Source organism: Roseibium sp. QJM3NY_11 (assembly GCF_056173175.1).
The window spans coordinates 2,377,773-2,435,073 of sequence record NZ_CM149660.1 but is presented as its reverse complement, the minus strand read 5'-3'; the positions used below and the strand labels follow the sequence as shown (position 1 = coordinate 2,435,073).

Here is a 57,301-nt window from a genome sequence, read left to right as displayed (position 1 = left end):
AACTCCGAAACCGTGCGCTCCACCAGCGCGGTCACGTCGGATGCGCGGGTCATGTCCCCCTGCATGGCAAAGGCCTTGCCCCCCGCCGCGACAATTTCCGATACGGCGCTGTCGGCGCCCTCACCGCTGCTGAAATAGTTGACGGCAACATTGGCACCGGCTTGCGCAAGAGCCAGGACGCACGCACGGCCGATATCGCGGCCACCCCCAGTGACAATTGCTGTTTTTCCGTTCAGTTCCATAGTCGTCCCTTCCATTTGCGATGAACCTGCCCTGTCCGCGCCACATGCACGCACTCGGCACAAAGACGTTCCTGCCCGCACCAGTACCGGCAAGGTCCTTCCCCGGGCGACACCGCCGTTCCGAGAGACACGTTCCGCAGGCGTCTTCCTGTCTGCGCCCAACTAGCTTTGTTCAGGCCAGCAAATCAATATAAATTATTACAAATTCAAGAATCAGGTGATTTTCCACGCCTCGGAAAACGTCTCCGCCTGACACGTTTCGAAACTGGACGCTCACGGAAAAATAGAAGAAATAGAAGTATTTTACTCTTTTTATCAATAAGATAATAATTCCGAGGATTGTTCATGTGATGGCAAAACCGATAATCGACTGCGCCGCCGACAGCCATTCGACAGCTTGCCGGCACGACCGGTGGACATTACAAATAATTGACAAATTTTTCCGACCCCAATAAGCGTGTCAGTGCGCCACACCACCCCGGCACTCCAAAAGAGGCAGTTTTTCCATGGCAAGCCTGGACAGGACCACGCACGACAAGCTGATGGCGGTCAGCACCGCCACACTCACAACCGTTCTCTTCAAGCGCGGACTGAAAAACATATTCCTGCAAGGGCTGCACCGCCTGCGGCCGGGCGAGAACATGGTGGGACCGGCCTACACGCTTCGCTACATTCCGGCCCGCGAAGACCTCGATACCCTGGAATCCTTCGCCGACCGCACCAACGCCCAGCGCAAGGGCGTCGAAGAATGTCCGCCCGGCGCCATCTTCATGATCGACGCCCGGGGGGATGCCTCCGCCGCCTCGGCCGGCTGCATCCTGGCAACCCGGCTCCAGGCCCGCGGCTGCCGCGGCATCGTGACCGACGGCGGCTTCCGGGACACACCCGAAATCGCCGAACTCGACATGCCCGGCTTTCACGCCCGGCCGAGCGCGCCGACCAACCTGACCAGGCATCACGCCGTTGCGGTGAATGATCCGATTGCCTGCGGCGGCGTGTCGGTTTTTCCCGGAGATATCATCGTCGGGGACAATGAGGGTGTTGTTTGTATTCCCCACCATATGGCACATGATGTAGCTGACGAAGCTGTGGAGATGACCGTCTTCGAGGACTTTGTCATGGAACTGGTGAAACAGGGCGCGTCGACATTCGGGCTTTACCCCCCGACCGATCCGTCTACGGCAAACAGGTTTAAGGCGTGGCGTCAGGAAAAAGGCAGATAGTCAAAAGGGGCGCCGCCGAGAAGGACCGGACTCTCTCCGACCGGGCCTATGAGAGCATACTTGCCAAGATCATGGATGGCGACATCCCCGTCGGCGGCAAGTTACCGACAGAACAGGTGCTTTCCGAGGAAATCGGCATTTCACGGCCTGTCCTGCGCCAGGCCCTCAAGCAGTTGCGTGAGGACGACGTCATCGTCTCGCGCCAGGGGTCCGGATCCTATGTCAACCGGCGCCCGGAAGGCGCGGTCCGCGACTTCGCCCCTGTCGGATCCATCGCCGATATTCAGCGCACCTTTGAATTCAGGGCTGCGATCGAAGGCGAAGCCGCCTATCTGGCCGCGGGGCGGCGGACCGATGCCGACCTCAATGAAATGCGCCTTGCCCTGGACGAACTGGAGCGGTGCATCAAGGCCGGAGAACTGGGCGTCGCCGCGGACGAAGCCTTCCACGTGGCCATCTGCAATGCAGCGGACAACAAGTATTTCGCCGCCGCCAGATCGTCCATGCAGTCGAACATCCTGACAGGCATGAACCTTACGAGAAATCTGTCGCTCACAAAACCGCAGCAACGCCTCAAGCTCGTTCAGTCAGAGCATTATGAAATCTTCGAGGCAATCGAACAGGCCGACAGCGACGCCGCCAGGCTGGCCATGCGCAACCACGTCGAGAATGCCCGCAAGCGTATTTTCGAAGGCTGAGCCAGTCCTCTGCGTGAGTCAGTCCTCTGCGCAAGGCAAGGCCATGGCGGGCCGGACCGGCACGACGCGGGGGCAGCCGCCTTGCGGGCATCGAGCATGTGCCGGAGGCGACGGGAAGACCTGCCGCCTCCGCCACGGTGCGCACGTTATTCGCTGCAGGTATCGGTCCCTGCCGGACCTGTCAGAATGACACTGTTTCCCTTGCTGTGAAGGGAATGGGCGCCGTCGGTGTAAAGTGCGCCGGATCCACTGCGAACCTGTTCAAGACGCATCTCGGGAGAGCCGTCGATAGAGAAGATCGCGTAGCCGTCACCGGTCTGTCCGTAGGTGACCACAAGCGGCAAGCCTTCGGCGCAGGTGTAATGGTGTGTGACGGAATCCGAAACCGGCGACGGGGTCCCCTGAGCCTGAACATCCGCAATGGCGTTGGTGATCGCATAAAGGGGCTGTTTGGGCTCGCTGTAGACGCCATACATGATTTGACCGCGCACCAGATCGAGCTGCAGCGACACATCGCGGGACGTATCGTAGAGAAACACGGCCCCCTCGTTGCGCCCGCGCTCCTCGAAACGGAACGCGACCTGTCCATTCTGGTTCAGTTCCTCCCACTGGCCGCCACCGGCGTTCGAGAAGCTGCCCTGCGCATGAAAGACCTGATCGACGTTGAAGCCGCTCACCCCGGGAGAAATGGCGACACCGCCGCCGCCCTGCGTGACCGGCGGCTGCACATTGCCGAGCCCGCGTGCACAGGTGGTCAAAATACCGGGATAAGCGGTTTCAGAGCAGATCAGTCCCCCCCATTGATACCCGGACTTGCCGTTTCCATAGCGGATCTGGAACCACTCGTAGCCGTTCATGAGAACGCCCGTTCCGTTCACGATCACGATGGCGGTTCCGTCTCCCAGACTGCCTATGTCGCGGTACTGCGTGCCCGGCCCTGCCCGCACATTCCCGCCATAGGATTTGCCGGACTGCGGAAAATCAACGTCCGGAGAAGCCAGAGCTGTCGAAACCGGCGCGGCGAGGACAGCCGACACCGCAAGAGCGCGTAACAAATTCATGGAAAATCCTGTTCTAGCAATTCAGATCCCGGCTCGGTCCTTTGACGGACCGTGGCCGTCCCGCCCAATTGAGAGAAAAAAGCCAGCGGACGCAAGACCTGCCGAAGCCAAAACAGCTTTTCGGCGCGCTTTCGAACGCGTTGCCCTTCATGGAGATGTCGCGGCAGAAAAGGCCAGGCGCCTGTTTCGATGATGGACCGGTATCGATCCGCTGCCTGGCCCCGCATGGGCGATCCTGGACGAAGTTACCCTGCCCACACAGACAAACAAAAAGGGCCCGCCGATTGGCGGGCCCTTCTCTTCAATTCTTGTTCGGCGCTGGTTAGCGCGAATAGAACTCGACAACCAGGTTCGGTTCCATCTGCACCGGGTACGGCACATCGGAGAAACCCGGGATTCGACCGTAGGTCGCGGTCATCTTGTTGTGGTCGGCGTCGATATAGTCCGGCACATCCCGTTCTGCGGACTGGATGGCTTCCAGAACCAGGCCGAGCTGCTTGGACTTCTCGCGAACTTCGATGACGTTGCCCGGACGCACCTGGTAGCTCGCGATGTTGACGCGCTTGCCGTTGACCTTGATGTGGCCGTGGTTGATGAACTGACGGGCAGCAAACACGGTCGGAACGAATTTGGCGCGGTAGACGATCGCGTCCAGACGGCGCTCCAAAAGGCCGATCAGGTTTTCCGAGGTATCCCCCTTCTGACGGGATGCATCGGCATAGACCTTGCGGAACTGCTTTTCGGTGATGTTGCCGTAGTAGCCTTTAAGCTTCTGCTTGGCACGCAGCTGAATACCGAAATCGGACAGCTTGCCCTTGCGGCGCTGACCGTGCTGGCCGGGGCCGTATTCGCGCTTGTTGGCCGGGCTCTTCGGACGGCCCCAGATGTTTTCGCCCATCCGGCGGTCGAGTTTGTACTTAACGCTGTGGCGCTTGGACATCGCGGTTTCCTTTGAATTCGCGTTGTTGTTCTATCAAGGAAACGCGCCCTCCTTTATCCTCACAACCCGGACTTCGGGATGATCGGATCGACAGGGATCCAGCTAGACGGCGCCGGCCGGATGCCCACGGGTGCGTGAACCCGGAAGGCAACAGCCAACCGGATTGCGCGGAGATACAGGCGGCGCCTGGATTTGTCAATGCACGAGGCCGGTCAGACACAGGATTCGCCGCTTCAACCGGCGTTTTCCCGGAGCTGTCGCCGGCCGTGCCACTGGATGGTCGCCGGTTTCGAGCTCAAAACAGGGCGGTTACCCCGCAGTTTATAAGCTATTTTCATAAAACCTCGAAATTAATGCATACATTTAGGAATTTTTAATTGCAGCTTTTCACTATGCAATCAGCATTACAACCATAGCTAATAATACCAGCATGGCGACGCTCTTACGTCCCGACACACTTCGAAAATACACAAGCCGGACCTTGGCAATAGGATCACGCATGTCAGCGATACCTCACTCAGCAGGTCAGACCAGCCCGGGCGAATCCGGCGCCTTCTTTCAAACGCGGAACGACCCGCCGGCAATGATCGATTATGTCCTGCAACCGGTCGTCGATATCGGCACCGGGGTGGTTTACGGCTATGAGGCCCAGATCCGCAATTGCGACGGGGACGACACCCGGACAGCGGACGAGCTGATCGACGAAAGCCACACACAGGGGTTCCTGCCGCAGCTCGAGGCGCGGCTCTTCACCCGGGCACTGGAGTGTTTCAGCGCTCTGAAGATCGCCCAGGGAACAAAACTCTATTTCAAGCTGGATGGCCGCGATCTGGGAGAGGCCGGCGATCCCCGGATGCGTTTCGCCGAACTGGTGATCGGAGCCGGCCTGAAGGTCGATCAGATCTGCCTGGAATTTTCCGAACGCCATCAGCAGACCTTCACCGACGTGACCCATCACGCGATCAACGATCTGCGCCAGCTCGGCTTCATGATAGCGCTCGACGATTTCGGCCGCGGGTCCTCCGAGTTGCGGCTTCTGCACGACATGTCCCCCGACTATGTCAAGATCGACCGCTTTTTTCTGAACGGGATCGATTGCGACGCCCGGCGCAAGCTGTTCGTCACCACCGTTGCCAATCTGGCACATGTCCTCGGTGCCAGGGTCATTGCGGAAGGCGTGGAAACCGAGCCGGAATTCAAGGCCTGCCGCGAGGCGGGATGCGATCTGATCCAGGGATATTTTGTCGCCCGGCCTTTCCGGAAAGCGGCAAGTGCCCGGCTGTTTTACGATCATGTCCGCGCCCCTGGTCACGGACACAAGCGCCAGCAGGAACAGGAACGCATCCGCAACGAACTGGTCCAGTTGCCGACAATCCGGTTCGATGCGTCCATGAACGAACTGATCGACATGGTGGTACACAATCAGGACGGCAGCGTGATCCCCGTTCTGAACGCCACCTTCGAACCGCGCGGACTGATCCACGAGCGCGACCTGAAAGCCTATCTCTACACCGGCGGCGCGGACGAGGATGATGCCAAGGCCGCGCTCGACTTCCCCTTGCGCTCCTTTGTCCGGGCCTGCCCGATCGCGGACATCGACAGCAACGCCGACATGCTGCTGGTGACCTTTGCCTCGTCCATCAATTCGGACGGGATCATCATCACCGAGAACTTCCGCTATGCGGGTTTTCTGTCCGCCACCTCGCTGCTGAAGATCATTCATGAAAAACGCCTGCAGGAAGCGCAGGACCAGAACCCGCTCACCCGACTGCCGGGCAACGGCGCCATTGCCCGTTTCATCTCCGACATGGCCGGCAACTCCGGCCACGAACGGCATCTGTGTTATCTCGACTTCGACAATTTCAAGCCGTTCAACGACACCTACGGCTATCGCCAGGGCGACCGGGCGATCATCCTGTTCAGTGAACTGCTGCAACGGCATATTTCAGGGACCGGCACTTTCCGCGGTCATATCGGCGGTGACGATTTCTTCGTCGGGTTCCTGAACTGCGACCAGACGGACGTCGCCGCCCGGATGCTGGCGCTCAAGCGCGCGTTCCGGGTTGATGTGGAAAGCTTCTATGAGCACGAACACAGGGAACGCGGCTTTATCGAGGCCCAGGACCGCTTCGGCACGACGCGGCAGTTTCCCCTGCTGCAGTGTTCCGTTTCCATCCTGAGCCTGACCAAGGGCATGACCGTGTCACCCGACACGCTCAACGACGAGATCATGGGCCTCAAGCGCGCTGCCAAACGCTCTGACGACGGGCTGGCGGTGAAGTGCCTCGCGGCGTGACAGACACCGGCGAGCGATCAGGTCAACGGCCGGACGCCTGTTCGTTCAGACCGCAAGGACGGCGCGCCGCATCCTGAGGAGGGCCCAGGGCCCGTCTCGAAGGATCAGGAACCTGTCTCGGGCTCTCCCGCCCATGCTGCTGGGCACCGCTTCGCGGTTCTTCACGACGAGGCCAGGGGGGGTGGGCGATGCCCCCTGCCGCTGTCTTGTCCTATTGCCCTTCCAGCACCAGCCCGAAGCCGGCGAGCAGCCGTTCAAGCACCGGGTCCTGCGGGCGGGATGTGAACACCGCCTTGTCAGGCTGATGCGAGCGCGCCTCCGCGCGCCCCTCCCCCAGCACCCGCACAAGCTGGCGGGCGATGGCCTCGGCCGGGTCCAGCCAGTCGACCGGCCAGGGCGCGATCGCGCGAAACCGGTTGGCAAGCAAGGGATAGTGCGTGCAGGCCAGAACGACGATGTCGGTCCGCCGGCCGTCCCGTTCGACAAAGCAGTCCCTGATCTCGCCAAGCAGGGCGTCATCCGCCACCGCCTCGCCGCGCAGGTGCCTTTCGGCCAGTTCGGCCAGACCGTCCGAGCCGACCAGACGCACATGGCACTGGCCGGCGAAGCTTTCGATCAGGCTTCTCGTATAGGTTCTGCGGACTGTCCCCGGTGTCGCCAGCACGGAGATCAGTCCGGAAGCTGTCCGCTCGGCGGCCGGCTTGATCGCCGGCACCGTGCCGACAAAGGGCACATCCGGATGCGCTTTTCGCAAGGCGGCTCCCGCCAGCGTGAAGGCGGTGTTGCAGGCGACCACCACGGCCCTGGGCCTGTACCTTGCAACAAGATCATCGAACAGGGACAGGATATGGGCGGTCAGATCCGCTTCGGGCCAGCGGCCGATCGGAAAAGCGGCATCGTCGGCCACATAGAGCAGCGCTTCGCAAGGCAGCAGATAGCGCGCCTCACGCAGTACCGTGAGCCCGCCGAGGCCGGAATCGAAGAACAGAACCGGTCCACTGTTTGCCATTTCGCCTTTTCCGCTTCCTGGTCCCACGCAAGCCCCTGTGGCATGAAAGTCTTGCCGTCAGTGCGGCAGGCAAGATATCCGTCCGGACTTGCTAATCACCGGTATCCGGTGTGCCCCGCTCCTTGCGCGGCCGGGTTGCGCGTTTTTCGAGCGAGGCCACCACGCCGCGCAACGCCCGGACTTCCTGCTCGGTCAGCTCCGCCTTCTGGAAGATGTTGCGCAGCGTGCGCACCATATGCGGGCGCCGTTCCGGCGGCCGGAAAAAGTTTGCAGTGTCCAGTGCGCCCTCCAGATGTTCGAAGAAACGCACGATTTCGTCCTTTTTCGCCGGAGGGTGCTCCTCCTGCGACAACAGGAACGGCAAGGCTCCGGAGACCGCCGTCTTGCGCCATTCATAGGCGCAGACCAGAACCGCCTGGGCAATGTTGAGCGACGCGAAATCCGGATCGACCGGCAGGGTGACGATCTCGTCGGCGAGCGCGATTTCCTCGTTGTTCAGCCCCCAGCGTTCCCGGCCGAACAGATAGCCGGTCGTGTTTCCGCTCTCGCCAAGCGACACGGATTTCACCGCGGCTTCGTCCGGACCGCGCACAGGTTTGGACACCTCGCGCGAGCGTGCTGTCGTCGCGAACACGAATTGCAGGTCGGCGACCGCCGCCTCGACGCTGTCGAACACCTGAACCTTGTCGATGACGTGATCCGCCCGGCTTGCGGCCGCGCGCGCCTTCTCGCTCGGCCAGCCGTCGCGCGGATTGACGATCCTGAGATCCACCAGGCCGAAATTCGCCATGGCCCGCGCCGCCGTGCCGATGTTCTCGCCGAGCTGTGGCTCGCACAGGATCACGGCCGGTGGCCGCGCGGTCACATTCCTGGATTCGTCTCTGATGTTCGCGTTCTTGCTCATGTAGCCGGGATTTACCGGGTTCAGGAGAAAATGAAAAGCCGGGCCAGGCCAGATTTCCCGCTCGACCGCGGCAAACGCCTGCTTGTTCATTTGACAAAGCCTGTGGCGCGATGGCCCGCACCGGGTTGACTACCGCGTTGTCCGTCCTTCCGATTGCCTTTTCCAGCGGCTTTGCTAGAACTCCCCTGAACTTTTTCCCTCCGCCGTCAGGAGGGCTTTCAATTGATTGCGTACAATTGTATACGCATTTTGAAATTCAACAGGAACGGCGTATCGCCGGTCCGCACGACACCAGTCGAACGCTGGGAAAAGGGAGTGTCATGGCCGATATCATATACACCAAGGTCGACGAAGCACCGGAACTGGCAAGCGCCTCGTTCCTGCCGATCATCCGCTCCTTCACCAAGGCAGCCGGCCTGACCATCGGCACCCGGGACATCTCCCTTGCCGGCCGTATCCTGGCGAGTTTCCCCGAATACCTGAGCGACGATCAGAAGCAGTCGGACGACCTTGCCGAACTGGGTGAGATGGTCAAGAAACCGGATGCCAACGTCATCAAGCTGCCGAACATTTCCGCCTCCCAGCCGCAGCTCAACGCGGCGATCAAGGAACTGCAGGCCCAGGGCTACAAACTGCCCGATTATCCGTCCGATCCCTCGAGCGACGAGGAAAAGACGGTCAAGGCGAAATACGACGCCATCAAGGGGTCTGCCGTGAACCCGGTGCTGCGCGAAGGCAATTCCGACCGCCGCGCACCGAAGGCCGTCAAGGAATATGCCCGCAAGAACCCGCACCGCATGGGCGCGTGGCAGTCCACCTCCAAGACCCATGTCGCGACCATGGGCCGGAACGACTTCCGCGCCAACGAGAAGTCGATGACCTTGTCCGCCGCACAGGCCGGCAACGCGAAGATCGAATTCGTCGCCAGGGATGGCACCACGACCACGCTCAAGGGTGACTGGCTGCTGGACGAAGGCGATGTTGTTGACGCCACCTACCTGAGCGTCAAGGCTCTGGACGCGTTTCTGGCACAGGAAATCCGGGATGCGAAGGACCAGGGCGTCCTGTTCTCCCTGCATCTGAAAGCCACCATGATGAAGGTCTCCGACCCGATCATCTTCGGCCATTGCGTGAAAGTGTTCCTGAAGGACGTCTTCGACAAGCACACCGCCACCTTCGCCGAACTCGGCGTCAGCCCGGATCTCGGCCTTGGCGATCTGGAGGCCAAGGTCGCGACCCTGCCGGCCGACAAGGCCGCCGAGATCCAGGCCAACGTCAAGGCCGCGCTCGACAACGGCCCGGACCTGTACATGGTGAACTCCGACAAGGGCCTCACCAACCTGCACGTCTCCTCCAACGTCATCATCGACGCCTCCATGCCGGCGCTTATCCGGGCCGGCGGCAAGGGCTGGGGCCCGGACGGCAAGGAAGCCGACGCCAAATGCGTCATCCCGGACAGTTCCTATGCCGGTGTCTATTCCGCCGTCATCGACTTCTGCCGCGAGAACGGCGCGCTGGATCCGGCGAAGATGGGCACCGTGCCGAATGTCGGCCTGATGGCCCAGAAAGCCGAAGAATACGGCTCCCACCCGCAGACCTTCAAGGCGTCCGCCGACGGCGCCATCCGCATTGTCGATGCCTCCGGCACCACCTTGATCGAACATGCCGTCGAAGGCGGCGACATCTGGCGCGCCTGCCGCACCAAGGACGCCCCGGTCCGCGACTGGGTCAAGCTTGGCGTCACGCGTGCGCGCCTGTCGGGCATGCCCGGTGTGTTCTGGCTGGACAAGAGCCGCGCCCATGACGCGGAACTGCTCAAGAAGGTCGACGCCTATCTGCCGGAGCACGACACCACCGGCCTCGATCTGAAGATCATGGCCCCGGAAGAGGCCGCGCGCTACACCACCGAACGGATCGCCCGCGGCGAGGACACGATCTCCATCACCGGCAACGTGCTGCGCGACTACCTCACTGATCTCTACCCGATCCTGGAAGTCGGCACTTCGGCCAAGATGCTGTCCATCGTTCCGCTGATGAACGGCGGCGGCCTGTTCGAGACCGGAGCCGGCGGCTCGGCTCCCAAGCATGTCCAGCAGTTGCAGGAGGAAAACTACCTGCGCTGGGATTCGCTCGGAGAGTTCTGTGCCCTCGGGGCCTCGCTGGAACATCTCGCCAACGCCAAGGGCAACACCAAGTCGGCAGTCCTGGCGGAAACCCTCGACAGTGCCGTTGAAAAGCTGCTCGACAACGACAAGTCCCCGGCCCGCAAGGTCGGTGGTCTCGACAATCGCGGCAGCCATTTCTACGTCGCTCTCTACTGGGCCCAGGCTTTGGCCGCCCAGGACAAGGACGCGGACCTGAAAGCGCATTTCGCGCCGATCGCCGAGGCCCTTGGCGCCAACGAGAGTGCCATTCTTGCCGAACTGAACGGTGTTCAGGGCAGACCGGCCGATACCGGCGGCTATTATCATGCCCCGCAGGCAAAGGTCGACGCCGTCATGCGTCCGAGCGCCACGCTGAACGGCGTCATCGACGGATAGGCCGAAGCATCCGGCGTTCGAATGAACGCCCGTGAGGATGCCCGACCACAGTGCAACCGATCGACGGCCTCCCGGGCATTCCCGCCCGGGAGGCCGTTTCTCCTGACAGGTGCGAACGGCACAGAACCTTGCGCCTCGGCGATGGCCTCCACCTTGGTATTTCCGTCGAATCTGCAGTATTTCCAGCAGGCTGCCCCTAAGATATTTTTACAATGTTAGTCAGGTGGTAACTTTTTCGGTTGTTGTATAGACTTAGCAACTTTAAATTGATTCAAGGATCCTGATGCCGGAAACTGCAGGCTGACGCAGTTTGGCTAATTCTAGGTGGCTATGACTCCTTTTCTCGCCAATTTGGCTGCAAATGCCGAAGATCAGTCAGAGGCCTCCTCTGTACCGCGGGAACAAGTGTCTGAATTTCCGGACGCACCCGGTGCCTATCATGCCGCGCTGACCGTGGTGGTCATCGGCTTTGGCGCCGAGGAAGCCATACAGTCGCGGGTGTCCGCGGAGGAATTCAAGTTCATCTCCGGACGGCTCGCAACGGCCTGCGCCGTCGCGGCGTCCGAATACGGCGGCAAACTGGTCGCCCGTCCCGGATGTCCGAAGGTCCTCGTCTTCGGCATTCCCGCGCTTCACGAACTTGACGCCGAGAGAGCGGTGCTTGCCGCCCAGAAGATACTGCGCACGTTCGGACGTGAGGGATACAGCCATCCGGTGAGCTTGCGTTGCGGGATCGCAAGCGGTGAAGGCAGCATCGTGCTCGGCCAGGGCCCCAACATGGCGCCTCTTTCGGTGACCGGTTCGGCTTTTGCGACCGCGGCATGGCTTGAGAGTGAAGCGCCCGACAACGAACTGCTGATCTCGACAGATGCGCAGGCGCTCTTCCGCAGCGATTTCATGGCGCGCAAGGTCCGGCTCAGCAAGGCCGGGGACACGGCCTTCCAGGTTTCTCCGGCTGTCGCGCCGACGGCCCGGACGGATCCCGGCGAACCGGCGGGCCGGCTGGCCTCGTTCACGGGCCGGGAGGAAGAACTTCGCGCGATGCACCACCTGTGGCAGGTGGTGAAAGAGGGAACGCCGCAAACAGCGATCCTCCAGGGCGAACCGGGCATCGGCAAGTCCAGCCTGATCGAGGCGTTCCTGACCGGTGTCAGGGCGGACCACCCCCTCATCCTCAACTTCTTCGGTTCGGTTCACCACAAGCGCACCCCCTACTATTCGATCGCCCGGGGGCTGTACACGTTTCTCGGCCTGAAAGGTTTCCAGAGCCCCACGCTGCTCAATACGATCATCGAGCAATTGCTTGCCGATATCGGCCTGGACACCATGCGGCACAATGCCAACCTGCGCGCGATCCTGAAGGGCGGCGGCCTGGACAGCCACCCGGTGATGCCGGACTCCGCGGTCGACGAGCCGGCCGAGACTTTGATCGCCTGCATCCGCAAGCTCGCGGCAATCCATCCGGTCATTCTGGTCTATGAAGATGCCCACTGGATGGACATCAGCACGCTCGAGTCGATTGTGTTGCTGCAGCGCGCACTCGACACAAGCAAGGTCCTGACCCTGGTGAGCAAGCGCCCCGGCGAGATTGCGGTCAACCTGACGGCTTCGGCCGACCTGACCTGCCGGGTCGGACAACTCTGCGAAGACAACACCCGCCAGCTTGCCGGATTGCTTCGGCCCGAAGACATGGACGATGCCTATTTCGAGCAGGTCGTCAGCCGGTCCGACGGCATTCCGCTGTTCCTGGAAGAACTGATGCACAACGCCGCCGACCGCGGTGTTGCGGAGGGCGACGATCCCGCTCAGCCCCCCATACCGGCCTCCCTGCGTGAAACCCTCGCCGTCAGGCTTTCCCATCTCGGCGACAGGAAAGACATCCTGTTCATGGCGGCTGCCATCGGCAAGGATTTCGGATCGACGCTGCTGCGCGATGTCTCCGGCCTCACGCCCGGGCAACTGGCGCACCATCTGGATGCTTTCCGGCGCTCGAACCTGATCTTCCGGAAGTGGCCCGCCGAAGACGGCATCTATGAGTTCAAGCACAGCCTGGTTCAGGACCTGGCCTATCAGTCGATACCGCCTCAGGACCGGGTCCGGTATCACGGCAAGATCGCCGCGGTCCTGACCACATGGCCCGAGCGGTATCCGCCGGCTGCCAGTGAGGTGATCGCGCGTCATTTCGAACGCGCCAGCAATATTCCCGCTGCGCTCGATCATCTGGAAATCGCCGGCGTCGATGCTGTCCGCGTCGCCGCGCACCGGGACGCGGGCCGGTATTTCGGCAAGGCCCTCGACCTGGCTCAGAAGCTCTCCGACACCGCCTCACGGGAACAATCGATCAGCCGCTTCCTGCTGCTGCTCGGACCGCAACTGATCACGAAGCACGGCTTTGCCTCCGATCAGGTTCGGGAAGTCTATACCAAAGCGAGAACTTTGACTTCGACCGACACAAGCTCGGCCGAAGTGCTGCAGATGCTGTGGGGACTGTGGGGCGCTCATATCGTCAAGGCCGATGTGTCGCTCGCGAAAGCCCTGGGCGAGGATTTCCTGCAAATCGCGCGGGCGAACGGAAATCCTCTCGAACTTGCCGCCGGCCATTACATGAACGGGGTCGGCTCTTTTTACGTCGGCGACCTGGCTGAGGCGGAACGATCCCTCCTGTCCGCCGTCGAGGCGGCCCTCGAAGCCGACTTCGACGACATGATCACCAACTACGGTCTGGATCTGGGCATTCTGGCCCGCTCCTACCTGGCGTGGTGCTACGCGCTCATGAATTCGCCGGAGCAGTTGCGGGAGAACTGCCTGTCCCTGGAGACCGCCGCACTCCTGTCCGACCATGCCTTTTGCCAGGCCTTCAGCGGCTGTTTTCTGGCGACCGCGTTCAATTTTCAGGACAACAGCCGGGAAGCCGAGCGTCATGCGGCGACGGCGGCCAGTCTCTGCCGCGAACAGGGATTTGCCCAGCAACTGGCGCAGGCGGAAATCAATCTTGGCCGGGCCCGCGCGAAAATCGGAGATCCGACCGGGCTTGCGCTGATGGAACACGGCTTGAAGGCTTACGCCTCCACAGGCGCTGTCCTCGCGCGCCCCTATGCCGAGGCCTGGATAGCCGAGGAATTGATTGCTCAGGACGCAAGGGATGCGCTCCGCCGGCTGGTCTGCGTCCGCCGTTTCACGCTCCGGTCCGGCGAACGCTACTTCGACGCGGAACTGAAGCGTCTGTCGGCGCTGGCGACCGGATCCATCAATCCGGGATCGGACCATCTGGTGCGTGCCCTCCTGAACAAGTCGGCCCGGCATGCGCGCCGAACCGGAAACATGCTTCACCTGGACAAAACCCGGGCTTTTCTGGACTGAAATCCCGAAAAACCGCCGGTTTCAGCCCGGTCGGTGACGAAATCTAAACCAATGCATGCATAAACTGCCAATGTAACTTTTCTGGTGCAAGGAGCGCGGCGGCGAACGTCAGCCGACCTGGCCTGCCTTGCGGAAAAAGAGTGAGGCAGACATGACGATTCAGACACCAATCAAACACGGCCTGATGATCGAGGGCCGTCTTGTCAACAACGTCGAGAAGTTGAAGTCGGATCTTGTCGATCTGGCCGGCGACGACCAGAAAGAATCGATCTACGGCCGCCTGGCCGGACAGATCATGGTCGCCATGCAGGCCCAGACCCAGCCGGTGGAATTCCCGACCCTGCAGGACTTCTGGGAGAACCTTCTCTTCCGCCTCGGCGCGCTCGCCTCCATGGCCGCGCTCACGTCCGGCGTCTATGACGGCGACTATTACGACCCCGATCTCGGCCCGAAACCGCGCCTCGGCACCACGGACAGCAGCCGTGTCTCGCAATACTGGGAATTCATCGGCCCCGGCACCCAGGATGCCGCATGGCAGCAGGCCCAGGGCGCCGACAGCCTTGCCGCGATCCGGCCTGAAAACGGCCATTCCCTGCCCTTCCGCGGCGAATGTGCCGGCGCATTTCAGCTGACGGTCTTCTGGGGCCTTCTGAACGGTCTGGGTGCAACCACATTCAGTGAGCTGGCAGCCAAGTTCGGCACCATGCTGGTCGGTCCGTGGACCGACAATCCCGCGACCGACTTCATGGCGCAAAGCGCTCCCGTCGAAGATCCCCCGATCCCAGGCGACTACATGTATTTCAAGAATAAGGACGACTATCTGACCTATGCCCCGGACGGATTCTGGCAGGGTCTGAACGCCATGTACATGGGCGAGGACATGCTCGGCACCCGGCATTATTCCGGCATGGGGGCAACCTGGCTGAGCGAGCAGAACTTGCGCGCATCCCTCGTGAACGCCTATTATCACGATTGCTACCCGCACGAGATCAAACATCCGGACGTTGATGTCCGGTTCACGATCCGCCGCCTGCTTCAGATCCCCGCAACGATCACGATGCCCGTCATGCAGCTTCGTCCTTCCAAGCCTTCCAAGGGGGCCGTTCCGACCACCGCCACGCTGCGTGAAAACGGCTACCAGGCGATCGAAAGGGACACCTACGAGAACCTGCGCACGACTGTCGAGGAATGTGCGGAGCTGTTCAAGTTCAACGCGCTCGAACTGCATCAGCACCATAGCTCGAGCCTGGAAAACCCGACCATGCGTTTCGACGCGCCGGGCGCCAGCATCGTGCTCGACTATCTCAATGCCGACGACGATCGGCACGCTCCGGACTCCCTGGTGCGTGTGATCCTCAAGCTGAAATCGGCCGTCACGGTTCGCTAGAGCCGCTGCCATGCCTTGACGCGCCCCCGCGGACATCACATGTCCGCGGGGGCATTTTTTTGCTGCCCGGGCTCCACCCGGCCGCGGCTGCCTGCAAACGCGCGCCACGGCGCCAGAGCGACCCCCAGAGTGACCGGAAGCACCGCGAGGACGGCAATCGGATAGGCCAGCGTCATCCGCGCGGCCGGCAGATAGTCCGCAGCCTCCGGGGCATGCCCCAGGACCTGAAAGAAGATCTGTCCCTGAATCGCGACGCCCAGCGCCATGCCGACCTGCTGAAAAGCCTGCAGTACACCTGCTCCTGCCCCCGCATCTGTGCCGGAAACCCGTGACAGCACACGCTGGAACAGGGCCGGGATCAGCGTGCCGGTGCCGAGACCGACGGCCAGCAACGGCAGCAGCAAGCCGACCGGAACACTTGAACTCCCCGAACCACCGGCAACCAGCCAGAAAGCGACCAGCCCGCCAAGAACGACCAGGGTGCCGAGCGTGATCCGCAGGACCGGCAGTCGCATGCCGAGCCGGCCCGTAGCGTAAGAGGCCAGAATGACCCCCGCCGGATGCGCTGCAAGCATCACCCCGGCTTCGAGCGGCGTCAGGCCAAGGCCGGACTGGAGATAGATCGCCAGCATGAAGAACAGGCCCGCCAGACAGGAAAAGAACACGGACGAATACAAAACGCCCGCAACGAAGATCCTGTCCCTCGTGAGCACCACGGGCAGCAGTTGCGCGCGGCCCGTCCGGGCATTTTGAAGCTGTTGCCGGTAGAAGAGCCCCCCGAAGACCGCCCCGAGCGCCACCAGGCCGAAACACCAGATCGGCCAGCCGAACTGCCGGCCCTCAACCAGCGGAAACACCAGCGCCAGCACGGCAAGGGCGAAAAGGACGGTCCCCCGCCAGTCCGGCATGACCCTGGTCACGCTTTTCAGGACCGGCACATACCGGAAGGCAGCGGCCATGGAAATCAGGCCGATCGGAAGATTGATCAGAAAGATCGGCCGCCAGCCCGTTCCTGCGATGTCGGCGGAGACGAGCACGCCGCCGATCAACGGTCCTGCGACGGCGCCGAGCGCGCCGACCGTGCCGAAAAGGCCGATCGCCCTGCCCTTTTCCCTGGCGGGGAAAAGGACATGCACGATCGCGAGCACCTGCGGCACCAGGGCCGCCGCACTCAGGCCCTGCAGCGCGCGGGCCATGATCAGGCTGGAGATGTCCGGGGCAAGACCGCAGGCAAGCGAACTCAGGCTGAACCCCGCGACGCCCCACAGGAACATGCGGTCCCGCCCGGCGACATCGCCGAACCGGCCGAAGGGCAAGAGCGCGGCTGCGAAGACCAGCACATAGACGACCAGAACCCATTCCACATCGCTGTCGGAGGCGTCCAGATCGGCCCGGATGGCCGGCAGCGCCAGATTGACGACGGAGACGTCGAGGATGGTCATGAACATGGCCAGGTAGAGGGCCGCCAGCGCGCTCCAGCGATGACTGTATCCCCGCTCCGTCTCCCTGTTCGCATCCCCGTCCAAATTTGCTGATGACATTCTGAAGCTTCCCTGACTGCCGGACGATCCGTTATGTGACTTTTTAAGTTACGTAATTGGGCAGGTCAATCTCTTGTGCTTTGATTTGTAACGAATGAACGGACCCGCTATGATCCTGGAAACAGGAGACCCCCATGCGCACAGACAGCCGATTGCCCCGTGTGCTTCACGTGCTGTTGCATCTGGATCAGATCGACGAACCGGTGACCTCGGAACGGATCGGCGAGATGCTGAACACCAACCCGTCGCTGGTCCGCCGCACCATGGCCGGCCTCCGGGAAGCCGGGTTTGTGCGCGCCACCAAGGGCCATGGCGGCGGCTGGATCCTGTTGAGGAAACTGACCGAAATCACGCTCGCCGATGTGTATTCCGCCCTCGGCTCGCCGGAACTCTTCGCCGTCGGCCGGTCCGGCGACGCGCCGCACTGTCTCCTGGAAAGATCCGCCAACCAGGCGACATCCGCGGCGCTGGAGGCTGCGCGGGCGACATTCCGCGCGGAACTTGAACGGACAACCGTTGCCGACCTGGTTGCGCCGCACGCGGAGGTCATCCGGGAGCATCAGAAAAAGATCACCGGTGGAAAACGACGCGAAAACGCGGGCTGAGAGGGCGTTGCGCGCCCGGCGGAAAGAGCGGGCCAGGGCAACTTCCCGACGCCGTCCCATCAGTCGGCATACCTTCAAAATAACCAATCGTATACAAGCGCACACAACCAAAACCTGCTAAAGCACGTCCGAAGAGACATGCACCTGCACCACCCATCTTCCAAATACGCGAGGCCAAGCTCCCATGGCAAAGATCAAAGTCGATAATCCGGTCGTCGAACTCGACGGTGACGAGATGACCCGGATCATCTGGTCCTTCATCAAGGACAAGCTGATCCACCCCTATCTCGACATAGACCTGCTCTATTACGATCTCTCGATCCAGAAGCGCGACGAGACCGACGACCAGATCACCGTAGATGCCGCCAACGCAATCAAGGAACATGGCGTCGGCATTAAATGCGCCACCATCACACCGGACGAGGCAAGGGTCGAGGAATTCGGCCTCAAGCGCATGTACCGGTCGCCCAACGGCACCATCCGCAACATTCTCGGCGGTGTGATCTTCCGCGAACCGATCATCATGCAGAACGTGCCCCGGCTGGTGCCGGGCTGGACCCAGCCGATCATCGTCGGCCGCCACGCCTTCGGCGACCAGTACCGCGCCACCGATTTCCGCTTTCCCGGCAAGGGCAAGCTGACCATCACCTTCACCGGTGAGGACGGCGAGGTGATCGAGCGCGAGGTCTATGACGCGCCCTCCGCCGGCGTTGCCATGGCCATGTACAATCTCGACGATTCGATCCGCGACTTCGGGCGCGCCTCGCTGAACTACGCCCTCCAGCGCAAGGTGCCCTGTTACCTGTCCACCAAGAACACCATCCTGAAAGCCTATGACGGCCGCTTCAAGGATATCTTCGAGGAGATCTACGAGGCCGAGTTCAAGGAGAAATACGCCGAAGCCGGCATCTGGTACGAGCACCGCCTGATCGACGACATGGTCGCTTCGGCACTGAAATGGTCCGGCGGATATGTGTGGGCCTGCAAGAACTATGACGGCGATGTCCAGTCCGACACGGTGGCCCAGGGCTTCGGCTCCCTCGGCCTGATGACCTCCGTCCTGATGAGCCCGGACGGCCAGACCGTGGAAGCCGAAGCCGCCCACGGCACGGTCACCCGGCACTACCGCCAGCACCAGCAGGGCGAAAGCACGTCGACCAATTCCATCGCCTCGATCTTCGCATGGACCCGGGGCCTGGCGCACCGCGCCAAGCTCGACGGCAACGACAAGCTGGCCCGCTTTGCCAAGACCCTGGAAAGCGTCTGCGTCAAGACGGTGGAATCCGGCTACATGACCAAGGATCTGGCCCTGCTCGTCGGCCCGGACCAGTCCTGGATGACCACCACCGGTTTCCTCGACAAGATCGACGAGAACCTGGCGAAGGCCATGGCGGCGCGCTGAACCGCGTCTCCTTCAAACTGCTCGGGGCACCCCGGAAGCCATTCCGGGGTGCCCTGACCGCTGCCGGACCTGAAGCCCTGCCGGCCACCTCCTCCCGGATGTGCGCTCATTCTTTTGCAAACCTCGATTGTTCCTGTCCCGCGGCCGCGCTAGTCTCCCGATAGCAAGGCCCTGGGGAGAGCACGCGTGCTGACGATCCGAGACCTGAAGACACCTCTGATTGGCCCGTTCGATCTCGATCTTGCGCCTGGCGCCGCCACCGCCGTCTCCGGCCCCTCCGGCGCCGGCAAGTCGCTTTTCCTGCGAGCGATCGCCGATCTCGACGAGAACGCGGGTTCGGTCATGCTCAACGGCGTTTCCCGCGCGTCGCTCTCCGCTCCGGACTGGCGCCGCAAGGTTGCCTATGTGCCGGCCGAGAGCGGCTGGTGGAGCGAACGCGTCGAAGACCATTTCCAGGACACGCCCGGGCTCGGCGCGCTTCTTGCCGCCGTCGGTCTGGAAAACGCGCTCGGCTGGGAGATCGCGCGGCTTTCGACCGGCGAACGCCAGCGCCTGGCGCTGGTCAGGGCGTTGCAGCTCGCCCCTCAGGTGCTGCTCCTGGACGAACCGACCTCCGCGCTCGATCCGCCCTCCGTGCAACAGGTGGAAGCGCTCCTGGCGGCAAGGCTTCAATCCGGCTGCGCGATGCTTCTGGTGACGCACGACCCCGGCCAGCCCGACCGGTTCGGCGCACGCCGCCTCCATATGGAACAACACGGCAGGCTCACCGACCTTGAGCCCCGGGACGCAATGTCATGACCGGCTACCTCGCCCTGTCCTACTGGGACCTTGCCGCCGCCTCGATCTTCCTGGTGCTGAACGCGGTGTTCTCTCTGCTGCTCAATCTCGGACTGACCCGCACCCTGATCGTATCCGCCCTGCGCATGACGGTGCAGTTGCTTCTGGTCGGGCTTATCCTGAAGGCGATCTTTTTCGCCGGTTCGCTCTGGTGGACCCTGCTTGCCGCCGCCGTCATGAGCGTGTTCGCGGGGCGCGAGATCTGGGCGCGGCAGGACCGGCGGCTGAAAGGGCTCTGGGGCCCCGGACTGGGCGCCGGGGTCATGCTGATCGCCGGTATGCTGGTCACGGTCTATGCGCTTGTGGGCCAGATCCGTCCGGACCCGGTCTGGGCGCCGCAATTCGCCCTGCCCCTGTTCGGCATGATCCTGGGCAACACCATGACCGGTGTCAGCCTCGGCCTCGACACGCTGCATTCGGCACTGGCCCAGGGCTCCCGCGCGGTCGAGGCCCAGTTGCTGCTCGGGCGCACGAAATGGGAGGCCACAAGGCCGCTTGTCCGCCAGGCACTGCGCTCCGGCTTCACGCCGATCATCAATGCCATGGCAGCCACCGGCGTGGTCTCGCTGCCCGGCATGATGACCGGACAGATCCTGTCCGGTGTCGACCCGCAGGAGGCGGTCAAATACCAGCTTTTGATCATGTTCCTGCTGGGTGGCGCCACCGGCCTGGGCGTGCTCGGAGCCACCTTCGGCAGTGTCTGGCGCCTGACGGACAACAGGCACCGGCTGCGTCTCGACCGCCTCAGCGGAGGATCGGCATGATCGAGCTCTTCGGTGCGGATTATTCCGTCTATGTACGCTCGGCGCGGCTGGCGCTGGCGGAAAAGGGTCTCACCTACAAGCTGGTCCCGATCGACGTGTTCACGCCCGAAGGACCACCGGAGAGCTTTCTCGAACTCAATCCCTTCGCCAGGATCCCGGCGCTGAAACACGGGGATTTCTCGCTTTACGAGACGGTCGCGATCCTGCGCTATGTCGACGAAGCCTTCGACGGACCGCCGTTGCAGCCCGCAAGTGCCGCGGGCCGCGCAAGAATGACCCAGATCCTCTCGATCCTCGACAGCCATGCCTACCGCCCGCTTGTCTGGGACATTTTCGTCGAACGGGTCGTGAAACCCCGGGACGGGACAGCGGCGGACGAGGTTAAGATCGCCTCGTCCATGGGGCCCGCCCGCACGGTTCTGGGGGCGCTGGAAACCCTGATCGAGGCCGGGCCCTATTTGCTCGGGGACAGGCTCACGCTCGCCGACTGCCACGCCCTGCCGATGCTGGCACTGTTCGCGAAGGCGGAGGAAGGCGTCACCCTTCTCAATAGAGCCCCGAAGCTGTCGGCATGGCTGGACACCATCCGGGACCGCCCGAGTTTCAAGGCGAGCGAACCGGCAGTCTCGAGCTGATACGGCGACGCGATCAGGAGGGGTATCGCGAGGGCGGCATTCCGGTCCAGCGCCGGAAGGCGCGGGAAAAATGAGCGCTGTCGCTGTAGCCCAGATGCAGCGCAATGTCGGTCAGGCTGCGTTTTTGCGCAAGCAGCAGGGCAACGGCCCGGTCCTTCAACAGGCCCTCCAGGACAGAAGAAAAACTGCACCCTTCCCGGTCCAGCGCGCGCTGCAGGGACCGGCGGCTCATGTCCAGCTTGCGCGCCACCCAGTCGATCCTGGGAGAACCTTCCAGCAACGCGATCGTCGAGAGCATCGCGACTTCCTCCCGAAGGCCGACAGGGGGTGGGATCGTCGGCTCCGCCCCGAAATCGGGCCGCTTCCTCTCCGGACCTGTTGCCGAAAGAAGAGCTGTGTCGAATTCGACGGCCGACACCGGGGCATCATGCAGGACCGGTGCCTGAAACACGTTCTCCAGCGCCGCGGCTTGCTCCGCACCGACACAGGTCGAGCGGATCAACGTCGGTGTCCAGCCGCTGCCGGCGTAATGGCGCACGCCGTCAATCAGGTAACTGACACCCAGCAACTCGTTCTGAAATCGTCGTCTTTGCCGGGATCGAGAAACTCGATGGACCAGCGCGCCTTCGCCTCCGAGACCTGAAACCGCAGAACCGTCGCGGTCTGCAGGAAACGATTGAGGCCCCGGCCCGAGCGGTCGATTGCACCTGCGAGCGTCGGAGCGCCGCTGACCCAGGCTCCAAAGGCGCTCAGCTTCTTCATGCTCACGACCCGTCCGAGCGCAGCCCCGAAAAACGGATCGCCGATTTCCCGTCCCGCTTCACGAAGCACCTTGAATTGCTCGCGCAGCGGCAAGGGAAGGTCAGGATTGTCCAGCAAAGCCAAAGGCAGGTCCACACGGCGAAATATCCGCTCGATCGACCCGCCGCGCGTCTCAACGAATTCCGTTATCGGTCCAAGAGCGCTCGCGCGCGTATAGCCCGTCATGAAGCCGCCTCCCCGAGCCCAGCATGGCACCAAATGGCAAGATTTCAAACCGGCGCTGTGCAACCAAAAGGATGCAAGACAGTTCGGACCCGGATCCGGAGGGAGGGAACCATGACGAAAATGAAACTCACGCGCCGCCAGGGATTGACCGGCATTGGCACGGCTGCCGCAGCCGTCGCCATCGGCACAACCGCGACTTCAGCCGCCCAGACCGCGAATACGACAGGAGGCATGTTCGATCAGTCCAATGTGACCTGGAACACCCTCGATGGCATCGATCATGTCTGGTACCATGTCCTGAAGGTCGATCCGGACGCAAAGGTGGTTGATCTCCTTCTCAAGTTCGCCGCCAATCAGCGGATTGTGCTGCACCGTCACCACGCGGATTACAGCACGTTCATCATCCAGGGCGAATTGCGTCTTTACGACGAGGAAGGAACGCTCACCGAAATTCGTCCGACCGCAAGCTTCGTGGAAAAACCGGGCGGCGGTGCGCCGCATACGGAAGGCGGCGGTGACGTGGATTGTATCGCCTGGTTCAGCAATCGCGGGACCGACGGGATGATCTACGAGATACTGGGGCCCGACAACGAGACACTGGCGACCCTGGGCCTGCCGGAGTTCAAGGCTCTCTGGGAAGCGCAGGTGCCGCCTGTCCAGCCCGTCATTCCGGGCTGACGCCAGGCTTCGCGGCCGAAGCACGAGACATGGCCGGAGCATCTTGGCTCGACGTCATGGTTCCAAGGCGCCCCTTCAAGCGATGCCGGTGCTATTGCTCCAACGCGAAATCGAGCGCGGCGGCGGCATGCAGCGCGGTCGTGTCGAAGGCGGGAACGTCAAAGTCGTCCGCCTTTACCAGCAGACCGATCTCCGTGCAGCCGAAGATGACGCCATCCGCGCCTTTTGCGGCCTCCTTGCGGACCACTTCCAGATAAGTCTCTCTGGAAGTGGACCGGATCTCGCCCCGGCAGAGTTCCTCATAGATGATCCGGTGTATTTCCGCCCGGTCGCCGGTCCCCGGCACGCGCGCATCGATGCCGTGTGTGCGCTTCAGATGGCCCTTGTAGAAATCCTGCTCCATCGTGTAGGCGGTGGCCAGCAGCAGCGGAACCCTGCAACCGGCCTGCAGGATCGCCGGAGCTGTCGCATCGGCGATGTGAAGAAGCGGAATGCTGATCGCGGCCTGCACCTCATCGGCCATCTTGTGCATGGTGTTGGTGCAGATCACCAGGCAGTCCGCCCCGCCACGCTCCAGATTGCGCGCCGCTGCTACCATCATCCCGGTCGCCGCGTCCCAGTCCCCGGACGCCTGCGCGGCCTCGATCTCGGCAAAGTCGAACGACCACACAAGACACTTCGCCGAGTGCAGCCCGCCCAGCCTTTCGCGCGCCATCCGGTTCAGCACCCGATAATAGACGGCAGTGCTTTCCCAGCTCATTCCGCCCAGAAGGCCGATTGTTTTCATGTCAGTTTTCCGTCAGGTTGAAGGCGGCCAGAAACGAACCATGTCCAGGGTGCACCATGCTTGAATCATTTTCTCAAAAACGGATTTTTTTGGCATTATTTCAAAAGCTTGAAAGATTTCTTTTAAGCGCCGCAGTGCTCTTGACCGCAACTGTAGGCGCTTTTGCCCAGAGCGTCCACGAACCGGCACGCGGAACGGCGGAACGATCGGAGATCCTCAATGCCGTCCGCCCGATGCTCGAAGCACGGGTCGGGCCGCCGGTCGAATTCGTCGTCGACTGGATGCGCTCCGGCAACGGCTGGGCATTCGTCCACTTGTCGCCGCAACGGCCGGGTGGCGGCGCGATCGATCCGGCACGGACGACCTATGCCACCCAGGCGGAATACATGGGTGGTCTCGACACCTATGCCCTTCTGCGCGTTCAGTACAACCGCTGGAACCTGATCGATTTCGCAGTCGGGCCGACGGATGTGTTCTGGGACGGCGACCCGCTCTATGCGTTGCTGCCGCCGGGGCTGACACCCTACTGAGCCGGAAAACCGGCTGGGAGTTTCCTTCGTCAGTCGGGCTTGTCCTTGCCGCCAGCCGGCGCATTTTCCGGAAAAAGCTCCGGCTGCCGGTCGGACTCCTCCGCGGAGGCGAAGACACCGGCCTGCTGAAGTTCTTCTGCCGCGAATTCCCCGCGCACCTGCTTGCCTCCGGCCACCCGTTTCCTGGCTTCATTCAGGATCTTCTGCGCCAGCGCCCCATCCCGGTCCATCAGCTGCTGCAGCGCACCGGCCTCCAGCACCAGGAGCTGGCAGTCGGTAAAGGCGGTGACGGTCGCTGTCCGGTGGGTGGGATTGATCAGCGCAAGCTCGCCGAAAAAATTGCCTTCGCCAAGATACACCGTTTCATGATCCAGCTTGATGGCAACCTCACCGTCGGTAATGAAGAACATCCGGTCGGCGACATCGCCCCGTTCCGCGATCGAGGCGCCCTTGCGCACGCTTTGCGCCCGGAGGAGTTTCGTGACCTCGGCAATTTCCGTTGCCTTCAGATCCTCAAACAGCGGCACCCGGGCCACCATCGACCAGGTCACCACAAAATCCCGGCTGTGCATTTCACGCGCGAACGCGGACGCGATGATGCCGACCGGCAGAGCAATCAGCCCGTAGCCCATCAGCATGACCACGCTGCTCACCATCTTGCCGAGGTTGCTTGTCGGAACGACATCGCCATAACCCACAGTGGTGACCGTCGTGATCGCCCAGTAGATGCCGTGCAGGATGCTGCGAAACTTTTCAGGCTGATTGTCGTGTTCGATCAGATACATCAGCGTTGCGGCGAGCAGAACGACCCCCCCGATGATCATGGTCGACCCGAGCAATGCCTTGCGTTCCGCCCCGACCGCGGAGATCAGCGACCTCAAGGCCGGGGAATACCGCGCCAGCTTCAGGAACCGCGTCAGTCTTAGCAGGACGACGATGGTGACGGCCTGATTGGGCAGAAACAGCACGAACAGCAACGGCAGCGCGCCAAGCAGGTCGACCATCGCGCTGGGTTGCATTGCATATCGCAGCCGGGACCAGAGGCGCCCGTATCTGCGCAGGGGCGGATGCAGATCCGCCACATACAGCCGCAGAACATATTCGACCACGAAAATAAAACCGCTGGCAAGCTGCACCAGACGCAAATGCCCTCCGACGGTTTCCCGGATCTGGGGAACCGTTTCCAGAACGGCCAGCACGATATTGACAAGGATCAGAAATACCAGGAAGTGGCGCAAGCACCGCGCGGCAAGCTTCCGCTTGCCCGTGTCCTCGAGCACTTCGTAAAGCGCCCGTTTATAGCCTTCACCCTGCACCGCGTCTCCGCCTCTCCGCATTTTTCCGGTTTTCATGCATATCCGAAGAACGCCCGGTGACAAAGCCCCGCGAAGGGAAGCGTCCGAAACCGGGCGGATGCGGATGTCAAGAGATCACCGGTCACACGAAAAAACGCGCCGGCCGGCGCGCTTTCTCGTTTCCAAAATCCGTCTCGGCGCCTGTCAGAGCGACGCGAGGTGACCTTCGATGGCCGCGACGGCCTCTTCGGCCTTCGAGCCGTCCGGACCTCCAGCCTGGGCCATGTCCGGCCGGCCGCCGCCGCCACGGCCTCCGAGGGCTTCGGAACCGATGCGCACCAGATCGACCGCACTGACCTTTTCCGTCAGATCCGCGGTGACAGCCGTCACGATGGCCGCCTTGCCCTCTTCAGCAACACTGATCAGAACCACCACACCGGAACCGAGCTGCCCCTTGGCCTCATCGGCCATCCCCTTGAGGTCCTTCGGGTTGATGCCTTCCACGGTGCGGGCCATCAGCTTGAAGCCGCCCGCATCGCGGACCGCCGCGCCCTCGCCGCCACCACCGCCCATCGCAAGTTTCTTTCTGGCATCGGCCAGGTCCCGTTCCAGCTTGCGCCGCTCCTCGATCAATTGAGCAACTCTTGCCGGAACGTCGTCGGAAGAGGTTTTCAGGATTGCGGCAACCTCGCGCATGCGCTTGTCCTGGGCATCCAGGTATGCACGTGCCTCGGCGCCGGTCAGCGCTTCCACCCGGCGCACGCCGGCTGCAACCGCGCCTTCCGAAACCAGTGTCACCAGACCGATATCGCCGGTACGCCTGACATGGGTACCGCCGCACAGTTCCAGTGAATAGGGCTTGCCCGCCTTGGCGCCGTGCAAGGCGGTGCCCATGGACACAACGCGGACTTCCTCGCCGTATTTCTCTCCGAACAGCGCCATGGCGCCCGCCTCGATGGCATCGTCCACCGCCATCAGCCGGGTATCGACCTGCGCGTTCTGCAGAACGATCTCGTTGGCGAAGGTCTCGACAGTCGCCAACTCGTCGTCGCTGACCGGCTTGGGATGCGAGAAATCGAACCGCAGCCGGTCCGGCGATACCAGCGAACCCTTCTGCGCCACATGCGTGCCGAGAACTTCGCGCAGGGCCTCATGCACCAGGTGGGTTGCCGAATGGTTGGAACGGATCCCCGCGCGGCGGCTGTGATCCACCTTCAGCTCCAGGGCAAGACCCGGCACCAGCTCACCCTCCTCGACCGTGACGCTGTGAACGAACAGGCCGTCGGCCTTTTTCCGGGTGTTGGTGACCTGGGCCTTCACACCCGGGCCGGACAACTCTCCGGTATCACCGACCTGGCCGCCGCTTTCCCCGTAGAACGGTGTCTGGTTGAGAATGACAAAGCCGCTTTCGCCGGCGGAAAGTGTCCCGGTTTCCCTGTCTTCCGACGCAAGCGCGACAACGACGCCCTCGGCCGTCTCTGTCTCGTAGCCCAGGAAATCCGTCGCGCCGTGTTTTTCCTTCAGCGCGAACCAGACGGTCTCCGTCGCCGCACTGCCCGATCCGGACCAGGCAGCACGGGCTTCCGCCTTCTGGCGCTCCATGGCCGTGGTGAACCCGTCAAGGTCGACGGAGATGTCACGCTCACGCAGGGCGTCCTGGGTCAGGTCGAGGGGAAATCCGAATGTATCGTAGAGCTTGAAGGCGGTTTCACCGTCAAGGCGCCCGCCCGCGCTCAGGTCTTCCGTGGCGCTGTCAAGCAGACCAAGACCACGCTCGAGCGTCTTGCGGAACCGGGTTTCCTCCAGTTTCAGCGTCTCGGTAATCAGATCTTCCGCACGGCCGAGCTCCGGGTAGGCCCGCCCCATCTCGCGTACCAGCGTGGGCACCAATCTGTGCATCAGCGGATCCCGCGCGCCCAGAAGGTGGGCATGGCGCATGCCGCGGCGCATGATCCGGCGCAGCACATAGCCCCGGCCTTCGTTCGACGGCAGCACGCCGTCCGCGATCAGGAAGCTGGTGGACCGCAGATGATCGGCGATCACCCGGTGGCTGCCCAGCGCGTCACCTTCCGCATCCACGCCCGTGGCATTTTCGGAAGCCGCGATCAGCGCCCTGAACAGGTCGATGTCGTAGTTGTTGTGCACGCCCTGCAGGATGGTCGCCAGCCGTTCCAGCCCCATGCCCGTGTCGATCGACGGCCGCGGCAGGTCGAGGCGCTCGTCCGGCGTCTGCTCATACTGCATGAACACCAGGTTCCAGATCTCGATGAAGCGGTCGCCGTCTTCCTCCGGTGAGCCCGGAGGGCCGCCCCAGATATGCTCGCCATGATCATAGAAGATTTCGGAACACGGACCGCAGGGACCGGTATCGCCCATGGTCCAGAAATTGTCGGACGTCGGAATGCGGATGATCCGGTCCTCACCGAGGCCGGCGATCTTCTTCCACAGATCGAAGGCCTGATCGTCCTCGGCGTAGACCGTGACAAGCAATTTGTCCTTCGGCAGCCCGAATTCCTTCGTGATCAGGTTCCAGGCCAGCTCGATGGCCCTGTCCTTGAAATAGTCCCCGAAGGAGAAGTTGCCGAGCATTTCGAAAAACGTGTGGTGCCGGGCGGTATACCCGACATTGTCGAGGTCATTGTGCTTGCCGCCGGCGCGCACGCATTTCTGCGACGTGACCGCCCGCGAATAGTCCCGCTTTTCGAGACCCGTGAAGACGTTCTTGAACTGGTTCATGCCCGCGTTGGCGAACATCAGGGTCGGATCGTTGCGTGGTACCAGCGGCCCGGAATCGACCACCTGGTGATCGTTCTTCTTGAAATAGTCCAGGAAGGCGGAGCGGATTTCATTTACGCCGGTCATTCGGATCTCGCATCGGTCCTTAGCCCGTCGTGGCGGGCCGGTTGAAAGTCGGTCACGGTCAGCATCCGCGACAGGATCCGGACCGGAACAGCCTTTTAACTTTGCACTTTTGCCCTGTCCAGCAATTGCGTCGGCCCAACGCCCCTTGGGAGCCGCAAACACCGTTGCAGCCGGCAATCAAGCAAAAGGCCCTCCCCCGGCGCGCGGGAGAAGGCCTCTGGAAGACCGGACAAGCGTCCGGAACCCGACAGCAGAAATTCGGGAGGGTCTAGTCTTCGGATTCTTCGGCCCCGCCCTCGGGATCGATGATGGCGTCCGCGATCAGACCGGCGTTCTGGCGGATGGCCAGTTCGATCTCATCAGCGATTTCCGGATTGTCCTTGAGGAACTGCTTGGAGTTCTCCCGGCCCTGGCCGAGACGCTGGCTGTTATAGGAGAACCAGGCACCCGACTTCTCGACAATATTGCCCTTCACGCCCAGATCGATCAGTTCACCGGTCTTGGAGACGCCTTCGCCATAGATGATGTCGAACTCGACCTGACGGAAAGGCGGCGCCAGCTTGTTCTTGACCACCTTGACACGGGTCTGGTTGCCGATGACCTCGTCCCGGTCCTTGATCGCGCCGATACGGCGGATATCAAGGCGGACGGAGGCGTAGAACTTGAGCGCGTTGCCGCCGGTCGTCGTTTCCGGTGACCCGAACATCACACCGATCTTCATGCGGATCTGGTTGATGAAGATCACCATGCATTTCGACTTGGAGATCGACGCGGTGAGTTTGCGCAGTGCCTGGCTCATCAGGCGCGCCTGCATGCCCGGAAGGCTGTCACCCATCTCGCCCTCGAGTTCGGCCTTGGGCGTCAATGCGGCCACGGAATCGACCACCAGAACGTCGATGGCACCGGACCGCACCAGCGTGTCGACAATCTCGAGAGCCTGCTCGCCGGCATCGGGCTGCGAAATCAGAAGGTCGTCGATATTGACCCCCAGCTTGCGGGCGTAGATCGGATCCAGAGCATGCTCCGCATCGATAAAGGCACAGATGCCACCGACCTTCTGGGCCTCGGCAACCGTATGCAGAGCCAGCGTGGTCTTGCCCGAGGACTCCGGCCCGTAGATCTCGACAATCCGGCCGCGCGGCAGACCGCCGATCCCGAGCCCGATATCAAGGCCGAGGGAACCGGTCGAGACGGATTGTATCTCGACGACCTGTCCCTGGCCCATCTTCATGATGGACCCCTTGCCGAAGGCGCGTTCGATCTGGCTGAGCGCTGCATCAAGCGCTTTTGTCTTATCCATCTGGCTGCTTTCTACGAGACGAAGTGTACTTTGTGACATGGCTTACGCTCCTTATTCCACGATGGACCCGCCGTTTCAATGAGAGCCTTTGTACACTTTTTGTTCTCATTAATCAAGAACCCGGAACTGATTGGCATTAAAACGAAAATGCTCTTTTGTTTCCAGTATGTTCTATTTTGAAACTTAAAAATTGACGTAACGTAAGTTTAAATGGAACAACCGGTGACGAAGGTCGGGAACAGAATCACGTGCCCGTTCTGACCGATGCTTGCCGCTTCGCGGTTTATCTGCTAGCCCGCGCTTTCAACACCTGTCTGCATCCGGCCGGCCCGAGAAGTCCCGGTCCCTGGCCCAGTCCCCGGCCTAGTTCTTGTTTCCATCCCCGGTCCCGGGCCGGCTGTTTCGAAGAGAAGTGCCCTGGCCGTGACGCCCGCTCATACCCGCCCGGTCATCGCGATCGGCGCCCTCCACATCGACACGATCGCCCATGCGCGCGAACCCATCCGCCCGGAAACCTCCACGCCCGCCCGCCTCGCGTCGCAACCCGGCGGTGTCGCCACCAACCTCGCCCGCGCCCTGGCGCGTCTTGACACACCGGTCCGGCTGGTAGGGACCGTTGGCGACGACAGCGCGGCCGATTTGCTCACCAGGCGGCTGACCGGCGAAGGGATCCTTCTGTCCGTGCTGCCGCGCCCCGGCTTTGCCACGGGGCAGTATCTTGCGCTGCATGATCCCTCGGGCGCCCTGGCAGCGGCCTGTGTCGACGACCGGGTGCTGGCCGAAGCCCCGGCGGACCTCTTCGACGACCTCGTCACGGGCCTGGTTTCAACACCGGCCGATGACACGATCTGGTTTGCCGACGCGAATCTGCCCGAAGCGATGCTGGTCCGCCTTGCAGACCGGATCGGGCCGGGCCGCCTGATCGCCAGTGCGGTCTCGGAAGCCAAGTCCGCGCGGCTGAAACCCGTTCTGACGGCTCTCGATTGCCTGATGTTGAACCGCGGTGAAGCCGCCGCCCTCACCGGCCTGCCGCCTGACGCAGCGGCCCAGCACCTTGCCGACGCCCTTGAACAAACCGGCCTGCACAGCTTTGTGATGACCTGCGGCGCGCAAGATGTCCACGTTCTGGAAGCCGGCACGATCCGCACGTTCGCACCGCCGAAGACAGGACCCGAGACCGTGATCATCGATGTCACCGGTGCCGGGGATGCCTTGATCGCCGGCATGATTGCAGCCCGGGCGCGCGGCCACGGTCTGTCAGACGCGGTTCCTTTTGGTCTGGCGGCAGCCGCACTCACCCTGGCAAGCACCGGCGCCCTGGCGGAAACGCTCTCGTGGGACGCCCTGCGCCGCGTTTGACCAGCCGGACAAATACGGTCTTGGCGCCTGAACGCCCCGCGCCTATAAGACCCGCCAGAACCGTTTCTCCCGCTCCTTTTCCCGCTCCGGCCTCGGCCCCGAGCCGGACCAGGACAAAGAAAGGCCGCTTGCCGTGACCAGCCCCGCCCCCTCCGCCGCTCTTGCAGATCTGATCGTCCACAACGACGAGGTGCGCGACGCTCTAGGGGCCGGAAAGCCGGTGGTCGCCCTCGAGTCGACCATCATCACCCATGGCATGCCGTTTCCCAGGAACGTGGAAACAGCCCGGCAGGTTGAGGCTGACATTCGCTCCGAGGGCGCCGTTCCGGCGACCATCGCGCTGATGGACGGCAAGATCATGGTCGGCCTGTCCGATCCCGACCTCGACCGCCTCGCCAACGCGGACAGCGTCATGAAGTGTTCCCGTGCGGACCTGACATTCGCGCTGGCGACCGGCTGCCATGGCGCGACAACCGTCTCGGCAACCATGATGGCGGCCCATGCAGCGGGCGTGAAGGTCTTCGCCACCGGCGGCATCGGCGGCGTGCACAGGGGCGCGGAACAGAGCTTCGACATTTCCGCCGACCTCGACGAACTCGGGCGCACACCGGTCTGCGTCGTCTCTGCCGGCGCCAAGGCGCTGCTCGACATTCCAAAGACCCTGGAAGTTCTGGAAACGAAGGGCGTGCCCGTTGTTGCCTTCGGCACGGACGAACTGCCCGCCTTCTGGTCGCGGCAAAGCGGCCTTGATGCGCCATACACGATGAACACGGCTGCCGAAATCGGTGCGTTGTTGAAGATGCGCGCCAATTTCCCGGACCATGGCGGCGTATTGATCGCCAATCCGGTTCCGGAAGCCGTTGAAATTGCCCGCGCGGAAATGACGGGGTTCATCGAAACCGCTCTCCAAAGGGCGACTGCGGACGGCATCAGGGGCAAGGATGTCACGCCATACGTGCTTGGCGCCATATTCGACCTGACCGGCGGTCGCAGCCTTGAGACCAACATCGCCCTGGTGCGCAACAACGCCCGGCTCGCCGCCCGTATTGCGGCGGAGCTGGTCTGACGTTTCCGGGATATCCAGACGGGTGATGCCCCCAGGTCACTGGCTTTTCTCAAAATATGCGCGCCGGAACGAAATGCCCTTGTTGCAATCGGCGCCTAAGCATGAACGGTTCGCGCAAGGCAACAGCCACTCGGGACCACCATGTGCGCTCGTAACCCGTTGACAGAGCGGCGTAAGCCTGCCCTAACATGCACACATGTGAAGAAAACCGGACGCAGCGGCATGCCCCATCAAACGCCGCCGTCCCTTGAGGAGGTCAGACATGACAGACGCTGCAGCACCTGAAACCCCGGGAAACACGGTCGTTCCGGCCGGCGGTTTTTCCCCGCTCCAGTATCTTGACCGCGCCCTGTCGACTTTGCGCGATATCGGCATCTCTCCCGAAAGCGAAACGGATGCGCCGATCAATGCGCTTCTGGAACAGATTTCGGACCTGTCTCCCGACAAAGTGCTGGTCATCACGCGGACCCTGTCCCAAACCTCCAATTTCAACGAAGTCGTGCGCTCCCAGGTCCAGCAGATGGATATCGGCGAGCGGTATGAGGAAATCACGGAAGCGTTCAACTCGATCCGGGACGACGCCAAGGCGCTGGTCGACCAACTGGCGGACGGCAAGATTTCCTTCATGGAAAACATGTCCAACACGTGGCGCGACATGCGCCGCGGCACCATTTCCGACCGGTTCGACGACATCCGCAGCACCAACAAGGAAGTTGCCAGGGCGACCAAGGACCAGATCGAGCGCGAGCAGACCATCCTGGAAGCCTACCGGGATTTTCGCGGCGCGCTGAAGCAGGCCGAAGTGACCGCACTTGAAGTCCTCAACATGGCAACCGAAAAACTGGCCGCGACAAAAGCGGCGCTCGAGGCCGCGTCCGCGGAAGTGGAAGCCTATGCCGGAGACGATCCGGCCAGCAAGGCCCGTCTGGAACTGGCACGCGACGAGCGCCTGCGCGAGATGCAGGACGAGGAAAAACGCTACCAGATCGCCAAGGATCTCTCCGACAACCTGACCATCGGCTACAACACATCGGAAGTGATCATGGCGCGGCTGATGCAGACCACCAATGCCAAGGAACGGGTCTATGCCCAGTCGGTCAGCTTCTTCTCCACCAACGAATCCGTGCTGACTGCGCTGAACGCCTCCTTCACCGGCCTGCAGGGTCTGCACGAAAGCACCGAAACGTTGAACGCCATGAAGGAAGGCATCAACAAGAGCCTCGAGACCCTGGCGGATATCGGCGATGCCGTCCAGAAGGAAGCCCTCAAGGCCGGTTACGGCCCGACGGTTGCCGCCGCTTCGGTCAAGAAGCTGGTCGATTCCGTCGTGAACTTCCAGGTCCAGTCCCGTGAGATCATCAACGAGATGCGCGACATGTCGACGAAGAACTCCGAAGAAATCCGCAACGCGGTGGAAGACGGCAAGCGGCGGCTGGCCAAGCTGACCGCAGAGGGCCAGGCCCTCTAGGCCAGCCGCCCTTCAAGACAGCCAAGGACCGACGGACCGGGCGAACGCCCGATCCGCCCCGCTGGAGAAGAACCCTGTTCATGGCACTCAAATCAGACGCCCCGCTCGATGACCTGATGATGGCGATGGACGTTGTCGACACCCTGCGGCACGAAGCGGGTCAGGTCACCCGGGAACTGAAGACCGACGAGCGCGATGCCGCCATGATCGAGCGGCTCCGCCAGGTCTACGCCTCCCAGGGGATCGCGGTTCCCGACCACATCCTGGAAGCCGGCGTGGAGGACCTGAAACGGGACCGGTTCGTCTACATGCCCCCGGCCGCCGGCTTCCAGCGCACGCTGGCGATGATCTATATTTCGCGGGGGGTGTGGGCCAGATGGCTGGTTGGCGCCCTCGCCCTGCTCGTGGTCTGTGTCGCCGCCTGGTATTTCATCGTCAAGCTGCCCGCGCAACGCGCCGAAGCCGACCTGCAGGCCCGCCTTCAGGCGCTGACCGGAACCTATTCGGAACTGGTCGGCCGCATCGATCTCCTGACCGACAATCCCGATATCGAGGCCCGGGCCGCGCGTCTTGCCGATGACGGCCGTCTGGCCCTGTCGGACGGCAAGAACGCGGCAGCTTTCAAGGCGGAAGCCGACCTGCGCAAGCTCGCGGCACAGCTTCAACAGGTGTTCGAGGTAAGGATCATCTCGCGTGAGGGCATTCCGACGGGCGTGTCCCGCATTCCGGAAGCAAATCCGGATACGGAGAACTATTACATCGTGGTCGAGGCCATCGATCCCGACGGCAACGTCGTCAAGCGCGAGATCGTTTCCGAGGAAAACAGCGAGGCCGAACTCGTCGACAAATGGGGCCAGCGCGTTTCGGACACGATCTACAACGCGGTCCGTCGGGACAAGATGGAAGACGGCATCGTGCAGAAAGGCGTGCTCGGCCAGAAACGGCGGGGCGAGCTGGACATCAAATGGCGCAGCGGCGTTCAGGACGGAGCGGTGACAAAATGGTAGCGCCAGGCAGGACCGGACCGGGCTCTCGGGAGGCGATGAAATGCTGACGGGACGTCAGACCCTGGGCACGATCGAGCAGTCGCTTTCCGACCTGCGCCGGGAAGAAGCCGAACTGAGCAAGCGCATCGAGCGCTCCACCCGCGCCCTGACCGACCTGCAGGAACGGCAGAGCGAAGCCTATCGGGACCTTGCCCGGTTCCGGCTGGACACGGACAGTGCCGGAACGCTGAACACCCGCCTGGACAGTGCCGCGCGGGAAGCACGACGGCTGCTGGACAAGCGCAGTGCCGACTACAAGGTCTTGAGCGACCAGTTGCGCCAGAGCGAAAGCGAACGCGCCCAGTTGCAGAAAAAGCGCGCCGAGCTCGACGCGACCCGCGACGCCTCCGAAAACCAGATGAACGAGCTGATGGAGGCGGTCGACAGCCGCCTGGAGGGGGATGCCGCCTATCAGGCCCAGCGCGAGAACACCGAAACGGCGCAGGCCACGGCTGAGGCAGCCGCTTCAAAGGCAGCCACCTCCGAACAGGACCGCCAGCAAAAGGGAAAGGCCTATGAAGCCGACCCGCTGTTCATGTATCTCTGGAAAAGGGGCTACGGCACTCCGGAGTACAAGCGCCGCGGGCTGGTGCGCTCTCTGGACCGCTGGGTTGCCGGGCTGATCCGGTTTCACGATGCCCGCGCGAATTACGCCATGTTGACCGGAATTCCGGAGCGCATGGCCAGGCATGCCGAACGTTGCGCCGAAATCGCGCTTGAAGAACAGGCAAAACTGGCTGAATTCAGCCGCAATGCGATGACCGACGCTGCCGGAACCGACCTGGTCGGCATGATCGAGGATCTCAGCGGCGATGTCGATCTGATCGATGGTCAACTGGACACCCTGGATCGGCGCATCGACACGCTGGCCGGTGCCCTCGCGGAATTTTCCGGCGGCGAAGATGCCGATTTCCAGAAAGCGGAGGAGTTTCTGTCCGTGTCGCTTCAGGCGGACGATCTTCAGGATCTGTGGCGCGCGGCGCTCGATACGCCGTCTCCGGACGATGAGAAAATCGTCCGGCGGATCGAGGACCTGAAGGAACGGGTTGAACAGATTACCCGGGAAATCCGGCAGGACAGGGAGTTGCAGCGGGACATCGGCCGGCGCCGGGCGGAGCTGACCGATGTCGTGAAACGGTTCCGGTCCCAGGGCTACGGAAGCTGGGAATCCACCTTCTCCGACGACCGGCTGACGACGGTCCTTCTGGGCGAACTGGTCAAGGGAGCGATCACCGGAGCCGAATACTGGTCGCGTGCGGAACGCGCCCACAAGCGCCGCAAACCCCGTGGACGGCAGATTGCCTTTCCGAAAGGATCGGGCCTTCCCAAATCCATGGGCGGCTTCGGCGGACGCAGCAGCGGCAAGGATTTCGGCGGCGGCGGCTTCGGGCGTGGCGGCAGTTTCGGCGGCGGCGGTTTCAAGACCGGTGACAGTTTTTAGATCCGGTCTTGCAACCATGGACACGTTCAGACGTTTCCGCCCCGTTACGGTCACAAGGCTTCGTTAGCACAGTCGTGTCAGTGTGTGGACAGACCGGACGGCGCGGTTTGCTTTGCTGTGCCACGACCCTGACTTATACTGAGACGTGCACTTTGAATGACATTTAGAACCCCGGGATTGCCAATGCGAAGACTTCTCCTCATCAGCCTGTGCGCACTTGCCCTGGCCGCCTGCCAATCCGGAACTTCACGCCGTTCGTCCGTGCAGGACCAGCCGCAACTGAACGTCCCGGCAGGTGCCCAGTCGGTCAGCATCGCCGCCTCGCCGGCAATGGTGCACGCCGCGCTCGTTTCCAGCGCCCAGGAACGCGGCACCGTGGTGATCCAGGACGAGCCCAACATGATCGTCATGGAGCGCGCGATGACCGGTGAAAATCCGGCGCTCGATACCCAGTTCGGTCCCTCCGACAACGGTCAGCGGGTCATTCGCATCCGGGTCCGGTTCACCGGCGCGCCCTGCCAGACGCTTGCGGTCCAGGATCTTGCGGTGATCAACAACGTGCGCACCGCACTGGAACAGAGCTTCGTGCTGCCCGGCAATCCGAACACCCTGCAAAGCCTACAGGGCCTGAAGTCCCGCGCCGAACAGAACAGCCCCTGCCCGCCGCTTTCGTCCTGAGGACGGCCTGATCGGGCACCCGGACGGCTTGGGCTGAAGACCCTGGTGACGGCGTGGCGGCGCACCGGGAGGGTGAGCATCACTCATAGGAGCGACCCGCGTACTCGCGCTGGTCGTTTCGCCGTTCCCGGCCACGGTAGCGTATATGCGGCTCCAGCAACGCGGACGCGGATGCGCTCAGAGCCGGATCCCTGTGCGCCAGAAGTCCGGCGACATGCGCAGCCGCCGGGCTGGCACCCCGGATCCCGCAAGATCCGGCGGCCTGCGGACAGGCTCCGAACGTCGCGTGAGGCAGATCCAGTCTGGACAGTTCGCCCGGCGCGCAGCGCGCATCGCCCTGTACGGACACCACACCATAGAGCGCCGCAGGATAAACCGAACCTCCCTGCGCCGGTGCAGAGGCCACGATGATGGCGCCTTCCCGTTGCAGGCGGGCAATGGCGATCGCCAGGTCCGCGCTCGAGCGGGTCATGCCGAAGGCGCACAGCACGATGTCCGGCGGATCTTCCGCAAGCCAGGCCAGCGCGTTGCAGATGGCCTCCAGAGACGTCGACAGCCGTCCCGGGAAGACGACCGCGTTCAGCACGTCAACGGCGTTCGCCCGCGCGCGGATGGTCCGCGTCATGGCCACCGCGTGATCGCCGGAATGCGGTGCGCCGTCGGCTTCGCAGAACCAGTCTTGCCCGGCCAGATCCGGCCACGCCGGTGGCAAGGCACCGTCGACGAGGCCGATACGGGTCATCCCGCCACCCCTGCGGAGCCGGCAAGATCCGCGTTCAGGTCGAATTCCCCGTAACGGGCGGCCGTTCCATGGGTGACGACGATCCGGGTGCGGTCCGCAAAGCGCGCATCGATCCGCGCCATGATCCGGGACACACGGCCGCCGTCGACTTCCGACAGGCATTCGTCCATCACCAGCACCTTGAAGGGCTGCAGCAGCGCGCGGGCGAGACACAGCCGCTGGCGTTCCCCCCCGGACAGATCGAGCCCGCCCTCGCCCAGCCTTGTGTCGAGGCCGTCAGCGCCGAACCTTTCCTCCAACTCGACAAGACGCAGCAGGTCCCGCATCTGCGCTGCGCTCGCCTCGGGCGCTCCAAGGCGGAAATTGTCCTCCAGCGTGCCGGAAAAGACATGACCCTTTTGAGGCACCAGGGCAACGGCACGGCGCAGATCCGCCAGCGCCAGACGGCGCAGATCGATGCCATCGAGCAGGATCGCCCCTTCTCCCGGGTCGTCGTGGCGCTGCAGAAGCGACAGGAGCGACGACTTGCCCGCCCCGGAAACACCCCCAAGGCGCAGCTTGCATCCCGCCGGAATGCTCAGGCTCAGGTCGGAAAAGAGCGACGCTGCCTCGGCCGGCGCATAGGATATTCCGGCAAGAACCAGCGCGCCGCCTCCCGGGTCGAGCCGCTCGGGTGATGGCGGATCCCTGACATCGGCCTTTGCGCTCATGATCTCGTCGAGGCGATCGAGGGCCGCCTTCATGCGTGCCTGGCCGTGCCAGAGCGAGATCAGCGACTGCATCGGCCCGATCAGGAAACCGAGATAGGCGGTGAAGGCGATCAGGGATCCCAGCGGCAAGGTGCCGTCGATGACCGCAAGTCCGCCGACCAGGAACACCGCGCCGCGCAGGAGCGCCGTCAGCACGGTGGGAACGGCACGGGTCACCTCGTTCCAGATCTGCGCCGACATCAGCGCCGCGACAAGACCCTGCTGCCTGACCTCGATCCGGCCGGCGGCCCGCTCCGTGGCATTGAGCGCACGCAACGCGCCAAGCCCGGTGATGGTTTCCGCCAACCCGGAGGCCAGGTGCCCCCGAGCCTGGCGAACCTGCCGGGCCCGGGCCAGGGTCACCGGCCGCGCCCGGGCGAAGAACACAAGCTCCACCGGTGCCAGCACCAGTGCCAGCAGGGCCAGTTGCGGCGCTAGCACGAACAGCATGACCAGCCCGCCAGCCAGCCTCAACAGGCTGCCGCCGCCGGTCACGAGCGCGGCGAAAGTGAACTGCTGCACCTCGCCCGTATCACCGTCCAGACGGCTCATCAGTTCGCCCACCTTCTGCCGTGCCTGCCAGCGGGGCGACTGCGCCAGGATCCGGCCGACGGCCGCACGGCGCAGATCCGCCAGAAGCCTTGCGGAAAAGCGCAGGTGAAACAGGGAATTGAAGGCACCGAGCGCAAGCGCCACGAGGCCGACGGCGAACAGGACCGCCACATAGAAGACCAGCGCCTGCCTGTCCCCGGCAATCAGACCCCGATCGATCACCAGCTTGGTCAGATAGGGCGGCACCAGCGCGGCCATGGCCGACACGAGGGAAACCGCGAGAAGCCCCGCCATCGGCCACCGGTAGGGCTGCACCAGCGGCGCGAGCCAGACCGCCTCTCGGCGGCCCACCAGCCGGTCGAGCAGTGCGCGCAGCAGCGGTTTCCGCTCCACTGGGGCCGGCCTCGTCGCTGCCGTCAATGGCACAGCCTGCTTCATGCATCCTCTTTCATGCTGCTGCCCATGGATCTTGTGGCCCTTTTCGCGAACCATCAACGCGTTGCGGAAACGCCAGTCAGATCCAGGGCGCCGTCCCGGACTGGATCCGGGACCCGTCTCCAGACCCGGCCAACGGGCCCGGCCACCGACACCTGCCACTGGCCCCCGGCTCGAGGCCGGGGCAGCAGATGACGACGGCATCTTCCGGATCCGGCAGGAGCAGATGTACCTTTACTAACTCCCCGTGCTGATCACATGCAGCGTGCCGGCGGCCATGTCGCCGCCCGACGGCAGCAGGATCTCGCCGGTCCGCTCCAGGGTCTCGGCGTCGTAGATGCCGATATCGTCATTGGTGCCGCCGACATAGAGTTCCTTGCCGTCCGACGAGATGTTGATGCAGTAGTAGGTGTGCGGCAGGTCGACCCGTTTGATCAGTTCCTTCGTCTCCAGATCGTGCTTGGAGAGCTGGGTGTAGACCCCGTAGAGTTTGGACGTGTCGTTCGGATCGCGCACCGCGGAGAACATGATCACCTCGAAGCTGGTGAAATCCGCGATCTCGGCCTCCCCCGTTTCCAGGTCCACCGATTGATACCCCCAGATGAAATCGGCGATCTCGCTCTGCGTTTCATCGGTGAACTTGGCCGCCGAATAAAGCAGCATGAATTCATCCGCCTGGGTGCCAATCGGCCAGAAAGCCAGCACATCGGGCGTGGAATAGGTCGGCCGGTCCCAGGAGGCATTGGCGATCTTGACCGTGGTGTCCCCCGTCTGCGGGTCGAAGGCATAGACCTCGTGACCGCCCGCATAGACCTCGCCGTTCTGCCCCGCCGCCATCACGGTGACGCGGCGCGGACTTGCGAAGGAGCGCGCCGGTTCCGCATCCAGACCCGCGCCTGTGTCATAGACGGCGAATTCCGGTTCCAGGACCTCATAGCGGTCGGACAGGATCCGCACCGGGTTGCGGACAGTGTAGAGTTCGGTTCCGTCCCTGGAAACGGCCAGAGAGGCGATGCTCTTGCGCCTTATGTCGCCTTCCGACTGGTGCGCGGAGAACACCATCTCGCACGTGGCAAGCTCGATGCCGAACACATCCTCCCAGCGGTTGCCGAGGATGTAGGCGACCGCATTGTCGGGCGACATGACGATCACGCCCGGCATCAGGTTGAAGTCGAGTTTGCAGTCGGTCTCGATGGTGCGGGCCTTGGCATCGATCACATAGAGCCGGTCCGGTTTGGCGACCGTGACGATCATGTCCTTGGCCTGCGCCGGCAGGGCGGTCAGGCCCAGAAAAAGCGCGGCCGTGGTTGCTGCGATCAGGTTTCGCATGGACTTTCTCCTAGATCTCCTGGCACTGGCCAGTCAGGTTTCGCTGTCGGACGGGAACACGGTGCCGAGCGAGCGCCAGTCCTTGCCGGCATTATCCGCGTCCGCGTTCCAGTCCTTGTAGGAATTCATCGTGTCCGGCACCTGGGCCGGCCACCAGCACGGGTCGGAGCAGCCGTAAAGGTCGGCTTCCATCGGCTGGCACAGGGCGGCAACGCCGCCGAAGGGATCGACCTCCCAGCCCGGGTCGAGGGTCGAGGCACAGCCGGCGACCACTGTCTGCATGGCCCGGACCTCGTCCATCTTGTCGGTTTCGACTGCCTTGACGACCCGGTCGGCCTTCTGGTTCAGGGGTTTCAGGTGTCTCATTTGCCGAATGCCCTCCGCGGCATGATGTGATCGGAAAAATAGGCCGGAGCCCCGGCGATCAGTTCGCCATAGACGCCGATGCCGAAATCGACCCAGTCGCGCATCAGGTCGCAATAGTGATAGGTCGGCTTCATCGGATCGGAAAAATGGGCGTAGCTCTCGTGGTAGCAGCCGCCTGCGCAGATGTTGCGGATGCGGCAGGTCGAGCAGCCCTTGTCGGTGCGGTCGGCCCGGTCCTCGATGAACCGCGCCAGCTTCTTCTTCTCGATGCCGCCCTCCACCGTTCCGAACGTGTCCATGTCCGACCCGGTGAAACGGTGGCACAAGTTCAGACCGCCCTCATGATCGACGGCCAGCATGCCGAGCCCCGCCCCGCAGGGCAGTGCCTTCGAGCGGCCTTCGTAAAGATCGCTCATGAGCTGATGCATGTTGGAAAAGCCGATATTGCGGCCTTCCAGCGCAGCGTCGCGATAATGGCGCCCGAGCCGCTTCATGTCCTCGAAGACAGCCACCAGTTCGTCTCCGCTCAGGTTGAACGGCGTCACAGGCCCGGAACGTCACCGGCGAGAAACCGACTTCGTGAAAACCGATCTCGTTCTTCAGGTGGTCCCAGATGTCGTAGACGGCGGTCACGCCCCGTGTGAGCGTCACCCGGCCGCCCACGGGACGGGAGGTGTAGCGCTCCAGCAGCATCTTCGTCTTGGACGCGACGACCTCATAGGTGCCCTTGCCGCCGACGGTCTTGCGGTTGCGGTCATGAAGCGCCTTCGGCCCGTCCATCGACACGGTCAGGCCGAAGCGATGGGCGTTGAGCCAGTCGATCGTGGCCTCGTTGAGCAGCGTCGCGTTGGTGGTCAGCGAAAAGTCGACTTTCTTGCCCAGAGCGCCGAAACGCTCTTCCGCGAAGGCCACAACCTCGCGGATCAGCGGCAGGTTGCTCAAGGGCTCGCCGCCGAAGAACACCACATTGTAGCTGTCCCGGTCCGGGCTTTCGGCGAGCAGCAACTCGATGGAGCGTCTCGCCGTCTCGAACGCCATTCGGCGGCTTTTCGACGGGGTGTCCAGATCCTCCTTGTAACAATAGGTGCAGGACAGGTTACAGCCCGTGTTGACGTTGAGGACAATCGTCGTCAGGGGAAAGTTCTCGATGTGGATCGGCGGCCGCTCCGCCCTTGGCGGGCCGCCGTCCGTGACGATGTCGAGATCGAGCAACGAGCGGATCCGCTCGGTCACCAGCTCCGGCGCGACCCGGCCCTCGAACCGTGACCGGATGTCGGTTTCCGAGACCCTTGAGCGGTCCTCGAAGAGATCGATCACATCGCTGTCCAGGCGGTCGATCTCGAACAGCGACGTGGTCGGTACGTGAAAGAGCAGATGCCGCCCCTCGACCTCGACCCGATGCGCGTTTTGCGGCTGAAAGAATAGATAACCCATGGAACATATCTCCTTTAGCGGATCGGGGGATCGACCCAGCGCTGGACCGTCACGATCAGTTGGCCTTCACCGGTGACCTCGCCGAGCGTCGCCAGAACCTTCAGATTGCCGGCATTGTTGGTGGAAAAGGGCCGCTCGGGATTGGGGCCGGCAACCGCCGGCATGAAAATCCCGAGGGTCCGGTCCATCTTGCCGGCATGGTCGACATCCTTGAGCTGGTCGGCTTCCTCGTTGAACGGGGCGACCGACCAGGTGGCCGGCACCACACCGATGCGGATATCGTCCTGGGTTCCGATCTCGCCGTCCGGTCCCTTCCAGTAACCGACCGCCTCGAAGCGGGCCGGCACCTTGCCTGCGGAACCGCCTGCCCCGCCGACACGGGCCAGTCCGAACGCCGGCTCGACCCTGAGACTGTCGACGTGGCTGTAAACCGTCAGCGCGTCCTCTTTCGCCGCGCCGGCCGAGGCAACACTCACGCCGCCATCGGATCCTGCCGCCGGGCTGACCGCGATGGCCGCGCCATAGGCATTCGCGATTCCTCCGGAGGCCTCCAGCGCGCCTGTCAGATCAACCTCTGACAGCCCCGTGCCGACAATCTGGACGCTCGCGTCCGATCCTGCGGCAAGCGTGGACGGCACCACCCCGGCAATCGCGGGTGATGCCCCCGCCCTGACCGCGCTGAAGGCACCGCCGAGACTGTCCTCGGCATGGAGAAACTGGCGTCCGGAGAGGCTGCCGCCGTCTTCGGAAATCGCCAGGATTTGCCGGTAGGCCGTGCCGCCGATGTCGAGATTGGCCCGCCACTCATAGCCGGTATAGACGTTGAGCTTGCCGGATACGGGCAGTTCTTCGCCCGCTGCCGTCACCAGCGTTCCGGAAACCGCGTAAGGCTGTGTCTCGCCGGACACCTCGAGGCTGCCATAGGCCTCGCCCTGTTCCGGCAGGCGCGTGGTGAACACCCAGGAACCTGTTGCCTCCGGCTTTTGCGCCGCAGCCCAGGCTGTCCAGGCCTCCGTTTCCAGCGGGTAGCGCTCCGCCAGAAGCGGCACCACCTCTTCGCGGGCCAGCTTGAGCCAGTCGCGGTCGCGCCCGAGGGCCTGGTATTCGAGGGTCGGGTACTGGCCGACATGGAAATCGATATGAAGATCCCATTCGTCCTGCGTTCGCCGCTGCAAGGCAACCCGCGCGGCGGAATGGCAGCGCGCGCACATTTCACCGAGCGGAGCACCAACTTCCTCGACGACCGCGGGCTCACGTTCCAGGATATAGCGGTAGCCTTCGGTTTCGGCCGGCGCGAGGCCCTGCGTGTCGGAAAGATAGTGCACCAGCCGGCTTTGCTCGTCCGGCGTGATCTCCATGCCGTGGAAGAGGCGCATGCGCACGATGGTCATCAGCCAGCCTTCCGGCGTTTTGCGCTGCCCCTCGATGCGACTGAGCGCGCCAGTCTCACCGGCCATGTGACAGCCGCCGCAATTTTGTTCCAGCAGCGCGACGCCGTCCTGCGCGCCCGCTGCCGCCGGCATCAGCAGCATCACACCGGCAAACCTAGCGAGATACGCCTTTCGCAATCGTCTGATCATGCTCTATCCCTCATTCTGGTCGCTTGTTGTGGGGGCTGGTGGACTTCGGAGTGATGGCTGGCGTGCCGGAACAGACCCCGGCTCTCCATCCAGTCCAGCGCGGTACGAAGCGCGGCGGACGGCGTGGCGGGAACGGGCGCGCGCCCTGCCTCCGATCCGATAAATTCCGTCAGCGCACTTATGGGTATCCCGGCCACGAAGGCCACGCCGTCCGGATCCAGCGGCGTTGTCAGGACCTCACGTTCCACCAGACGGTTGTTTTCAACGACGACGCGCCAGCTGAGCGACACGCCGTCCTCTCGCCGATGGGCCGGTCGATCGTCCGGCCAGGCCGCGCGCCGCGCCCAGAAAGACGCCTGCATCAGGCCCTGTTCGAGGCGGTAGAAATCGCGGCCGATGCGGGCCTGACGCCAGAAAGTGTCGACCACCCGGCCGCGATGGAAACGCCGGGCGAGATCGCGGCCCCGGTCCGGCGTCTCCAGAACGCTCAGCACGCACGGCACGGCGGCAAGAGCGGAGGACAGCGCCCAGAACAGGCCATGGCCGGACAGCGGGTCGATGGCGACCGCCGCATCGCCGACCGGGATCACCGGCAGGCAAAGCTCCGGTGCCGACAACACCAGCCCGGCGGACCTTGCCGTGAACGTCGCGTCGAAGCCCCTGTCCCTGAAGAAGTCCCTGACCCTGAAACGATCGCGCACCGCCGGCTGGTTCAGGAACCGGGCCATCCGCCTTTCAAGCGCGGCCGCACCGGTCCCCTCCAGATCCTCCATATCGATGCAGATCTGCACGCAGCGTCCAAAACCGGGCGCTTCCGCGCTCCACAGCCATCCGTCCGGCGTCGATGCCACGAATGTGCCGGCCTGGTCACCGCCTTCGGGCAGAAATCCGCTGATCGCCAGCGTCTTCGGGCCCATAAGCCGTTGCGCGGATCGGGCCTGGCGCCCGCGTGCGTCGACCATCAGCCGCGCCGAAACGGTTTCACCGGTGGACAGCCTGAGCTGTACGCCCTCTTTGGGATCGGAACACAAAGTGCGGGCAATTCGCGCCGTCCGAAGCCGGGCGCCCGCGTGTCTGGCAGCCTGTCTCAGGGCGGTGTCGAAGAGGTCGCGGCGCACCAGCCGCTCGCCGTTCGGCGTGCTTGCCAGACCGGCCCAGGCCACGGAGCGGGCCATCGGCTCGCTGGCGGCCGCCAACGGCTGTTCAAGTCCCCTGGCGCGGAGCAATTGCACGACCCGATCGCCCAGGCCTTCCAGGCGCGGCCGGCTCGTCTCCGGATCGACCATCACAACATCAAGCCCGGCACGCGCCAGCTCACACGCTGTGAATGCACCGGCGGGACCGCCGCCGGCAACGACACAATCGTAATTGGTCACCAATACTGTTCCCTCGTCCGGCCGCCCAAGTTTTCAAGGTGCGGCACGGATTTCTCTGTACCCGCCATTAAAGCGAGCGACCGTTCGGGACTTCTCGACAATTTCGGCCAATCTTTTGCCTGACAGCCGAAACCCGTCCCGCTCAATTGCAAGCGGCCGGAATATTTGGTGTAGTTGCATCCTCAGCTTGCCGGGTACTGCGGCAGGCGGACGCTGAAGAGGCTTTCGTTCGGGGCGCGGACGAGAGCGAGGGTGAGAGGCAAGGGCAATGCCGAAAACCGCTACCATCATCTCGGGCGCATTGAACGGCCTGCAGGCGATGCTGGTGCAGAAGGGTCTGGAGCCGGCGGCTCTGGGCCGGCAGAGCGGTGTGCCCGTCGGCGCCTGGAAGGACTCCAGCCACGAAATTCCGCTGTTTGCCTTTGTGGAGATCTACGAGCACGGCGCGGCAATGCTCGGCCAGCCCGGTGTCGGCTGGCAGTCCGGCCCGCTTCTCGACCTCGCCGATCTGGGGGAACTGGGCGACGCCCTGCTGACCGCCGCCACTGTCGGTTCGGCGCTCAGGACATTCGAGCGCTTCATCCGCTACATCCAGAGCGAGACCGACCTGCAGCTTGCCGTCGAAGACGGTGTCGCCACCCTCACCTACCGCATTCTCAACCCGGATATCTGGCCGCGGCGCCAGGATGCGGAATTCACCCTGTCCGTTCTGACGGAGCTGATCCGCCGCGGCGCCGGCGACAACTGGCATCCGGATCTTGTCTGTTTCGAGCATTCCGCCGCACGCTCGCAGTCGAATTTCCTGTCCGCGTCCGGCAGCTTCTGTCTGTTCGACTGCGAGACCAACGCGCTGAGCTTTCCCGAAAGTGTGCTCTCAAGACCGATGCCCAGGGACGATACCGGCCGCCACCGCCGGGTCCTGAAAGTCCTCAGCCGGGAACTGGCCAGCAGGGTGCGGGCCAATTCCATTGCCGCCCGGACCCGAACCGCGATCTACGAGAGCCTGGGCACCGGCGCCTCCGACCAGGAGACCGTTGCCAGAAGGCTCGGCCTGTCGCGCCGCAGTCTCCACCGGCACCTTGGCGAAGAAGGCACCCGGTTTTCCATCCTTCTTGACGAATGCCGCTACCGGGTCGCGCGCCATGCCCTGATCGACACGCCCCACTCGCTCGCCCAGATCGCCTGCGAACTCGATTATTCGGACCAGACCGCCTTTGAGCGTGCCTTCAAGCGCCGGACTGGCATCACCCCCAGACAGTACCGCCAGACATTGTTCCGCAAACCCCTGCTCCAGGGGTAGGTTCCGGTCAGCCCGCCGCCAGTTCGGGATGGTCAACTGACGGTGTATGGCAACGGGTGTTTCCCGCCCGCTCGGCCTATCCCCGCCCGACCAACGGCATTTTTGTCGCCATCACCGTCAGCGTCAGCACATTGACGTCAAGCGGCAGGCCGGCCATGTAGACGACCGCGTCGGAAACATGGACCGGATCGATGGTCGGCTCGGGTGCCATCTCGCCATTCGCCTGGGGCACGCCGCCGCTCATCTTCGCGGTCATGTCGCTGGCGGCATTGCCGATATCGATCTGGCCGCAGGCGATGTCGAACGGCCGTCCGTCGAGCGCCGAAGACTTGGTCAGTCCGGTAACGGCGTGCTTGGTCGCCGTATAGGGCGCGGAAAACGGCCGCGGCGTCGTCGCCGAGATCGAGCCGTTGTTGATGATCCGCCCGCCGCGCGGCGTCTGTGCCTTCATCAGCCGGAACGCCCCTTGCGTACACAGGAACGCCCCCGTCAGATTGGCGGCGACCACATCGTTCCAAACTTCGAAGGGGATGTCCTCCAGCGGCACCGCCGCATTGGAGATGCCCGCATTGTTGACCAGAAGATCCAGCCGGCCGAAGGTCTCCTCGATCCCGTCGAACAGCGCGCGCACGGAGACCGGATCGCCGACATCGGCGGAAATCCAGGAAACCTCGTTGCCGGTTTCCCCGCTCAGCTCGGCCGCGGCCGCTTCCAGGACGTTCCTTGCGGCGACCGGTCAGGACCACCCGCCAGCCGACCGCGCTCAAGCCCCTTGCGACAGCCTTGCCGAGGCCGGTGCCGCCGCCTGTCACCAGGGCAACCCTGCCCGTTACATCGAATTTTTCAGTGCTCATGTTCCCTCCCTTTCATCCTCCAGATGGATACGGATGATGTCATCAAAGCCGGTTTCGGCCTTGAAACCCAGTTTGGCTGCCCGCCGGGCGTCGAAGTCCTGCGGCCATCCCGCGACAATCCTGTCTATCAGCGGGTCCGGCTCCCGGCGGATCAGCCTGACGGCCGCGTCTCCCGCGACCCGGCGCAGTGCCGCGATTTCCTCGGCCACCGTTGCCGACAGACCCGGCATGGTCAGGCTGCGGCGCGGACCGACCCTGCCGGTATCCAGACGCGCCGCATGCACGAAAAACCCCACCGCCGACCGGGGGCTGGCAAACCAATGGCGCACACTGTCATCGACCGGCAGCACGGCTTCCTCGCCCTTGAGCGGTTCGCGCAGGATGTTGGAAAAGAACCCGGACGCCGCCTTGTTCGGTGTTCCGGGCCGGATGCAGATCGTCGGCAGGCGCAGGCCAATGCCGTCAAGAATGCCCTTGCGCGTGTAATCGGCCAGCAGCAGTTCGGTGATCGCCTTCTGGGTACCGTAGCTGGTCTGCGGTGCCGTCAGGAAATCGTCGTCGATCCTGTCGGGAAATGGTGCGCCGAACACCGCCAGCGAGGACGCGAAAATCACCTTGGGACAATAGGGCGCGCGCAAGGCTTCCGTGCGGATCGCCTCGAACAGCCTCAAACTGCCGTCCAGATTGACTGCATAGCCTTTCTCGAAATCCGCCTCCGCCTCGCCGGACACGATCGCCGCCAGATGAAAGATCACGTCGGGACGCGCCGAGATCAGCTTTTCGGCAGTTGCCGGTGCCGCCAGATCCACCGTCAGCGCCGTGGCAATCCCCTCAAGCGCTGGCGGCACGTCCGGCGCCAGGGCATCCGCCAGCGTCACTTCGGAAATCTCGTGGCCCAGAACATCGGGTTCCGCGGCGAGCCGCCCTGTCAGTTTCCGGCCGATCATGCCGGCGGCGCCGATGACGAGAATATGCATGGGAGCTCCCGGGAGTTCGCTGGAAGGACGATACGTCATGGTGAAATTTACGGAGATCGGGACAAAGGGCAAGGGCAGTCCGGGCGCGAGCGGTTCGGCTGCGGCCTGAAACCGCCGGATTGCCATCAGGGACCGCAGCGCCCCCGACCGGGCAGTCATGTCGTCGGCGGAACAGGCCTCCCCACCCCCTGGGAGGCCGGGCGTCAGGTCAATATGCGCCGTTGGAATACGTCAGCTCATAGCTGTGGCTGTAAAGCTCGAACACGATCCCGAACGGATCCTCGACATAGACCATGCGATACGGCTTCTCGTCAGGGAAATACGAGCGAACGGGCATGCGCTGCTTGCCGCCGGCGGCAACGATCTTCTCAAGCAGATCTTCCAGGTTGGGGTCCTGGATCGCAAAGTGGAACATGCCGTGCCGCCGGAAATCGAGGCTGTTCCCGGGGGCATGGTGCCCTTCGAATTCGAACAGCTCGAAGCCGATCCTGTCGGCGGTCGCAAGGTGGGCAACGCGCATACGCCCCAGCCTTCCCCGAAGACATCCTTGCACATCTGCCCGATATCACTGTCGTCCTCGACAATCTCGGTGGGCTGCATGATGACATAGAAACCAAGGACGTTGCCGTAGAACTCGATGGCCTTGTCCAGATCCGGAACAGACAGGCCGATGTGTGAGAATGCGCGTGGCGTCGGGGTCATTTGGGCTTTCCTTTCCTGATGATCGAACCGTATGTAGCTGGACCGGGTTGAAATAAAAAATTATCATATGAATTCATTTCAATAACAAAGTGAAATCATCTTGCTGAACGCGACCTGGCTGGAAACCTTTACGACCCTCTGTGAAACCGGTCATTTCACGCAAGCCGCGGACCGTCTCGGGATGACCCAGCCCGGCGTGTCGCAGCACTTGCGCAAACTGGAAGCACAGGTTGGCAAACCGCTTGTCTCGCAGAACGGAAAATCCTTTGTCGTCACGCCCGCCGGCGAGGCGCTGCTTGCGGTCGGCAAGGCGAGACGCATACAGGAACGCGACCTTCGAGACGTCATCAACCTGAACGATCCGGACATCGGAGATGTCAGTCTTGGATGCTCGGGCAGTTACGCAACGTGGATCTATCCACGTCTTCTGGAGCGGATGCGCCGTGCGCCCGACCTTGTCATTCGTGTCACGGCAGCGCCAAGGACCAGCATCGTGACCGGGGTTCTGAATGGCGATCTTGATCTGGGAGTTGTCTCCGAACAGACCAGTCATCCCAGGCTGCATGCAACGCCTCTGGCACGCGAGGAATTGTGCCTCGTGTTGCCGGCCGGCTTCGAGGCTGGCGGGCTTGATCTGCACCGTCTGAATGAACTCGGCTTCGTTGCCCATCCGGATGGCTATGCCTATGCGGACGACCTTTTGTCGCTCAACTTTCCAGAGGACTATTCAGGGTCCGACCGGCTGAGAGTGCGGACATTCGTCAATCAGATCGGCCAAATTCCTGTCCCGGTGGCGCAGGGCCTCGGGTATACGATCCTGCCGAGATCGGGGGTTGAAGCATTCCCCGACCAGTCCGGGCTGGCGATCTTTCAGCTCCCCGAAAGGCTGCATCAGACACTCTGGCTGATCGCGCGGCAGGGACGCTCCCAATTCGCGCGGATCGCGGCGATCAAAAGCCTGCTGGAACACGCAACGACGTCCCTGGCCCGGGATTGATCACCGGGGACGATGTGGTGCCAGAGGATGTCCCGCCCCTGGAAACCGCAAACACGCCATCCGGTCGGACGAGGGGCACCGCCCTTGACGATGCCCCCTGCCTGTCCGTCCGATGGTCCCGCTGAACCGCTTGCGCTCAGCCCGCCCCGGAAATGCTGTGCAGATGAACATCGTGACCGGAGTGCTTTTTCAGGATGTCCGCCGCCCGGGCCTCATCGGCCGGGGTCCATGTGCGCACCCACAGAAGCAGACCGCCGTGCTCGAGCTGTTCGATGAGACGGTCGGCATGTTCGTTGCCGACAAGCCTGGCCAGGACACCACCGATCAGCGCGCCCGCGCCGCCGGCAAGCGCCGCACCGATAATCGCGGCCGCCATGGTGCCGCCCGAAGCCAGAATAACGCCGACGGCCGCACTCGCCGCGACATAGAGCGGCGCACCGATCAGCGCCCCTTCCGCGTCGCCAACCGTTTCGGTGGAGACATAGGAACAGCGGGCGGCCTTGGGATCGTCCTCAAGCTCCTGCACCTTTTCGTATTTGTGGCCGAGTTTGCCCTCGACGGCCTGCTCGGCCGCGAGCAGGCTCAGTTCGGCGCGGTCGAATCCTGAATCCAGCAGATCGTCGATCGCGCCCTGAAGCGCCTCGGCGGTTTCGAAATAGCCGACCGCTTCGCGAATATCGTAGGATTTGTTTGTTGAGGGCATGACCGTTTCTCCCCTGGGATTGTTCGGACGGCATGGAAAGACCGTCTGTCTGTATCCTGATTTAATATCAATGAGCGTTGCTCTCATTGACCAGCATCAAGGTTGGAGACCAGTATCAAGATCCGGGCGGGATCCCGCTGCTCCGCGACGACTTTTCTCCCGCGCGGCCCGAGGAATCCAGGCAAGCGGCTGAGCGCTCTATCAAGGCCCTCAGCGCTCTGCCATTTCAGGCACGCTCACGGCGAAACCACGATGTGTCTTCGCCCGTTTTCATCTAGATCCGCGGTTTCAAGGCGGCGGGCCGGTCGGCGTCGCCCGAATTGGGTTCTCCCTTCGGTTCGATGAGGAGAACCTTGACTTCCTGGTCCGCGCGAGGACGGTGGACAACGCCTTTCGGGACCACGAACAGCTCTCCGGCCTTGACCACCTGGGAAGGCTGGCCCTCGAGGTCCATGATCATCTCGCCTTCAAGGACATAGAAGAAATCGTCCGTGTCGTCGTGCTTGTGGAAAGGGAACTCCCCCTTGAACTTCACCACCATGACATCGTTGTCATTGTAGTCGCAGACCACATGCGGATCCCAATGGGTGGAAAAACGGGCCAGCTTTTCGGCAATATTTATCGGTTTCAAGATCGGCATCCTTCTGACTGACCGGCACGTGTCTCTTTCATATTGAATGATTGGCCCAAACGCCAAGCCCTTCGGCCCGCCTCCCGGCAATAGAGACTGATTTCTTTGTGCCGCTGCCTGGAAAAGGCCGATCGAATGCCCGGTCCGGATCACCGGACGGACTGCTCACGCTTCCGTAAGCGTCAGCAGGATATCCGCATACCAGGCGCAGTTCAGGCCCAGCGCCTCGTCGAGTTCCATGTCGCGCGTGCCGACATCGAGACGCGCGGAATGAACGCCGAGCAGGTTCCAGGGCAGGTCACCCTCCAGGGAGTCCAGCTCCGGCGCACGCATCACCACCGGTGCACCGCTGATGCCGCGATGGGTGCGGGCGTCGGTCAGGAAGTAGCCCATGCCCTGAAAGCGGAAACCGAACGAGGAGGCAACGACGGCCTGGCGCACCACCGGCATGTGATGCAGCGTGTCGTGGAAGCCGAGAGGAAAGCCGACCACAAGGATCGACGAGCCGATCTCGACATGATCCTGCGGTTTCACCAGATGCTCGGGTCCGAAGGCACGATAGGTCAGGTTTTCCGGCAGGGAGGATTTGTCCACCTCGATCACGGCAACATCGATTTCGCCCGCCGTGTCCGTGCCCTGGCGCCAGAGGCTGACGCCGTCGCGGTAAAGCGGCATCGACCACCAGATCGATTCCGCGAGATTGTCGGGATTGTTGTGCAGTTCGATCTCAAGACGCGTGGGATGGTGATCGCTCGCATCATCGATGACGACATGGCGGTTGGTCACCAGAAACAGGCGCTCGTCGCGCCGAAAGAAAAACCCGCTCGCATTGGTCAGATGCTTGTCTTCCATGAAAGTGGCGACACGGGGCGCGGTCAGCAGAATGGGATCGATCATCGAAGCCTGTGCTCCATGGCCAAAGGACCCCCGATTGTGCGGGAGCGTGAAAAAATAATTGTCAATCTGATCTCCTGTCAAATGGCCTGGATCCCGCCGCGGCAGGCGCCGCCGGAAGCCGGGGTTTTGTTCAAGGCTGCGGGCAATCCCCGCCGGCGCGTTTTCCCCAAGAGGGCACAACAAGCGCCGGGCACGCGGTTCGGCAAAGGGGCAACGCGGCAACAGCCCTTCGGTTCCCTTGCCCGCCCGGCCTCCAGTGCCGGGTGGTGATGGCACTGGCCAGGCGACACGCCGCGAGCCACCGCCGCCTTCCCGGCGGAGCATGACACCCGGCCTGCCGTCCACATGATTGATGTGCATGCCGCGCAATCCGGTTTGCCGCCGTTCGCGCAGTCGATATCCATTTCCTCCGCACGCTAGGCAAATTGAAGGATGCGGCGGCCGGCAGATGCCTGTATCTTTGCGCGACACTTTGGGACATGTCAAAAATGCCGACTGTTTATCAGCTCAAATCCCGGTTTCAGGACCTGTTGCGCCCGCTGTGCAAATGGCTGGCAGCCTCGGGCCTCACCGCCAATCAGGTAACGCTGGCTGCACTGGGGCTTTCCGTGCTGGAAGGTCTCGCCCTGTGGCTGTTTCCCGGCGCCGTGCTGCCGCTGATTCTGCTGCCGGTCGTGCTGTTCGTCCGGATGGGGCTCAACGCCATCGACGGCATGCTCGCGCGTGAGCACGACCAGAAATCCGATCTCGGCGCCCTCCTCAACGAACTCGGCGATGTCCTGTCGGATGCCGCGTTGTACCTTCCCTTCGCCCTGCTGCCCTTTGTTTCAGGTCCTCTGGTGGTCGGGCTGGTGGTCCTTGCCGTGATCGGCGAAATGACCGGTGTCATCGCTGTCCAGATCGGCGCCGGGCGCCGCTATGACGGTCCCCTCGGCAAGAGCGACCGGGCGGTTCTGTTCGGCCTCAGCGGCTCTCTGATGGCGTTCGGCCTGACGGCGCCGCTCTTCTACCAGATCGTGTTCGGCGCCGGGCTTCTGCTCGCGGCCCTTACGATCGTGAACCGGGCGCGCTCCGCGCTCAAGGAACTGGAGACGGCATGACACTCGCCACCATCCACTGGGTTCTGATCGGGATCTGGGCCCTGCTCGCGGTGGCCAGCGCCATCGTCTTCACGATTTCGCGCCTGTCCGGCAAGGACATGAGCGAACTCGTCCAGCGCACGATGAGCTGGTGGGTCATGGTGGCGATCTTCACGGTCGCCTTTCTGGTCAGCAACACGATCTCGATCATCGTCTTCGCGCTGATCAGCTTCCTGGCCCTGAAAGAGTATTTTTCGATGATCCCCACCCGGCGGGCCGACCGGCGGGTGCTGTTCTGGGCGTATCTGTCGATCCCCGTCCAGTATTTCTGGGTCTATGACGGCTATTACGGCATGTTCGCCGTCTTCATCCCGGTCTACATGTTCCTGTTTTTGCCCGTCGCCAGCCTGCTGTCGCAACAGACGGAAGGCTTTCTGCGCGCGGTCGGTACGCTCAACTGGGGCCTGATGCTGTGCGTCTTTTCCATCAGCCACGCGGCCTTCCTTCTGATCCTGCCGGCAACACCTGATAATGCCACCGGCGGGCCGGGGCTGCTCCTGTTCCTGATCTTCCTGACCCAGTTCAACGATGTCGCCCAATACACCTGGGGCAAACTGTTCGGCCGCCACAAGATCCTTCCCGGTGTCAGCCCGAACAAGACCTGGGAAGGCTTTCTCGGAGGTGTCGTCACCACATTCGTGCTGGCGCTCCTGACCGCGCCGCTGGTCACGCCCTTCGATCTGGTCCACGCCGCGGCCGCCGGGCTGCTGATCCCGGTCGCCGGATTCATCGGCAACGTCACGGTCTCCGCCCTGAAGCGCGACCTCGGCGTCAAGGACACCGGCAGCCTGATCCCCGGCCATGGCGGCATTCTCGACCGCATCGACAGCCTCACCTACACCGCGCCGCTGTTCTTCCACTTCACCCGGTATTTCTACTATTAGAAGGGTCCGGAAAATGATTGTTCTCTCCACAACACCCGTGGGGGCCATCGCCTGATGCTCCAGAAGGTGTTCTATGTCTGCGTCAGGATCGCCGTCCTGTTCCTGCTCGGGCTGAATGTCAGGCGGCGGGACCTGCTGCCGGCCCAGGGCCCGGCGATCATCGTGGCCAATCACAACAGCCACCTGGACACCATGGTGCTGATGGCGCTGATGCCCCTGTCGAGGCTGAAGGACGTCAAGCCGGTTGCCGCGGCGGATTATTTCTTTTCCTCGCCATGGAAGGCCTGGCTGTCGGACCATGTGCTGGGCATCATTCCGGTGGAACGCGGCCGCAAGGACATGCACAGCGATCCCCTGCAGGGCTGCTACGATGCCCTGGACGCGGGCCAGGTCCTGATCCTGTTTCCCGAGGGCTCGCGCGGAGAGCCGGAAACCATGACCGAGCTCAAGAAGGGCGTGTCCCATCTCGCCGAACGTTTCCCGGACGCCCCGGTGGTGCCCGTCTTCACCCACGGACTGGGCAAGGCCCTGCCCCGGGGATCGTTCCTGCTGGTACCGTTCTTCTGCGATATTTTCGTCGGAAAACCAGTCACCTGGACCGGAAACCGGAGTCAGTTCATGAACGAACTCAAGGATCGGTTCCAGGCCCTGGCGTCGGAAAAGACCTTTGCGCCCTGGGAGTAGGACACTCGCGGCCCTGTGGGGCTTTGCCGAGGCAACGCTGTTCTTCATCGTGCCCGACGTGCTGCTCTCCGGCCTTGCGCTCAAGTCCCTGAAGAAGGCGTTGCCGGCCGCCCTGATCGCAGCGCTGATGGCCACGCTTGGCGGCCTGCTGGTGTGGAGCTGCGCTGGGGCCTTTCCAGAGGCCAGCCGGGCCGTCCTGCTCCATGTGCCGGGCGTCTCGGACAAAACCTTCGCGGCCGTCCGCCAGCTTCTGGAAAACGGCCTGTTCGAAGGCATGCTGCGCGGCGCCTTCGCCGGCGTGCCCTACAAGATCTTCGCTGCCGAGGCCGGATACGCCGGCGTCGGCTTCTGGCACTTTGCCCTGGTGTCGCCACTGGCCCGGCTGCCCCGGTTCATCGTGGTGTGTCTCGTTGTCCGGGGACTTTCGCACCTGGTCGGCCAACGGCTGTCGGACGGCGCAAAGCTGCGCCTGTGCCTGGGCCTGTGGATCCTGTTTTACGGTTTCTATTTCAGCCAGGTGGGCTGGTGATCCGGATCCTTCCGGCCAGCGCGCAGCTTTTGCCACATGCAGCCCGGAAAGACGTTATCCGTTCCGGGCCGGCCCTTCCCCGTTCAACACGTCCTTCACGGTCGTCGCGAGCTGCTTCAGCGTGAACGGTTTGGGAAGGAAGAAGAACTGCTCGCCTTCGGGCAGGTTTTCCTCGAAGGCGTCTTCCGCATAGCCGGACACGAAGATGATCTTCAGATCCGGCTGCGTCTTGCGCAATTCCACCAGCAGGGTCGGCCCGTCCATTTCCGGCATGACCACGTCAGACACCACCAGATCGACCTTGCCGCCGGTCTCTTCCATCACTTCCAGCGCCTCGTTTCCGGACCCCGCCTCATGGACGGTGTAACCGCGCGAGGCCAGCGCGCGGGCGGCGAAGGCACGCACGGCCTCCTCGTCTTCCACCAGCAGGATGGTCGCCGAGCCGGTGAGATCGGCGACCTTTTCCGGCTCGACCTCCCTGGGTTCCGGCTTTTTCTTTTCTTCCACCAGCGGGATGTGCCGCGGCAGGAACAGACGGAATGTGGTTCCGGCATCCACTTCCGAGGTGCAGAAGATGAACCCGCCGGTCTGCTTGACGATGCCGTAGACCGTGGACAGGCCGAGCCCGGTGCCCTTGCCGACTTCCTTGGTGGAGAAGAACGGATCGAAGATCTTGGCCATGATGTCCGCCGGCATGCCGTGGCCGGTGTCTTCCACCTCCACCAGCGTGTATTCGCCCGGCGGCATGCCACGGGTGTTGTCGAACTGGGTGCTCTCGGCTTCCGCGACATTGCGGGTCCGGATGGTCAGGCGGCCGCCGTCGGACATGGCATCGCCCGCATTCACCGCCAGGTTGACGATGACCTGCTCCAGCTGGTTGAGGTCGGCCATCACCGGCCACAGATCCCTGCCATGGATCACCTTCAACTCCACCTTCTCGCCCAGCAGCCGGTCGAGCAGGATGGACAGGTCCGCCAGCACATCGTTGAGTTCCAGCCGCTGCGGCCGCAGTGTCTGGCGACGCGAGAACGCCAGCAGCTGGCGCACCAGGCCGGCGGCCCGGTTGGCGTTCTGCTTGATGTTCATGATGTCCTGGAAGGACGGATCCGTCGGACGGTGGCTGGCAAGCAGCAGGTCGGAGAAGCCGATGATCGCGGTCAGGACATTGTTGAAGTCATGGGCGACACCGCCGGCGAGCTGGCCGATGGCCTGCATCTTCTGGCTCTGGGCGAACTGTGCTTCCAGGGCGCGCTGCTGCGTGGTCTCCAGCGCATAGACAATGGCCGCCTCGCCGTCGCCCTCGCCTTCCTGGACCGCGGAAACATAGAAGGTCGCCGAGCGCGGATCGTTGCCTTCGACCAGCGGAATGTCGATCGGTGCGATCTCGCCGATCCCGTGCGCCGCCGCCTGCAGGGCCTTGGCCAGATCCACGCGCCCGTTGTCGGCGACATAGGCCTCCAGCTTGGGCAACTCGTCATCCGTGTCGACCGCCCCGAACAG

Annotated in this window: 51 protein-coding genes and 2 pseudogenes (2 of these 53 only partly in view); 25 read left to right on the top strand and 28 right to left on the bottom strand. The window is 63.1% G+C overall.

Annotated features, from left to right (window positions below):
* Window positions 1–242 carry the 5' portion of an SDR family NAD(P)-dependent oxidoreductase gene (locus AC0VX3_RS11155; RefSeq protein ID WP_475524762.1) on the bottom strand. The gene continues 505 nt to the left of window position 1, outside the view, so 242 of the gene's 747 nt are visible here — the first part of the coding sequence; its start codon is at window positions 240–242; the stop codon falls past the left edge of the window.
* A 506-nt stretch (window positions 243–748) separates the two neighbouring features.
* Between AC0VX3_RS11155 and AC0VX3_RS11150 the strand changes: the two genes are divergently transcribed.
* Window positions 749–1,465 carry a ribonuclease activity regulator RraA gene (locus tag AC0VX3_RS11150; RefSeq protein ID WP_348149217.1) on the top strand — a complete coding sequence of 239 codons (717 nt, stop codon included), beginning with the start codon at window positions 749–751 and terminating at the stop codon, window positions 1,463–1,465.
* Window positions 1,441–2,163 (top strand): FadR/GntR family transcriptional regulator, encoded by a 723-nt coding sequence (locus AC0VX3_RS11145; protein WP_342892157.1) that lies wholly within the window; start codon window positions 1,441–1,443, stop codon window positions 2,161–2,163. The genes AC0VX3_RS11150 and AC0VX3_RS11145 overlap by 25 nt, the downstream gene beginning before the upstream one ends.
* A gap of 146 nt (window positions 2,164–2,309) precedes the next feature.
* On the opposite strand, the gene AC0VX3_RS11140 is transcribed toward AC0VX3_RS11145, so the two are convergent.
* Window positions 2,310–3,224: an MliC family protein gene (locus tag AC0VX3_RS11140; RefSeq protein ID WP_475524761.1), complete on the bottom strand. Its 915-nt coding sequence runs from the start codon at window positions 3,222–3,224 to the stop codon at window positions 2,310–2,312.
* Between the two features lie 322 nt (window positions 3,225–3,546).
* Window positions 3,547–4,164, bottom strand: a complete 618-nt coding sequence (gene rpsD, locus AC0VX3_RS11135) for a 30S ribosomal protein S4 (protein WP_475524760.1) — start codon at window positions 4,162–4,164, stop codon at window positions 3,547–3,549.
* A gap of 583 nt (window positions 4,165–4,747) precedes the next feature.
* Here rpsD and AC0VX3_RS11130 point away from each other — a divergent pair.
* Window positions 4,748–6,460 carry an EAL domain-containing protein gene (locus AC0VX3_RS11130; protein ID WP_475524759.1) on the top strand — a complete coding sequence of 571 codons (1,713 nt, stop codon included), beginning with the start codon at window positions 4,748–4,750 and terminating at the stop codon, window positions 6,458–6,460.
* 211 nt (window positions 6,461–6,671) lie between these two features.
* Here the strand turns inward: AC0VX3_RS11130 and murI are convergent, their stop codons facing one another.
* Window positions 6,672–7,469 (bottom strand): glutamate racemase, encoded by a 798-nt coding sequence (murI, locus tag AC0VX3_RS11125; protein ID WP_348149226.1) that lies wholly within the window; start codon window positions 7,467–7,469, stop codon window positions 6,672–6,674.
* Window positions 7,470–7,560: 91 nt separating this feature from the next.
* Window positions 7,561–8,373 carry an RNA methyltransferase gene (locus tag AC0VX3_RS11120; protein ID WP_475525164.1) on the bottom strand — a complete coding sequence of 271 codons (813 nt, stop codon included), beginning with the start codon at window positions 8,371–8,373 and terminating at the stop codon, window positions 7,561–7,563.
* A gap of 320 nt (window positions 8,374–8,693) precedes the next feature.
* Here AC0VX3_RS11120 and AC0VX3_RS11115 point away from each other — a divergent pair, with 320 nt between their 5' ends.
* The 3 genes from AC0VX3_RS11115 (at window position 8,694) to AC0VX3_RS11105 (ending at window position 15,660) form a co-directional block, all read left to right on the top strand.
* Complete coding sequence (locus AC0VX3_RS11115; protein WP_475524758.1) at window positions 8,694–10,913, top strand: NADP-dependent isocitrate dehydrogenase; 2,220 nt, start codon at window positions 8,694–8,696, stop codon at window positions 10,911–10,913.
* A 405-nt stretch (window positions 10,914–11,318) separates the two neighbouring features.
* Entirely contained in the window at window positions 11,319–14,273 is a 2,955-nt protein-coding gene (locus AC0VX3_RS11110) for an ATP-binding protein (protein WP_475524757.1), read from the top strand.
* A gap of 151 nt (window positions 14,274–14,424) precedes the next feature.
* A complete protein-coding gene (locus AC0VX3_RS11105; protein WP_475524756.1) occupies window positions 14,425–15,660 on the top strand; it encodes a hypothetical protein in 1,236 nt (411 codons plus the stop codon).
* A 35-nt stretch (window positions 15,661–15,695) separates the two neighbouring features.
* Here AC0VX3_RS11105 and AC0VX3_RS11100 read toward each other — a convergent pair whose 3' ends face one another.
* Window positions 15,696–17,201: an MFS transporter gene (locus AC0VX3_RS11100; RefSeq protein WP_475524755.1), complete on the bottom strand. Its 1,506-nt coding sequence runs from the start codon at window positions 17,199–17,201 to the stop codon at window positions 15,696–15,698.
* Window positions 17,202–17,335: 134 nt separating this feature from the next.
* Here AC0VX3_RS11100 and AC0VX3_RS11095 point away from each other — a divergent pair, with 134 nt between their 5' ends.
* The 5 genes from AC0VX3_RS11095 (at window position 17,336) to AC0VX3_RS11075 (ending at window position 21,444) form a co-directional block, all read left to right on the top strand.
* Window positions 17,336–17,806 (top strand): Rrf2 family transcriptional regulator, encoded by a 471-nt coding sequence (locus AC0VX3_RS11095; RefSeq protein WP_475524754.1) that lies wholly within the window; start codon window positions 17,336–17,338, stop codon window positions 17,804–17,806.
* Window positions 17,807–17,990: 184 nt separating this feature from the next.
* Window positions 17,991–19,208 carry an NADP-dependent isocitrate dehydrogenase gene (locus tag AC0VX3_RS11090; protein ID WP_475524753.1) on the top strand — a complete coding sequence of 406 codons (1,218 nt, stop codon included), beginning with the start codon at window positions 17,991–17,993 and terminating at the stop codon, window positions 19,206–19,208.
* 186 nt (window positions 19,209–19,394) lie between these two features.
* A complete protein-coding gene (locus tag AC0VX3_RS11085) occupies window positions 19,395–20,006 on the top strand; it encodes an ABC transporter ATP-binding protein (RefSeq protein ID WP_475524752.1) in 612 nt (203 codons plus the stop codon).
* Window positions 20,003–20,809, top strand: a complete 807-nt coding sequence (locus tag AC0VX3_RS11080; RefSeq protein WP_475524751.1) for an ABC transporter permease — start codon at window positions 20,003–20,005, stop codon at window positions 20,807–20,809. The genes AC0VX3_RS11085 and AC0VX3_RS11080 overlap by 4 nt, the downstream gene beginning before the upstream one ends.
* On the top strand, window positions 20,806–21,444 hold the full coding sequence (locus AC0VX3_RS11075; protein WP_475524750.1) for a glutathione S-transferase family protein: 639 nt from the start codon (window positions 20,806–20,808) through the stop codon (window positions 21,442–21,444). The genes AC0VX3_RS11080 and AC0VX3_RS11075 overlap by 4 nt, the downstream gene beginning before the upstream one ends.
* 13 nt (window positions 21,445–21,457) lie before the next feature.
* Here the strand turns inward: AC0VX3_RS11075 and AC0VX3_RS11070 are convergent, their stop codons facing one another.
* Window positions 21,458–22,012, bottom strand: coding sequence for a helix-turn-helix domain-containing protein (locus AC0VX3_RS11070; protein WP_475524749.1), 555 nt, complete (start codon window positions 22,010–22,012; stop codon window positions 21,458–21,460).
* Entirely contained in the window at window positions 21,991–22,431 is a 441-nt protein-coding gene (locus tag AC0VX3_RS11065) for an AraC family transcriptional regulator ligand-binding domain-containing protein (protein WP_475524748.1), read from the bottom strand. Before AC0VX3_RS11065 ends, AC0VX3_RS11070 begins: the two co-directional genes overlap by 22 nt.
* Window positions 22,432–22,542: 111 nt before the next feature.
* Between AC0VX3_RS11065 and AC0VX3_RS11060 the strand changes: the two genes are divergently transcribed.
* Complete coding sequence (locus tag AC0VX3_RS11060) at window positions 22,543–23,109, top strand: regulator (RefSeq protein ID WP_475524747.1); 567 nt, start codon at window positions 22,543–22,545, stop codon at window positions 23,107–23,109.
* 91 nt (window positions 23,110–23,200) lie between these two features.
* Here the strand turns inward: AC0VX3_RS11060 and AC0VX3_RS11055 are convergent, their stop codons facing one another.
* Window positions 23,201–23,896 (bottom strand): aspartate/glutamate racemase family protein, encoded by a 696-nt coding sequence (locus AC0VX3_RS11055; protein ID WP_475524746.1) that lies wholly within the window; start codon window positions 23,894–23,896, stop codon window positions 23,201–23,203.
* Between the two features lie 134 nt (window positions 23,897–24,030).
* Here AC0VX3_RS11055 and AC0VX3_RS11050 point away from each other — a divergent pair, with 134 nt between their 5' ends.
* Window positions 24,031–24,426: a hypothetical protein gene (locus AC0VX3_RS11050; RefSeq protein WP_475524745.1), complete on the top strand. Its 396-nt coding sequence runs from the start codon at window positions 24,031–24,033 to the stop codon at window positions 24,424–24,426.
* Between the two features lie 29 nt (window positions 24,427–24,455).
* On the opposite strand, the gene AC0VX3_RS11045 is transcribed toward AC0VX3_RS11050, so the two are convergent.
* The 3 genes from AC0VX3_RS11045 to recA all read right to left on the bottom strand — a co-directional run bounded on the left by AC0VX3_RS11045 (window position 24,456) and on the right by recA (window position 29,922).
* Window positions 24,456–25,763: a cyclic nucleotide-gated ion channel gene (locus AC0VX3_RS11045; protein WP_475524744.1), complete on the bottom strand. Its 1,308-nt coding sequence runs from the start codon at window positions 25,761–25,763 to the stop codon at window positions 24,456–24,458.
* A gap of 162 nt (window positions 25,764–25,925) precedes the next feature.
* Window positions 25,926–28,583 carry an alanine--tRNA ligase gene (gene alaS, locus AC0VX3_RS11040; protein ID WP_475524743.1) on the bottom strand — a complete coding sequence of 886 codons (2,658 nt, stop codon included), beginning with the start codon at window positions 28,581–28,583 and terminating at the stop codon, window positions 25,926–25,928.
* Between the two features lie 268 nt (window positions 28,584–28,851).
* Complete coding sequence (recA, locus tag AC0VX3_RS11035; RefSeq protein WP_475524742.1) at window positions 28,852–29,922, bottom strand: recombinase RecA; 1,071 nt, start codon at window positions 29,920–29,922, stop codon at window positions 28,852–28,854.
* Between the two features lie 384 nt (window positions 29,923–30,306).
* Between recA and AC0VX3_RS11030 the strand changes: the two genes are divergently transcribed.
* The 6 genes from AC0VX3_RS11030 (at window position 30,307) to AC0VX3_RS11005 (ending at window position 36,941) form a co-directional block, all read left to right on the top strand.
* A complete protein-coding gene (locus AC0VX3_RS11030) occupies window positions 30,307–31,242 on the top strand; it encodes a PfkB family carbohydrate kinase (protein WP_475524741.1) in 936 nt (311 codons plus the stop codon).
* 133 nt (window positions 31,243–31,375) lie between these two features.
* A complete protein-coding gene (locus AC0VX3_RS11025) occupies window positions 31,376–32,308 on the top strand; it encodes a pseudouridine-5'-phosphate glycosidase (RefSeq protein WP_475524740.1) in 933 nt (310 codons plus the stop codon).
* A gap of 262 nt (window positions 32,309–32,570) precedes the next feature.
* Complete coding sequence (locus tag AC0VX3_RS11020; RefSeq protein ID WP_475524739.1) at window positions 32,571–33,776, top strand: cell surface protein; 1,206 nt, start codon at window positions 32,571–32,573, stop codon at window positions 33,774–33,776.
* Between the two features lie 80 nt (window positions 33,777–33,856).
* Entirely contained in the window at window positions 33,857–34,783 is a 927-nt protein-coding gene (locus AC0VX3_RS11015) for a DUF6384 family protein (RefSeq protein WP_475524738.1), read from the top strand.
* Window positions 34,784–34,823: 40 nt separating this feature from the next.
* Window positions 34,824–36,263, top strand: coding sequence for a coiled-coil domain-containing protein (locus AC0VX3_RS11010; RefSeq protein WP_342892131.1), 1,440 nt, complete (start codon window positions 34,824–34,826; stop codon window positions 36,261–36,263).
* 183 nt (window positions 36,264–36,446) lie between these two features.
* A complete protein-coding gene (locus AC0VX3_RS11005; protein ID WP_342892130.1) occupies window positions 36,447–36,941 on the top strand; it encodes a hypothetical protein in 495 nt (164 codons plus the stop codon).
* Between the two features lie 79 nt (window positions 36,942–37,020).
* On the opposite strand, the gene AC0VX3_RS11000 is transcribed toward AC0VX3_RS11005, so the two are convergent.
* The 8 genes from AC0VX3_RS11000 to qhpG all read right to left on the bottom strand — a co-directional run bounded on the left by AC0VX3_RS11000 (window position 37,021) and on the right by qhpG (window position 45,504).
* Entirely contained in the window at window positions 37,021–37,683 is a 663-nt protein-coding gene (locus tag AC0VX3_RS11000) for a S8/S53 family peptidase (RefSeq protein ID WP_475524737.1), read from the bottom strand.
* Window positions 37,680–39,377, bottom strand: coding sequence for an ABC transporter ATP-binding protein (locus AC0VX3_RS10995; protein WP_475524736.1), 1,698 nt, complete (start codon window positions 39,375–39,377; stop codon window positions 37,680–37,682). Before AC0VX3_RS10995 ends, AC0VX3_RS11000 begins: the two co-directional genes overlap by 4 nt.
* Before the next feature lie 279 nt (window positions 39,378–39,656).
* Window positions 39,657–40,748 carry a quinohemoprotein amine dehydrogenase subunit beta gene (peaD, locus tag AC0VX3_RS10990; RefSeq protein WP_475524735.1) on the bottom strand — a complete coding sequence of 364 codons (1,092 nt, stop codon included), beginning with the start codon at window positions 40,746–40,748 and terminating at the stop codon, window positions 39,657–39,659.
* A gap of 33 nt (window positions 40,749–40,781) precedes the next feature.
* A complete protein-coding gene (gene qhpC, locus AC0VX3_RS10985; protein WP_475524734.1) occupies window positions 40,782–41,114 on the bottom strand; it encodes a quinohemoprotein amine dehydrogenase subunit gamma in 333 nt (110 codons plus the stop codon).
* Window positions 41,111–41,530, bottom strand: a complete 420-nt coding sequence (locus tag AC0VX3_RS10980) for an SPASM domain-containing protein (RefSeq protein WP_475524733.1) — start codon at window positions 41,528–41,530, stop codon at window positions 41,111–41,113. Before AC0VX3_RS10980 ends, qhpC begins: the two co-directional genes overlap by 4 nt.
* Window positions 41,454–42,548: a radical SAM protein gene (locus AC0VX3_RS10975; protein WP_475524732.1), complete on the bottom strand. Its 1,095-nt coding sequence runs from the start codon at window positions 42,546–42,548 to the stop codon at window positions 41,454–41,456. The genes AC0VX3_RS10980 and AC0VX3_RS10975 overlap by 77 nt, the downstream gene beginning before the upstream one ends.
* A gap of 14 nt (window positions 42,549–42,562) precedes the next feature.
* On the bottom strand, window positions 42,563–44,128 hold the full coding sequence (gene peaA, locus AC0VX3_RS10970; RefSeq protein ID WP_475524731.1) for a quinohemoprotein amine dehydrogenase subunit alpha: 1,566 nt from the start codon (window positions 44,126–44,128) through the stop codon (window positions 42,563–42,565).
* On the bottom strand, window positions 44,125–45,504 hold the full coding sequence (gene qhpG, locus AC0VX3_RS10965; protein WP_475524730.1) for a flavin-dependent monooxygenase QhpG: 1,380 nt from the start codon (window positions 45,502–45,504) through the stop codon (window positions 44,125–44,127). Before qhpG ends, peaA begins: the two co-directional genes overlap by 4 nt.
* Before the next feature lie 268 nt (window positions 45,505–45,772).
* On the opposite strand from qhpG, the gene qhpR reads away from it, so the two are divergent.
* Entirely contained in the window at window positions 45,773–46,804 is a 1,032-nt protein-coding gene (gene qhpR, locus AC0VX3_RS10960) for an AraC-like transcriptional regulator QhpR (protein ID WP_475524729.1), read from the top strand.
* A 76-nt stretch (window positions 46,805–46,880) separates the two neighbouring features.
* On the opposite strand, the pseudogene AC0VX3_RS10955 reads toward qhpR, so the two are convergent.
* The 4 genes and pseudogenes from AC0VX3_RS10955 to AC0VX3_RS10940 form a co-directional block, all read right to left on the bottom strand.
* A pseudogene (locus tag AC0VX3_RS10955) lies at window positions 46,881–47,658 on the bottom strand (SDR family oxidoreductase).
* Window positions 47,655–48,635 (bottom strand): D-erythronate dehydrogenase, encoded by a 981-nt coding sequence (gene denD, locus AC0VX3_RS10950; RefSeq protein ID WP_475524728.1) that lies wholly within the window; start codon window positions 48,633–48,635, stop codon window positions 47,655–47,657. Before denD ends, AC0VX3_RS10955 begins: the two are co-directional and overlap by 4 nt.
* A 208-nt stretch (window positions 48,636–48,843) precedes the next feature.
* On the bottom strand, window positions 48,844–49,155 hold the full coding sequence (locus AC0VX3_RS10945; protein ID WP_475524727.1) for a VOC family protein: 312 nt from the start codon (window positions 49,153–49,155) through the stop codon (window positions 48,844–48,846).
* A gap of 110 nt (window positions 49,156–49,265) precedes the next feature.
* Window positions 49,266–49,337, bottom strand: a pseudogene (locus tag AC0VX3_RS10940) (glyoxalase); the annotation flags it as partial.
* Between the two features lie 100 nt (window positions 49,338–49,437).
* Between AC0VX3_RS10940 and AC0VX3_RS10935 the strand changes: the two are divergent.
* A complete protein-coding gene (locus AC0VX3_RS10935) occupies window positions 49,438–50,334 on the top strand; it encodes a LysR family transcriptional regulator (protein ID WP_475524726.1) in 897 nt (298 codons plus the stop codon).
* Window positions 50,335–50,470: 136 nt separating this feature from the next.
* On the opposite strand, the gene AC0VX3_RS10930 is transcribed toward AC0VX3_RS10935, so the two are convergent.
* From AC0VX3_RS10930 to AC0VX3_RS10920, 3 genes are all read right to left on the bottom strand, one after another.
* Window positions 50,471–51,037: a hypothetical protein gene (locus AC0VX3_RS10930; protein WP_475524725.1), complete on the bottom strand. Its 567-nt coding sequence runs from the start codon at window positions 51,035–51,037 to the stop codon at window positions 50,471–50,473.
* Between the two features lie 274 nt (window positions 51,038–51,311).
* Window positions 51,312–51,668: a cupin domain-containing protein gene (locus AC0VX3_RS10925; protein WP_475524724.1), complete on the bottom strand. Its 357-nt coding sequence runs from the start codon at window positions 51,666–51,668 to the stop codon at window positions 51,312–51,314.
* A 165-nt stretch (window positions 51,669–51,833) separates the two neighbouring features.
* Window positions 51,834–52,565, bottom strand: a complete 732-nt coding sequence (locus AC0VX3_RS10920) for a S1 family peptidase (RefSeq protein ID WP_475524723.1) — start codon at window positions 52,563–52,565, stop codon at window positions 51,834–51,836.
* A gap of 488 nt (window positions 52,566–53,053) precedes the next feature.
* Here AC0VX3_RS10920 and AC0VX3_RS10915 point away from each other — a divergent pair, with 488 nt between their 5' ends.
* From AC0VX3_RS10915 to AC0VX3_RS10900, 4 genes are read left to right on the top strand one after another with little or no spacing between them, the layout of a single operon-like run.
* Window positions 53,054–53,665, top strand: a complete 612-nt coding sequence (locus AC0VX3_RS10915) for a CDP-alcohol phosphatidyltransferase family protein (RefSeq protein ID WP_475524722.1) — start codon at window positions 53,054–53,056, stop codon at window positions 53,663–53,665.
* On the top strand, window positions 53,662–54,588 hold the full coding sequence (locus AC0VX3_RS10910; protein WP_475524721.1) for a phosphatidate cytidylyltransferase: 927 nt from the start codon (window positions 53,662–53,664) through the stop codon (window positions 54,586–54,588). The genes AC0VX3_RS10915 and AC0VX3_RS10910 overlap by 4 nt, the downstream gene beginning before the upstream one ends.
* A 54-nt stretch (window positions 54,589–54,642) precedes the next feature.
* Window positions 54,643–55,272, top strand: coding sequence for a lysophospholipid acyltransferase family protein (locus AC0VX3_RS10905; protein WP_475524720.1), 630 nt, complete (start codon window positions 54,643–54,645; stop codon window positions 55,270–55,272).
* Window positions 55,256–55,801, top strand: coding sequence for a hypothetical protein (locus tag AC0VX3_RS10900; protein WP_475524719.1), 546 nt, complete (start codon window positions 55,256–55,258; stop codon window positions 55,799–55,801). Before AC0VX3_RS10905 ends, AC0VX3_RS10900 begins: the two co-directional genes overlap by 17 nt.
* Before the next feature lie 54 nt (window positions 55,802–55,855).
* Here AC0VX3_RS10900 and cckA read toward each other — a convergent pair whose 3' ends face one another.
* A protein-coding gene (gene cckA, locus AC0VX3_RS10895) for a cell cycle histidine kinase CckA (protein ID WP_475524718.1) crosses the window boundary here: on the bottom strand, window positions 55,856–57,301 show its 3' portion. Its footprint extends 1,128 nt past the window's final position; only the last 1,446 of its 2,574 coding nucleotides appear in the window; the start codon falls outside the window, past its right edge; the stop codon is at window positions 55,856–55,858.

Coding starts and splice junctions, on each gene's coding strand:
- AC0VX3_RS11005 (WP_342892130.1), top strand. CDS start 36,447: ATGCGAAGACTTCTCCTCATCAGCCTGTGCGCACTTGCCCTGGCCGCC.
- recA (WP_475524742.1), bottom strand. CDS start 29,922: ATGTCACAAAGTACACTTCGTCTCGTAGAAAGCAGCCAGATGGATAAG.
- AC0VX3_RS10945 (WP_475524727.1), bottom strand. CDS start 49,155: ATGCGCGTTGCCCACCTTGCGACCGCCGACAGGATCGGCTTCGAGCTG.
- AC0VX3_RS11140 (WP_475524761.1), bottom strand. CDS start 3,224: ATGAATTTGTTACGCGCTCTTGCGGTGTCGGCTGTCCTCGCCGCGCCG.
- AC0VX3_RS11100 (WP_475524755.1), bottom strand. CDS start 17,201: ATGTCATCAGCAAATTTGGACGGGGATGCGAACAGGGAGACGGAGCGG.
- AC0VX3_RS10975 (WP_475524732.1), bottom strand. CDS start 42,548: ATGGGTTATCTATTCTTTCAGCCGCAAAACGCGCATCGGGTCGAGGTC.
- AC0VX3_RS11120 (WP_475525164.1), bottom strand. CDS start 8,373: ATGAGCAAGAACGCGAACATCAGAGACGAATCCAGGAATGTGACCGCG.
- AC0VX3_RS11000 (WP_475524737.1), bottom strand. CDS start 37,683: ATGACCCGTATCGGCCTCGTCGACGGTGCCTTGCCACCGGCGTGGCCG.
- qhpC (WP_475524734.1), bottom strand. CDS start 41,114: ATGAGACACCTGAAACCCCTGAACCAGAAGGCCGACCGGGTCGTCAAG.
- AC0VX3_RS11090 (WP_475524753.1), top strand. CDS start 17,991: ATGGCAAAGATCAAAGTCGATAATCCGGTCGTCGAACTCGACGGTGAC.
- AC0VX3_RS11095 (WP_475524754.1), top strand. CDS start 17,336: ATGCGCACAGACAGCCGATTGCCCCGTGTGCTTCACGTGCTGTTGCAT.
- AC0VX3_RS10910 (WP_475524721.1), top strand. CDS start 53,662: ATGACACTCGCCACCATCCACTGGGTTCTGATCGGGATCTGGGCCCTG.
- AC0VX3_RS11150 (WP_348149217.1), top strand. CDS start 749: ATGGCAAGCCTGGACAGGACCACGCACGACAAGCTGATGGCGGTCAGC.
- denD (WP_475524728.1), bottom strand. CDS start 48,635: ATGCATATTCTCGTCATCGGCGCCGCCGGCATGATCGGCCGGAAACTG.
- rpsD (WP_475524760.1), bottom strand. CDS start 4,164: ATGTCCAAGCGCCACAGCGTTAAGTACAAACTCGACCGCCGGATGGGC.
- qhpR (WP_475524729.1), top strand. CDS start 45,773: ATGCCGAAAACCGCTACCATCATCTCGGGCGCATTGAACGGCCTGCAG.
- AC0VX3_RS11015 (WP_475524738.1), top strand. CDS start 33,857: ATGGCACTCAAATCAGACGCCCCGCTCGATGACCTGATGATGGCGATG.
- AC0VX3_RS11080 (WP_475524751.1), top strand. CDS start 20,003: ATGACCGGCTACCTCGCCCTGTCCTACTGGGACCTTGCCGCCGCCTCG.
- AC0VX3_RS11010 (WP_342892131.1), top strand. CDS start 34,824: ATGCTGACGGGACGTCAGACCCTGGGCACGATCGAGCAGTCGCTTTCC.
- alaS (WP_475524743.1), bottom strand. CDS start 28,583: ATGACCGGCGTAAATGAAATCCGCTCCGCCTTCCTGGACTATTTCAAG.
- peaD (WP_475524735.1), bottom strand. CDS start 40,748: ATGCGAAACCTGATCGCAGCAACCACGGCCGCGCTTTTTCTGGGCCTG.
- AC0VX3_RS11130 (WP_475524759.1), top strand. CDS start 4,748: ATGATCGATTATGTCCTGCAACCGGTCGTCGATATCGGCACCGGGGTG.
- AC0VX3_RS10920 (WP_475524723.1), bottom strand. CDS start 52,565: ATGATCGATCCCATTCTGCTGACCGCGCCCCGTGTCGCCACTTTCATG.
- AC0VX3_RS10915 (WP_475524722.1), top strand. CDS start 53,054: ATGCCGACTGTTTATCAGCTCAAATCCCGGTTTCAGGACCTGTTGCGC.
- AC0VX3_RS10930 (WP_475524725.1), bottom strand. CDS start 51,037: ATGCCCTCAACAAACAAATCCTACGATATTCGCGAAGCGGTCGGCTAT.
- AC0VX3_RS11020 (WP_475524739.1), top strand. CDS start 32,571: ATGACAGACGCTGCAGCACCTGAAACCCCGGGAAACACGGTCGTTCCG.
- AC0VX3_RS11060 (WP_475524747.1), top strand. CDS start 22,543: ATGACGAAAATGAAACTCACGCGCCGCCAGGGATTGACCGGCATTGGC.
- AC0VX3_RS11105 (WP_475524756.1), top strand. CDS start 14,425: ATGACGATTCAGACACCAATCAAACACGGCCTGATGATCGAGGGCCGT.
- AC0VX3_RS11115 (WP_475524758.1), top strand. CDS start 8,694: ATGGCCGATATCATATACACCAAGGTCGACGAAGCACCGGAACTGGCA.
- AC0VX3_RS11055 (WP_475524746.1), bottom strand. CDS start 23,896: ATGAAAACAATCGGCCTTCTGGGCGGAATGAGCTGGGAAAGCACTGCC.
- AC0VX3_RS10980 (WP_475524733.1), bottom strand. CDS start 41,530: ATGAGCGATCTTTACGAAGGCCGCTCGAAGGCACTGCCCTGCGGGGCG.
- peaA (WP_475524731.1), bottom strand. CDS start 44,128: ATGATCAGACGATTGCGAAAGGCGTATCTCGCTAGGTTTGCCGGTGTG.
- AC0VX3_RS10905 (WP_475524720.1), top strand. CDS start 54,643: ATGCTCCAGAAGGTGTTCTATGTCTGCGTCAGGATCGCCGTCCTGTTC.
- AC0VX3_RS11065 (WP_475524748.1), bottom strand. CDS start 22,431: ATGACGGGCTATACGCGCGCGAGCGCTCTTGGACCGATAACGGAATTC.
- murI (WP_348149226.1), bottom strand. CDS start 7,469: ATGGCAAACAGTGGACCGGTTCTGTTCTTCGATTCCGGCCTCGGCGGG.
- AC0VX3_RS11045 (WP_475524744.1), bottom strand. CDS start 25,763: ATGCGGAGAGGCGGAGACGCGGTGCAGGGTGAAGGCTATAAACGGGCG.
- AC0VX3_RS11075 (WP_475524750.1), top strand. CDS start 20,806: ATGATCGAGCTCTTCGGTGCGGATTATTCCGTCTATGTACGCTCGGCG.